Genomic DNA, 54,158 nt, shown 5'->3' on the forward strand with positions numbered 1-54,158 from the left:
CGCATCCGTCGCCCGGCCGCCGGCCCGGCGGCGGCGCGGCCGCGGGCGGCGGCTCACGATCCTCGCCTTCACGGCGCCGTGGTTGATCGGGCTGACCCTCTTCTTCGTCTACCCGGCCCTCGCCACGCTCGTCTACTCGTTCACGAACTTCGACCTGATCGACGACCCGACGTTCGCGGGGCTGAAGAACTACGTCTTCCTCTTCAGCTCGGATCCGCTGCTCTGGACCTCGATCGGCAACACGGTCTGGCTCACGGTCGCCCTCACGGTCGGCCGGGTCGCCTTCGGTCTGATCGCCGCCGTGATCCTCGTGCGGATCAAGCGGGGCGCCGGGATCTTCCGCACCCTCTTCTATCTGCCCGCGCTCGCCCCGCCCGTGGCCGCAGCCCTCGCGTTCGTGTTCCTGCTGAACCCGGCGACCGGGCCGGTGAACCAGTTCCTGCACCTGTTCGGCATCCAGGGTCCGCTCTGGTTCAACGATCCGGACTGGGCGAAGCCGTCGCTCGCGGTGCTCGGACTCTGGACCTCCGGCACGATCATCGTGATCTTCCTCGCGGCGCTCCTCGACGTGCCGGGCGAGCTCTACGAGGCGGCGTCGCTCGACGGCGCCAACGGCCGGCAGCAGTTCCGCAGCATCACGGTCCCCGCGATCTCGCCCGTCATCACGTTCGCCGTCGTCAACTCGATCATCACCGGGCTCCAGTACTTCACCGAGGCCGTCGTCGCCGGCGCCGTCGCCTCCGGGAGCAGCTACACCTCGGGATCGAGCAACAACCTCGGCTACCCGAGCAACTCCACGCTGACCTTCCCGATGTGGCTCTACGAGCAGGCGTTCCACCAGTTCCACATGGGCTACGCGTCGGCGATGGCGATCGTGCTGTTCATCGTCTCCGGGGTCTTCACTGTCGTGCTCGTGAACCGGATGCGCAGCGCCGGCATCGGCGAGGAGGAGGAGTAGCCGTGGCGATCACGTCCGCCCGCCCCGCCGTCCCGGTGCGCCGCCGCGCGCCGCGGAACGTCGCCTGGAGCCGTTTCCTGGCGTGGCTCGGCACGCACGCGATCGCGGTCGCGTTCTCGATCGCGTTCCTCGCCCCGATCGTGTTCATCCTGCTCACCGCCGTGATGACCGACCAGCAGGCCCTCACCCCCGACCTCTGGCCGCGGGTGTGGCGCTGGGACAACTACATCGCCGTGTTCAGGGCCGCGCCGCTGCTGACCTACTTCGGCAACTCGCTGCTCTACGCGGTGCTGTCGACCGTGCTGATGCTGCTCTCCAGCCTGCCCGTCGCCTACGCGCTCTCCCGGCTGCGGTGGCGGGGACGCGATCTGCTGTTCTACAGCGTCATCGTCGCGATGCTGCTGCCGCCGCAGGTCATCGCGATCCCGATCTACGTGCTGTGGGCGCACCTGCACCTCACCGGCACGCTGTGGCCGCTGATCCTGCCGAACCTCTTCGGCGACGCCTTCAGCATCTTCCTCATGCGGCAGTTCCTCATCACGATCCCGCAGTCGTACTCCGACTCCGCGCGGGTGGACGGCGCGTCCGAGCTGCAGATCCTGCTCCGCGTCATCCTGCCGATGGGCAAGCCCGGCGTCGCCGCCGCCGCGCTGTTCAGCTTCCTGAACGCCTGGAACGACTACTTCGGGCCGCTGCTCTACACCGGGGAGAACCAGTCGAACTGGACCCTGTCCGTGGCGCTCGCCTCGTTCCACAGCGTGCACCAGGTGCAGTGGAACCTCACGATGGCCGCGACCGTGCTCGTCATGCTCCCGGTCATCGTGCTGTTCTTCCTCGCGCAGAAGCAGTTCATCGAAGGCATCAAGTTCTCCGGAGTGAAGGGATAGGGATGAAGGTCACGGTCGTCGGAGGCGGGTCCACCTACACCCCGGAGCTCGTCGACGGGTTCTCCCGGCTGCGGGACGTGCTGCCCATCGACGAGCTGTGGCTCGTCGACCCGGACCCCGAGCGGCTGGCGCTCGTCGCCGGCGTCTCGCGACGCATGTTCGCCCGCGCCGGGCATCCGGGCGTCGTACACGACACCGCCGACGTCGTGGCGGGGGTGGCCGACGCCGACGTCGTGCTGCTGCAGCTGCGCGTCGGCGGTCAGGCCGCGCGCCACGGCGACGAGACCTTCCCGCACGAGGTCTGCTGCATCGGCCAGGAGACGACAGGGCCGGGCGGCTTCGCGAAGGCGCTGCGCACCGTGCCGGTCGTGCTCGAGATCGCCGACGCCGTGCGCCGGCACGCGAAGCCCGACGCGTGGATCATCGACTTCACGAACCCCGTCGGCATCGTCACCCGCGCCCTGCTCGAGGCCGGCCACCGCGCCGTCGGGCTCTGCAACGTGGCGATCGGCTTCCAGCGCCGGTTCGCGCGGATGCTCGACGTCGCCCCAGAGGCGGTCGCGCTCGGCCACGTCGGCCTCAACCACCTCACCTGGGAGCGGTCCGTCACCGTCAGCCGCGACGGCTCCGTGGAGGACGTGCTGCCGCGCCTGCTCGCCACCCGGCTCGACGAGCTCGCCGACGAGGTGCACCTGCCCGGCGCCCTGCTGACGCTGCAGGAAGCCGTGCCCTCCTACTACCTGCGTTACTTCTACGCGCACGACGAGGTGCTGGAGGAGCAGCTCGGCTCGCCCACCAGGGCCGAGGCGGTGCAGGACGTCGAGCGGCGCCTGCTCGCCCAGTACGCGGATCCGGCCGTCGACACGAAGCCGGCGGAGCTGTCGGAGCGCGGCGGCGCCTTCTACTCGGAGGCGGCCGTGGACCTCATGGCGTCGCTCACCGCCGACCGCGGGGACGTGCAGGTCGTGAACGTGCGGAACGCCGGCACCCTCGACTTCCTGCCGGACGACCACGTCATCGAGGTGCCCGCCGTCGTGAGGACCGCCGGACTCACGCCCGTGCCCGCGGCGCCGCTGGCGCCCGAGATGCGCGGACTCGTCGCGCACGTGGCCGAGTACGAGCGGCTGGCGCTCGAGGCGGCCGTCGAGGGCGGCCGCGACCGCGTGCTGCGGGCCATGCTCGCGCATCCGCTCGTCGGGCAGTGGGCCAAGGCCGAGCGCCTCACCGATCTGCTGCTCGCCGAGAACGCGCGGCACCTCGCGTGGGCGCGGTGACCGGCCTGCCCGAGGTCGCGATCGCCGTCGACGGCGGCGGATCGAAGACCGACGTGGTGGCGCTCGACGCGGCCGGCACGATCCTCGCCCACGCCCGCGGCACCGGCTCGAACCCGCAGGTGGCCGGCCTGCCCGCGGCCATGCGCGTGATCGGCGACGCGGTCGAGCGCGTGCGCGAGGAGGCGGGACCGCACCGGCTCGTCCGGTTCGGGCTCTACCTCGCCGGGCTCGACCTGCCGGCGGAGATCGCCGCGTTCCGGGGGGCCCTGGCCGAGGCGGCGTGGGCGGCGGGCGTGCCCGAGGACGCCGTGGTCACCGACTACGACCTCTCCGCACTGCTCGAAGCCGGCACCGACAGCCCCGACGCCGTCGCCGTCGTGTGCGGCACCGGGATCAACGCCGTCGGCAGGGCCGCGGACGGGCGCACGGCGCGATTCCCGGCCCTGGGGATGATCTCCGGCGACTGGGGTGGCGGCGGCCAGCTCGGCATGCAGGCCCTCTGGCACGCGGCGCGCGCGGAGGACGGCCGCGAGCCCGCCTCGGTGCTGACGCGGCTCGTGCCGGAGCTGTTCGGCCTGGCCACGGTGCCCGAGGTGACCGAGGCGCTGCACTTCGGCCGCATCCCGCAGCGCCGCATCGCCGAGCTCTCGCCCCTGCTCTTCAGCGCCGCGCGCGCCGGCGAACCGCTCGCGCTCGCGGACGTGGTGCACCAGGCCGACGAGATCGTGCTCATGGCGACCACGGCGCTGCGCCGGCTCGAGCTGCTGGACGCCGCGGTGCCGGTGGTGCTCGGCGGCGGCGTGCTCGCCGCCGCCGACCCGCTGCTGCTCGACCGCATCCGGGCAGGGCTCGCCGTGCAGGCGCCGCGCGCCCACGTCGAGCTCGTCACCGCACCGCCCATCGTGGGCGCGGTCGCGCTCGTGCTCCGTGCGCTCGGCGCCGCCCCGGCAGCCGTGGCGACGGCGCGGGAGGCCGTCGAGCTGGCGGTTCAGCCGGTCGCCGCCGGCTGAACCGGTGCCGACCGCACCACGACCAGCGATCCCACCGCCGCCACGACCGCCACGGCACCGAGGGCGATGCGCAGGCCGGACTCGGTGTAGTCGTCCGCGGCCCAGATCAGGGTCACGACCGCGGGACCGGCGGTGAACCCGACGTTCCGCAGGAAGCTGATCGCCGCGCCGGTCGAGCCCATCGACTCGGGCGTCGAGTAGCTGAGCCCGATCGCCGTCGCCGGGGTGTTCGCGAGCCCCTGGCCGAATCCGAGCACGACCGCGACGAGGCCGAGCAGCAGCGCCGCCGCACCGCGGCCGACGGTGAGCGAGGCGACCACGCCGCAGGCGAAGAGCAGGAACCCGGCTGCCGAGATGCGTGCCTGCCGCCAGCGCGCGGTGAGCCGCGCGGCGAGGAGGGAGCCCGCGACCGCGGCGACGGACACGAACAGCAGCGCACCGCCGGTCACGGTCGCGGACAGCCCGAGGGAGCGCTGCGCGAGGAACGCGAGCAGGTACTGCACCGACAGGGTGGATGCGGCGAGCAGCGCGAGCGCCGATGCCGCTCGCCGGAAGCCGGGAGCCCGGCCGAGGGTGAGCACGGGGGAGTCCGGGTGGGCGCGGCGCCACGTCGCCGCCAGCGGGATCGCCGCCACCGCGAGCAGCAGCCAGCGGACGTCGCGCGCAGCGAAGGTCAGGGCGAGGAGGACCGCGGCCGCGCCGCCGCCGAGCAGCAGCGACTCCGAGAGGAATCCGATGCCGGGAACGGTCAGCGGGGCGCCGGGCCGCAGCGCCAGCGCGAACACCACCATGGTGGCGCCGAGGATCGGCACGTTCACGAGGAACACCCACGGCCATCCGGCCAGCTCGGTCACGAGGGCGCCGATCGGCGGACCGGCGATGCCGCCCGCCGCGCCGAACGTCGAGACGATCGCGACGGTGCGCACGCGGCGCTCGGGTGGGACGGATTCGTACGCGAGCGCCGGGCAGATCGCGAACAGGCCGGCACCGAACGCGCCCTGCGCGACCCGTGCCGCGATCAGCGCGCCGAACATCGGGGCGAGGGCGGCCACGACGCTGCAGACGGTGAAGCCGGCGACGAGCAGCAGCATCGCGGGCCGACGCCCGATCGTGTCGAGCCAGCGGCCGGTCGGCAGGGCGAGCGCCGCGATCGGCAGCAGGTAGGCGATCGACACCCACTGCACCGCGGCGGGGGTCACCTGGAACGTGGCGGCGAGGTGCGGGAGCACCACGTTGACCGCGCCGAGGTCGAAGCCGCCGACGCCGACGCAGACCGCGGCCGCGGCGACCACGGCCGTGCCCGCGCGTGCGGCGTTCAGGACGCCGGCGGCACGGCGATCCGCTGCCACTCCGGCTTGTTCTCGAACACGTGCCGGTAGTAGTCGGCGAGCCGCAGCTTCGATGCGGCGGCCTCGTCGACGACCACCGTGACCGCGGGGTGGTGCTGCAGGATCGAGCCCGGTGCCATCGCGGTGACGGGGCCCTCCACCGTCGCGGCGATCGCCTCGGCCTTCCCCCCGCCTTGGGCGACGAGCAGCAGCCGGCGGGCGTCCATGATCGTGCCGAGCCCCTGCGTGAGGCAGTGCGTCGGCACGTCCTCGGGGTCGTCGAAGAAGCGGGCGTTGTCGGCCCGTGTGCGCGGCGCGAGGGTCTTGATCCGGGTGCGGGACGCGAACGAGGACGTGGGCTCGTTGAAGCCGATGTGCCCGTTCGCGCCGATCCCGAGGATCTGCACGGCGACCCCGCCCGCGTTCCGGATCGCGGCCTCGTACGCGGCGCAGGCGGCGGGGATGTCGGCCGCGCGACCGTCCGGCACGTGGACCCGCGCGGGATCCATGCGCAGCGGCTCGACGACCTCGGCGCGGATCACCGACGCGTAGCTCTGCGGATGGTCCTCGGGGATGCCCACGTACTCGTCGAGCGCGAACCCGGTCGCCCGGGTGCAGTCGAGCTCCCCGGCCGAGACGAGTCCGGCGAGCTCCGCGTAGATGCCCAGCGGGGAGGAGCCGGTCGCGAGGCCGAGGACCGCGCCGGGTTCCCTCCGCACGAGGTCGGCGAGGACAGCGGCACCGAACCGGGCGACTGCGCCGGGATCCGGGAGGATCACGATCTCCATGGGCTCCGCATGCTATCGAGCCCGCCTGATGCGGCCCCGACCCCGCGGACTCCTGGTGCGCGGCTCAGAACACCGTCTCGACGAGGCCGACGACCCGCGGCTCGGCCGCATCCGCCGAGTCGATCACGGGCAGGAGCCGCCATTTGTCGAGCGCGGTGCAGGGATGCGAGATGCCGAGCCGCACGACGTCGCCGACGGCGAGGTCGGCCGATCGCGCCGGGTCGAGCCGGAGGAAGGCGTGCTGGTCGTTGAGCTTCTCGACGCGGGCGCCGGCGAGCGCACCGGCGGCGTCGGGGCGGTCCCGCACGAGCTCGGGCACCGGCAGTCCCTCGTCGAACGACGCGTCCCTGCGGCCCGCGTCGAGGATCGCGAGATCCGGCTCCGGCCGGGACAGCACCCGGCTCCACAGGGAGAGCGCCGGGCGGAGCCGGAGGTTCCCGCCGGCACGGCCGAAGGGGGAGATCGACGCGTAGAAGCCGCTGTCGTGGAGCTGGTAGGCACCCGAGCGCAGGATCACCCGGAACGTTCCGGTCTCGGGGCCGAGCACCTCGGCGACGAGATCGAAGTAGGCGCTGCCGCCTGCGCTGATCACGGGGCGCTCGATGCGCGGGGCGAGCTCGTGCGCGAGGTCGCGCATCCGCTCGAGGTGATCGCGCACCGCGGCGAGGCCCTCGGGGGAGCGGTCGTGGGCGAGCGCGCCCTCGTACCCGCCGACACCCGCGAGTCGGAGCACGCCGCTGCTCTCGATCGCCGCCGCGACCTCGAGGGCGACCTCGTGGGACCGGGTGCCCGCCCGCCCACCCGCACCACCGAGCTCGACGAGCACGTCCACCGGTCGCCGCGCCCCCGCCGCCCGGACCGCGGCCGCCAGCGCGCGGACGCCGTCGACGCCGTCCGCCCAGCAGAGGAACTCGAAGCGGGGATCGGCGTCCAGCTCGCCGCAGAGCCAGCGGATGCCGACCGGGTCGACGAGCTCGTTCGCGAGCAGGATGCGGGACACGCCCGCCGCGCGGCCGACCTGCACCTGCCACGGCGTCGCCAGCGTGAGGCCCCACGCGCCCGCGTCGAGCAGCCGCTGCCACAGCGCCGGCGCCATGCTCGTCTTGCCGTGCGGGGCGAGCAGCAGCCCGCGCTCGGCAGCCCAATCCGCCATCACCATGGTGTTCGCGGCCACCGCCCCGTCGTCGATCGCGAGCACCGGGGTGGCGAGGTCCGCGAGCCGCCGATCGCCGGCGAGGTACGCCTCCCGGCTCCGGCCCCATGCCGACGGCGGCATGGACTTGTGCTCGGGACCGAGGATCAGGGGCGCGAACAGCGGCATCCGACGATTCCATCGCATCCCGGCCTCGATAGCCTGGCGAGACCGAAGGAGGTGCCGATGGAGGCGAAGCGAGCGGTGCTCACGACGAACGCTCCCGCGCCGGCGCACGCGTTCAGCCAGGGTGTGCGGAAGGGGCCGCTGCTGCAGGTGTCGGGGCAGGGTCCGGTCGATCCGGCGACCGGTGAGTACCGGCACCCGCGCGACGTGCGCTCACAGACGCGGCTCGTGCTCGAGAACGTGACCGCGGTGCTCGAGGCTGGGGGCGCCTCCTTCGACGACCTCGTCATGCTGCGGGTGTACCTCACGGACCGGGCCTTCTTCGCCGAGATGAACGAGGTCTACACCGCGTTCGCGCTCGAGCACTCGCCGAGCGGCGTGCTGCCGGCCCGAACGACGGTGTTCACGGGCCTGCCGGATCCCGCGATGCTGGTCGAGATCGACGGCTTGGCGGTCGTCGCGGGCTGACCCGCCGCCATACGGGCGGTTCCTGCGCTTCCGCCCGGGCCGGCCCCGAGCGCCTCGGGCGTTCGGGATGCGTGAGGACGCGCCGCGCGGGCGTTCGGATTCCGTGAGGAGCCGGTCGGCGGATCCGGATCGGCGCTGCACTGCTGGAGGCCCCCACCGCGAGACGCGCGGCAGGCAGGCCCGAAGGAGGCCGGCGTGCTGGACGTGCTCTGCGTCACGGGGGTGCTCGCCCTCGGTGCGATCGTCGCCCTGATCGGTCGGGCGGTGGAGCGGCTGTGATCGTCTTCGACGTCGCCGCGGTGCTGCTCGCGGTCGCCGCGATCGTCTACCTGGTCGTGGCGCTCGTGCGCCCGGAGCGCTTCTGATGGCGGCCTGGCTCCTCGTCGCCGAGGTGGCGACGCTGCTGGTGCTGCTCGGCGTCTGCTACCGACCGCTCGGCGATCACATGGCCCGCACCTTCACCTCGGACCGCGACCTCGCGGTCGAGCGATTCGTCTACCGTTTCCTCGGCGTGGATCCGCGCGCCGAGCAGAGCTGGCGGAACTACCTCCGCTCGGTGCTCGTCTTCTCCGTCGTCGGCGTGCTGCTGCTCTACGTCCTGCAGCGCACGCAGGCGCTGCTGCCCTACTCGCTCGGCCTGCCGCCCGTGCCGGCGGGGCTCTCGTTCAACACGGCGATCTCGTTCGTGACGAACACGGACTGGCAGTCGTACTCGCCCGAGACGACGATGGGCTACACGGTGCAGCTCGCCGCCCTCGCCGTGCAGAACTTCGCCTCCGCCGCCGTCGGGCTCGCCGTCGCGGTCGCCCTCGTGCGGGGTCTCGCCGCGCGCCGCGCATCCACGATCGGCAACTTCTGGGTCGACCTCGTGCGCGGCGTGCTCCGGATCCTGCTGCCGCTCTCGGTCGTCGCGGCGGTCGTTCTGCTCGCCGGCGGGGTGATCCAGAACTTCTCGGGTTTCCAGACGGTGCACACGCTGACCGGCGGCACGGCCGTGATCCCGGGCGGCCCCGTCGCCTCGCAGGAGGCGATCAAGGAGCTCGGGACGAACGGCGGCGGGTTCTTCAACGCCAACTCCGCGCATCCGTTCGAGAACCCGAGCGGATGGACGAATCTGTTCGAGGTCTTCCTGCTCCTGCTCATCCCGTTCAGCCTGCCGCGCACCTTCGGCACGATGGTCGGCGACCGGCGCCAGGGCGCCGCGGTGCTCGCGGCGATGGCGACCCTCTACCTCGCATCGCTCACCGCGATGGCGCTGCTCGAGACGGCGGGCGGCGGCGCGGCCACGCAGGCGGCCGGCGCGGCGACGGAGGGCAAGGAGACCCGCTTCGGCGTGCTGTCGAGCGTGCTCTTCGCCACCTCGACGACGCTCACGTCGACGGGGGCGGTCGACGCCTCGCACGACAGCCTCACGCCGCTCGGCGGCTTCGTGGCGCTCGTGAACATGATGCTCGGCGAGCTCGCCCCCGGCGGCGTCGGCTCCGGTCTGTACGGGCTGCTCGTGATCGCGGTCATCGCCGTGTTCCTCGCCGGCCTGATGATCGGCCGCACGCCGAGCTATCTCGGCAAGCAGGTCGGCGGCCGCGAGATCAAGCTCGCGAGCCTCTACATCCTCACGACGCCGGTGCTCGTGCTCACCGGGCTCGGCCTCTCCTTCGGGATCGCCGCCCTCACACGGTCGCTCACCGGCACCTCGATCCTCAACCCGGGGCAGCACGGCTTCTCCGAGGTGCTGTACGCCTTCGTCTCGGCGGGGAACAACAACGGATCCGCGTTCGGCGGGCTCACCGCGAACACCCCGTGGCTGAACGCGTCGCTCGGCGCCGTCATGTTCCTCGGCCGCTTCGTGCCGATCGTCTTCGTGCTCGCCCTCGCCGGGGGGTTCGCGGCCCAGGCGCCCCGGCCGGCCACGGAGGGCACGCTGCCCACCCATACGCCCCTGTTCGTCGTCGTCGTCGTCGGGGCCGTGGTGCTCGTCTCGGCCCTCACCTACTTCCCCGTCCTCGCTCTCGGTCCGCTCGCGGAAGGACTGCACGCATGACCACCACCCCGACGCTCGAGCGAGCGGCAGGCGGCGCCTTCACCGGCGGCCAGCTGCTCCGCGGCCTGCCGGACGCGTTCCGGAAGCTCGATCCGCGCTCCTTGCGGCACAACCCCGTCATGTTCCTCGTCGAGGTCGGGGCGGCGTTCACGACCGTGCTCGCCGTCTTCCTGCCGGTCGTCGGCGGATCCGGCGCGCTGTTCACCTGGTCGATCGCCGTCTGGCTGTGGCTCACGACCCTGTTCGCCACGCTCGCCGAGTCCGTCGCCGAGGGTCGCGGCAAGGCGCAGGCCGCATCCCTCCGCCGCACGCGGACCACGACGATCGCCCACCGGGTCGACGCCTACGACGCCAGCAGCGACCCGGCTGCGCTCCGCGCCCCGACGTCCGACATCCCGTCGGCCGACCTCGCCCTGGGCGACCTGGTCGTCGTCGGGGCCGGCGAGCTCGTGCCCGGCGACGGCGACATCGTGGCGGGCATCGCCTCGGTGGACGAGTCCGCCATCACGGGCGAGTCCGCGCCGGTCGTCCGCGAATCGGGCGGCGACCGCAGCGCCGTCACGGGTGGCACGCGAGTGCTCTCCGACCGGATCGTGGTCGCCGTCACGAGCCGCCCGGGTGAGACCTTCGTCGACCGGATGATCGCGCTCGTCGAGGGGGCCGTGCGGCAGAAGACGCCGAACGAGATCGCCCTCGACGTGCTGCTCGCGAGCCTCACCATCGTCTTCGTCGTGGTGGTGCTCGTCCTCGGCCCCGTCGCGGGGTTCGCGAACGCGACCCCGTCGATCGCGGTGCTGATCGCGCTGCTCGTCTGCCTCATCCCCACGACGATCGGCGCGCTGCTGTCCGCGATCGGGATCGCTGGGATGGACCGGCTCGTGCAGCGCAACGTGCTCGCGATGTCCGGCCGCGCGGTCGAGGCCGCCGGCGACGTCAGCACCCTGCTGCTCGACAAGACCGGCACGATCACCTACGGCAACCGCCGGGCCGTCGAGTTCGTGCCGCTGCCCGGCGTGATGGAGACCGAGCTGGTGGCGGCCGCGGCCGTGGCGTCGCTCGCCGACTCCACGCCGGAGGGCCGCTCGGTCGTCGATCTCGCCCGCGCGCTGCAGTGGAGCGGCGACGAGCCCGAGGGCGAGATCGTGCCGTTCACCGCGCAGACCCGGATGAGCGGCATCGACCTGCCGGACGGCTCCCGCATCCGCAAGGGCGCCGCGAGCGCCGTCGTCGCGTGGGTCGGCGACGTCCCCGAGGCCGCGAGGACCGCGCTCGCGACCGAGGTCGAGCTGATCTCCGCCACGGGCGGCACGCCGCTCGCGGTCGCCGTGGAGACCGACGGCGCGTTCCGCCTGCTCGGCACCGTCCACCTGAAGGACGTGGTGAAGACCGGCCTGAAGGAGCGGTTCGCCGCGCTGCGCGCGATGGGCATCCGCACGGTGATGGTGACCGGCGACAACGCCACCACGGCCCGGGTCATCGCGGCGGAGGCCGGCGTCGACGACGTGCTCGCTGAGGCGACGCCCGAGGACAAGCTCGCGCTCATCCGACGCGAGCAGGAGGGCGGCCGCCTCGTCGCGATGACCGGGGACGGCACGAACGACGCGCCCGCCCTCGCCCAGGCCGACGTCGGCGTGGCGATGAACACCGGCACCTCCGCGGCGAAGGAGGCGGGGAACATGGTCGACCTCGACTCCGACCCCACGAAGCTCATCGACGTGGTCACGATCGGGAAGCAGCTGCTCATCACCCGCGGCGCGCTCACCACGTTCTCCATCGCGAACGACGTCGCGAAGTACTTCGCGATCATCCCGGCGATGTTCGTCGGCGTCTTCCCCGGCCTCGAGGCCCTGAACGTGATGCGGCTGCACTCGCCGGACTCGGCGATCCTCTCCGCGGTGATCTTCAACGCCCTCGTCATCGTGGCTCTGATCCCGCTCGCGTTGCGCGGCGTGCGCTTCCGGGCGACCGGAGCCGCACGTCTGCTGCGCACCAACCTGCTCGTCTACGGCCTCGGCGGCGTGATCGCGCCGTTCGTCGGGATCAAGCTCATCGACCTCGTCGTCGGCCTGATCCCCGGCCTCTGACCACCGAACCCGGAAGGCTCCTCATGACCGCCGTCCTCACCCGCGGCACCGGCCGCCAGGCGTGGGTCGCGATCCGCGCGCTGGCCGCGCTGACCGTCGCCACCGTCCTCTACACCCTGCTCGTCACGGCCGTCGGGCAGCTCGTTCTGCCCGCTCAGGCGAACGGCTCCCTCGTCCGCGCGGACGGCCGGGTGATCGGCTCCGCGCTGATCGGGCAGTCCTTCACCACGCCGAAGGGCGCGGTGCTGCCGCAGTGGTTCCAGTCCCGGCCGTCCGCAGCGGGCGCCGGGTACGACGCGGCCGCGTCGAGCCCCAGCAACCTCGGACCGGACGATCCGGCGCTCGGAAAGGCGATCCGGGACCGCCGGTCGGCACTCGCCGCCGCCTTCGCCGTTCCCGCGGCCGCCATCCCGCCCGATGCGCTCACGGCGTCGGGGTCGGGTCTCGACCCGGCCGTCTCGCCCGCCTACGCGCGGCTGCAGGTCGCGTCCGTCGCCCGGGCCCGGCATCTGCCCCAGGCCGAGGTGGCGCGTCTCGTCGAGGGCTTCGTGCAGGGTCCCGACCTCGGGTACCTCGGTGCGCCGACGGTCGATGTGCTCGCGCTGAACGCCGCGCTGGCCAAAATGGACCCCGCGGGCAACGGATGACGCCGGCCGTGGAGAGGTGCTGATGGGACGCGGACGGCTGCGAGTGTTCCTCGGCGCCGCCCCGGGCGTCGGCAAGACCTACGCCATGCTCGAGGAGGGGCACCGGCTCGCGGAGCTCGGCCGCGACGTCGTGGTCGCGGTCGTCGCGACACACGACCGGGCCGGAACCGCCGCGCTGCTCGCGGGCCTCGAGCGCATCCCCGAGAAGGCGGTCGACCACCGGGGTGTGAGGCTCGACGAGATGGACCTCGCCGCGGTGCTCGCCCGGCATCCCGACGTCGCCCTCGTCGACGAGCTCGCCCACACGAACGCGCCGGGCGGCGCGCACGCGAAGCGGTGGCAGGACGTGCAGACCCTGCTCGACGCCGGCATCTCGGTGCTCTCCACCGTCAACATCCAGCACATCGAGTCGCTGAACGACGTCGTCGAGCAGATCACCGGGGTCGCGCAGCGCGAGACGATCCCCGACGCGGTCCTGCGGGGTGCGGACCGGATCGAGCTCGTCGACCTCACGCCGGGGGCGCTGCGCGACCGGCTCGCCGACGGCCTCGTCTACCCGGCCGCGCGCATCGACGCTGCCCTGTCCAACTACTTCCGCCTCGGCAACCTCACCGCGCTGCGCGAGCTCGCGCTGCTGTGGCTCGCCGGGGAGGTCGACAGCGCCCTGAACCAGTACCGGGCCGACCACGGCATCGAGGCGCGCTGGGAGGCGCGCGAACGGGTCGTCGTCGCTCTGACGGGCGGGCCGGAGGGGGAGACCCTCCTGCGCCGAGGCGCCCGCATCGCGTCGAGGTCCGCGGGCGGTGAGCTGCTCGCCGTGCATGTGGCGAGCGAGGACGGGCTGCGCGAGGCGGATCCGCAGGCCCTCGTCACGCAGCGGGCGTTGGTGGAGCAGTTCGGCGGCAGCTACCACCAGATCGTCGGGCCCGACATCCCGGAGGCCCTCGTCGCGTTCGCGCGGGGCGTGAACGCGACCCAGCTCGTGATCGGCGTCTCCCGGCGCAGCCGACTGCTCGCGCTGCTCACCGGCCCGGGCATCGGGTCGACGATCATCCGAGCCTCGGGCGACATCGACGTGCACATCGTCACCCACGACGCCGCCGGTCGGGAACGGCTGGCGCTGCCCGCGGGTCGCGGGGCCCTCACGCGGCGACGGCGGCTGAGCGGCTTCGCCCTCGCCGTCGTGGGCGGCCCGCTGCTCAGCCTGCTGCTCGTCGCGCTGCGGTCCGCCGACTCGCTCACCGCGGACGTGCTCGCCTACCAGCTGCTCGTCGTCGTGGTCGCCCTGGTCGGCGGCGCCTTGCCTGCGCTGTTCGCGGCGGTGCTGTCCGGCCTGACGCTCGACTTCCTGTTCGTCAGCCCGATCTACCAGGTGTCGATCGCGCGGCCGGTGCACCTCGTCGCGCTCGTGCTCTATGTGGTGAACGCGCTGCTGGTCAGCCTCGTGGTCGACCAGGCGGCGCGGCGGACACGGGCCGCGCGGCGATCCGCCACGGAGTCGGAGGTGCTCGCGAGCGTCGCCGGCGGCGTCATCCGCGGCCAGGACGCGCTCCACGCCCTCGTCGCGCGGACCCGGGAGGCGTTCCGCCTGCGGGGCGCGCGACTCAGTGCCGGCGGCCGCACGCTGGCCGAGGACGGCGAGACCGACGGCGACGCCGCGCGTGTTCCGGTGGGCGACGGGGCCGAGCTCGAGCTGTTCGGACCGGAGCTCCCGGCAGCGGACCGGCGGATCCTCGAGGTCGTCGTCAGCCAGATCGACGTCGCGCTCGAGCAGGCGGCGCTCGCCAGCCGCGCGAGCGAGCTGCAGCCCCTCGAGGAGACCGACCGGGTGCGCAGCGCGCTGCTCGCCGCAGTCGGCCACGACCTGCGCCGCCCGCTCGCCGTCGCGACCGCCGCGGTGACGGGTCTCCGTTCGCCGGTGACCCGGCTGAGTGACGACGACCGGGCCGCGCTGCTGGCGAGCGCGGAGCGCGCCCTCGGCGACCTCGACGAGCTGATCACGAACCTGCTCGACGTGAGCCGGCTCCAGGCCGGGGCGCTCGCGGTCTCGCTCGCGGCCGTCGACGTCGAGGACCTGCTGCCGCCCGTGCTCGAGGAGCTGCGCTGCCCGCCCGGCGCCGTCGACCTCGGGATCCCGCCCGACCTGCCTGCGGTGCGCGCCGATGCCGTCCTGCTCCAGCGGGCGATCGTGAACGTCGTGGCGAACGCCCTCCGCTTCTCGCCCGTCGGCGCTCCGCCCCGGATCAGCGCATCCGCGTTCGCCGACCGCGTCGAGATCCGCATCGCCGACCGCGGGCCGGGCGTTCCGGCCGACCGCAGGACGAGCCTCTTCCAGGCCTTCCAGCGGCAGGGTGACACGGACAACACGACCGGCGTCGGCCTCGGCCTCGCGCTCTCGCAGGGGTTCGTGCAGGGGATGGGCGGATCGCTCGAGGCCGAGGACACCCCTGGCGGCGGGCTCACGATGGTGATCACGTTGGCGACCGAGCCCCGGGCGGTCGCCGCGTGAAGATCCTCGTCGCGGACGACGACCCGCAGATCGTCGCGGCCCTGCGCATCCTCCTCCGGGCGCAGGGCTACGAGGTGGTCGTCGCACGCGACGGCCGCACGGCCCTCGACGCCGCGGCCCACGAGCATCCCGACCTCGTGCTGCTCGACCTCGGCATGCCCGGGCTGAACGGTGTGCAGGTGATCCGCGCGATCCGCGGCTGGAGTGCGGTGCCGATCCTCGTCGTCTCCGGGCGCACCGACTCGTACGACAAGGTCGCCGCGCTCGACACCGGCGCCGACGACTACGTCACGAAGCCGTTCCTGGCGGACGAGCTGACCGCTCGGATCCGAGCCCTGACCAGGCGGAACGTGCCCGGCACCGAGGAGCCGGTGGTGCGATTCGGCGGGGTCGAGGTCGACCTGGCACGACATCGCGTGACGCGGCTGGTCGAGGGCGCCGAGACCACGGTGCGGCTCACGCCGACGGAGTGGGCGTTCCTCGAGGTGCTCGTGCGGAACCCGGATCGGCTCGTGACGCGCCAGTACCTGCTCGACCACGTGTGGGGTCCTGGCCACGCGAACGACAGCGGCTACCTGCGGCTCTACATGGCCCAGCTGCGCAAGAAGCTCGAGCTGACGCCGGGCGACCCCCGGCACCTGCTCACGGATCCGGGCCTCGGCTACCGGTTCGTGCCGGGAGAGGCGCGGGCCTAGGAGTCGACGAGCGGTTCCGGCTCGGCTCTTCGTGACGGGATGCGTCCCTCAGATCCGCAGCGACGACATGCCGCCGTCGACGGGCAGCACGACGCCCGTCGTCGAGCCCGAGGTCGGGGAGGCGAGGTAGGCGATCGCGGTGGCGACCTCGTCCGCGGTGACGAGCCGGCCGATCGGCTGGCGCGCCCGCAGCGCGGCCCCGGCGGCCTCGCGGTCCTCGGCGGCGTCGAGCAGGCGGCCCACCCATGGCGTGTCCGCGGTCCCCGGAGCGACGGCGTTGACACGGATGCCCTCGCGCACGTGGTCCGCCGCCATCGCCACCGTGAGCGCCGCGACCGCGCCCTTGGTCGCACTGTAGAGGGCACGGTTCGGCAGGCCGATCAGGGCCGCGCCCGAGCAGGTGTTGACGACCGCGGCGTGCTCCGATCGTCGCAGGTGGGGCAGCGCGGCTCGGGTGACGCGGGCGATCGCGACGACGTTCACGTCGAGCACGTGGTGCCATTCGGCGTCGTCGTTCGCCGCCACGGATCCGGCGGCTCCGATGCCCGCGTTGTTCACGAGCACATCGAGGCCGCCGAGCCGCTCGACGGCCTCCGCGACGGCCGCGGTGACCTGCGCCGCGTCGGTCACGTCGCAGGTCACCGCGATCGCGCCCTCCGGCGTGCCGTCGGTCCTGCGGTCGAGCACCGCGACGTGGGCGCCCCGCTCGAGCAGCGTCCGCGCCGTCGCCTGCCCGATGCCGCTCGCTCCGCCGGTGACGATCGCGGTGATGCCGTCGAACTCCATGTCATGGATCATCCCAGGCCGCCGATGCGGAGCGCGTCGCGGACGCCGGCGACGAACCGCTCCGGCTGCTCCCACGCGCCGAAGTGGCCGCCCGCTGTCTCCTCGCGCCAGGCACGCACGTCGAAGGTCCGCTCGGCGAGGGACCTGGGCGCCGGCAGCAGGTCCTTCGGGAACACGGAGACGGCGGTCGGGACGGCGACGCGGCCGGCTTCCGGCGGCTCGCGCAGGGCGTACGGCGCGAACGAGGTGCCGATCGTGCCGGTCACCCAGTAGAGCGTGATCCAGGTCAGCAGATCGTCCAGCGGGAAGACGGCGAGGACGTCGCCGTCGCAGTCGCTCCAGCTCTGCAGCTTCTCCACGAGCCACGCGGCGAGCCCGGCGGGGGAGTCGCCGAGCGCGGCGGCGAGCGTGTTCGGCTTCGTCCCCTGCTCCGCCATGTAGGCACCCTCGGCGGTGCGCCACCGCTGCACCCTGTCGGCGTACGCGCGCTCCTCCTCGCCGAGATCGGCCGGGTCCACGGTGGCGAGCAGCGCGAGCGGCGTGTCGGTGAGGTGGAGCGCCGCGACGTGCTCCGGTGCCGATCGGGCGAGTGCCTCGGCGACGCCCGTCCCGATGTCGCCCCCCGACACGACGTAGCGGTCGGCGCCGAGTCCGGCCAGGGCTGTGGCGATCGGGCGGGCCATCCCGGCGCGCGACGTCCCGGCGGAGTCGCTGTACGGGTAGCCGGGTAGGCACGGCACCACCACGGTCACGTCGGTGAGCAGCGGCAGGACCTTCGCGAACCGGAGGAACGAGTCCGGCCAGCCGTGCAGCAGCACGACGACCGGCGCACCGGCAGGGCCCTCCTGCACGATCATCCGGAGACCGTCGGCGCTCCGCCGCCACGGCAGGGCCAGCATGCGGGTCTCGGCGGCGCGCCAGTCGTAGTCGTGCAGCCAGGAGTCGACCAGCCCCGTCAGGAACGCGGAGCCGACCCCGCGCTCGGGGCCGCCGTCGACTCCCGGAACCGCACGGAACCGACGCTGCCGCTCCCGCAGGTCGTGGAGCACGGCGTCGGGGACCGGGGCCGGGGCATCCGTCACGGATCGATCCTCCGGCAGCTCTTGCCGAATCGCTACCGATTCGTGACCGAACCACCGGTTCGGATGCAGGGAGGGGTGCGAGAGTGCTGATCTCCTGGTCATGCCCGAATTCGGCAGGGAGGTGGGACCGGATGACGAACCCGACGACGGGACCGCATCTGCGTCCCGGTGCCTGGGCATCGATGGCCGTCGTCGCCGGCCTGCTGGTGGCGGTCGTGACGGCCGTCCTGACGATCGGGCCGTGACCGACGGACGGCTGACCGTCGCGGTGCTCGGCGCCGGCGTCGTCGGCCGCACCCTGGCCCGCGGCTGGGCGCGAGCGGGCCATGCCGTGCTCCTCGGGACCCGTGATCCGGACTCCGGCCGCATCCGTGCCGTCCTCGACGAGCTGGGCGGCGGCGTCGTGGCCGCGGCGCATGAGAACGCCGCCCGCCGCGCGGACGTCGTGGTCATCACCGTGCCGGGCGACCAGGTCCCCGACCTGCTGGCCGGGCTCGGCGACGCGCTCGTGGACCGTCCCGTGATCGACGCCTCGAACCGCATGGGGGCTTCCGAGCCCAGCGCCGTGGGCGCGATCCGCGCCGCCGGAGCGACGCCCTACCGGGCCTACAACAGTGTCGGCGTCGAGCAGATGGCGGAGCCCGCGTTCGGCGGCGTGCCGAGCGACCTGCTCTACGCCGGCCCGTCCTCGTTCAGCGCGGTGGTCGAGGGACTCATCCGCGACACCGGCTTCCGGCCCGTGCACGCCGGCGACGACGACGGCGCCTACGCGGCCGTCGACGCGCTCGGCCGGGTGTGGATCCAGCTCGTCTTCCGCGCCGGGTACGGCCGGCGGCTCGGGTTCCGGATCCTGACCGCCGAGGACGACTGACCGCCACCCGGTCTCCACCCCCGGGTGGTGGTTCCCGCCGCCGCGGCGCCCGAGGCTGCTGCGATGACCCTCTCCGCTGTCGCGTACCTGGTCCTCGCGCTCGCAATCGGCGCCCTCATGGGGCGGATCACCGTGTTCCCCATCGGCCGGTCGCGGTCCGACCGCTCCGCTCAGAAGCCGCCCTGCGCGCCGAACGCGTTGCCGCTCGCGCCGAGCGAGCCGGTCGGCCGCTCGTAGGGCAGGGCCTGCTCGGCGTCGATCGCGCCGTTGGTCTGGTCGAAGGTGTGGCCGAGCTGCAGCGGGATCCAGACCCGCGGTCGCCGGCGCCGGCTGAGCAGGCGCACCGGCGCGAGCAGCGACATCCCCGTCTCGATCGCCGTGCGACGCCACTCGAGGTCGCGACGCATGCCGAGCACCGTGCGGAGCACGAGCGCGCCGCCGGCTCGCGGGCCGGACCAGCCGTAGTGGTCCTTCGCCATCGCGCATTCCCAGAGCTCGAACTCCACCTCGGCCCGGCGGTGCTCGGCGAGGCGCGGGTCGAGCCGCCGTGTGTACAGCCGTACCCACGACGTCACGATGCGCACCCCGGCCTCGTGGATGTGCGACGACCGCGGGTGCGGGAGAGGCTCCTGCGCCATGTGCGGACGGTACGCCTGTCGGCGTCGTTCGTAAACGGGGAGATCTGGGTGCTCGCTGGGAGTCGCGGGCCCCCTCCGTGCCGGTGGGGGCGGTGCTGCCGTGGCGACCCCTCGCGGGGGTATGGAATGGACCCCATGCGGATGCTGCACCGGGTCGGCCGGGGACGATGATCGGCGGCACGCCGTGGCTGATCGTGCAGGTGCTGATCCTGCTCGGAGCGCTGGTGGTGACGGTGCTCGCCCTCGTCCGGGCGTTCCGCCGGCGCTGACGGGCGCGCTCGCCTACCCGGACGCGTTCCGGGCGCTCGACGGCGCCGGCCACCGCAGGGCCGGATCGATCAGGGCCTCACGCGTCGAAGTCGGTGGAGCGGCTGAGCCGCTCCCACTCGTCGACCTCGGTGCGGAGCGCGTCGAGCGCCGCCCGGAACCCGTCGGAGGCGTCGTTGCCGAGCAGGAGCATGTACGGCGGATGCTCGGACTCGACCGCGCTGAGCAGGGCCTCGGCGGCCTTGGCGGGGTCGCCCGGCTGGGTGCCGTGCACGGTGTCGTGCTCCTTGCGGCGCCTGCCCGCGGTGTCGGCGTAGTCGGGGATCGGCGACGCCGCCTGCATCAGCGAGCGCCCGGCGAAGTCGGTGCGGAACCCCCCGGGCTCCACCGCCATCGCGGTGATGCCGAGCGGGGCGACCTCCTTCCGAAGGGACAGCGTCAGCGCCTCGATCGCCGCCTTCACTGCGGCGTAGTAGCCGGAGCCCTCCGGGCAGATCCGGGCGCCGATGGAGGAGAGGTTGACGATCGTGCCCGACCGGCGCGCGCGCATGGCCGGCAGGACCGCCTTGATCGTGCGGACGGTGCCGAACACATGCGTCTCGAACAGCTGCCGCACGTCCGCGTCGTCGCCCTCCTCGAGCGCGGCGCGATAGCCGTACCCGGCGTTGTTCACGAGCACGTCGATCCGCCCGAAGCGCTCCTCCGCGGCCCGGACCGCTTCGGCGACCTGGGCGTCGTCGGTGACGTCGAGGGACAGGGCGAGGGCGGCGGCCGGGTGCGCGTCCGCGAGGTCCTGCACCCTCGCGACGTCGCGGGCGGTCACGACGACGGTGTGGCCGTGCGCGAGCGCCGCCTCGGCGAAGGCGCGGCCGAGTCCGGTCGAGCAGCCGGTGATGAACCAGGTGGCCATGGGAGTCCTGCTTTCGTCGTGCGGATGGATCGGTCCTGTCGCCACGCTAGGACCGTCCGCCTGCGGGAATCGGGGGACGCCCGAGATCGCCTCCTCAGCCTGCGCGGGTTACCGTGGAGCAGGAACCGGAACCTCCCCATGACGACGAATCGACCCTCGGACGCCCGCCTGGCCGCCGCACGCTACGAGGTCGAGCGCGTCGCGCCCCCGGATCCGAAGGCCGACGACGAGGCGAACGCCGGGCAGCCGACGATGGACCAGCGGGCCCGGATCGTCGAGATCGCCATCCAGCAGGCGCAGCGGCGCGGGGACTTCGACGGGCTCCCGGGGGCGGGCAAGCCGCTCACGGGACTCGACGGGGTCCGGGACCCGGACTGGTGGATCCGCCGCAAGATCGAGCGGGAGAACCTCACCGGGATCGGTCCGCCTGCGCTCACCCTGCGCGCCGAGGATCGGGGCCTCGACGAGCGGCTCGACGGCGTCGCGAGCGAGACCGCCGTGCGCGAGCTGCTCGAGGACTTCAACCGCCGCGTGCGGGAGGCGCGACGGCAGCTGCAGGGCGGGCCGCCGGTCGTCACACCCACCCGCGACGTCGACGCGGAGGTGTGCGCGTGGCGGGAGCGCCGCGTCGAGCGGTGGCGGGTCGTGGACGAGCAGCGGCGTCGCGAGGCTGAGGAGCTGGCGTCGATGTCCTGGCGGCAGCGGCGCCGGGCCCGGCGCCGGGTCTGATCCCGCGCCGTCGCCGCATCGGGGACCCGCTGCGGATGGTTCGATGCCTGCTGTGACCGACACGCCGCCGGAGCCGGTGCTCCTCGCCTTCGGGGCTGCGGCGCCGCCGGTGCGGCTGCCCGGTGGGCGGGGCACGTCCTGGCGTGCGGGCGAGCTCGTGCTGAAGCCGGCGCCGAGCGGGGCGCTGCCCACGATCGAGTGGCTCGACCGGGTCGCTCCGTCGGTCTCGGCGAGGGCGCGGCTCCGCCTCGCGGTGCCGGTCCGGGCCGCCGACGGCGCCCTGGTCGTGGACGGGTGGTCCGCGACGCGATGGCTGCCGGGTGCTGCGCCCGTCGGCGCATGGCTCGACCGGGCCGCGGTCGCCCGGGAGCTCGCTGGCGCGTTCGCATCCGTCGACCCGCTCGAGCTGCCGCGACGCGACGATGCATGGGCGACGGCCGACCGCATCGCATGGGACGAGGAGGACGGCCCGCTCGGCGACCACCCGCTGGCCCGGGTGCGCACACCGCTGGCGGCGGCGGAGGAGACCGTGGTGCACGGCGATCTCGCCGGCAACACCCTCCTCCATCCGGAGCTGCCTCCCGCGGTGATCGACCTCTCCCTGTACGCCCGGCCCGTCGAGTGGTCGGTCGCGGTCCTCGCCGTGGACGTGGTCGCCTTCGACGGGGCGCCGATCGAGCTGCTGCGCACGATCAGTCCCGATCCCTCCTTCCCGCAGCACCTGGTGCGGGCGCTGCTGTTCCGGATGATCACGGACGAGCTGCTCGGCGACGCGCCCCGACCGGCCTACCTGCCCGTCGTCGAGCAGGTCCTCGCACTCGCCCGCTGAGTCTCGACCGCACGCCCGGTCTCACCGCGTCGCGATCGCCTCGGCCACCCAGCGGCGCCAGCGGTCCCACGGATCGGTGCCGCCGGCCAGCACGTCGATGTGGGCGCGGAGCCGGTCGCTCAGCTCGAACCATTCGCTCGATCCCGCCCGCTCGACCGCGAACTCGCCGTGCCTGCGCTGCTCGAGCCGACGGTCGCCGCGCTCAAAGGCGAGGACCGTCTCGTGGCGGATCGCGGCGAAGCGCTGCCGGGGATTGGCGGTCGTGCCGATCTTCACCCGGTCGCCGAAGCCCAGGTAGTAGACGATGTCGACCCGGGGCGGCGGCAGCTCCCCGTCGGGGTGCTCGCCGTGCGGCCAGTCGCACACGGCGCAGATCCAGCCCGACGGGAGCCGAAGGCCGACCCGTGAGCCGCAGAGGCGGCACGGCGACGGCAGCAGGTCCGCGACGCCGAAGGCGGATCCGTGCAGCTCGGCGGCGACGGCGAGGTGCGTGCCGCAGAGCGGGAGCACCTCCGGACGCTCCGCGACGTCGACGCAGCCCGGGATCGCGCACGGCACGGGGGCCGGTGCGCCGGACGGCGGGGCTGGCGGAGCGATGGGTCATGGTAGGGACGCTCCACCGACAGCGGGTCCCGGCCGGGCGCCCGAATTGTCCTCACCCCGGCTCGGCGCTCGTCGTCCCAGTGTGGCCGCGTCACGGCCGACGTGAGGAGCCCCGCATGACCGACTTCGTGTCCTCGACGGACGGCACCGCGATCGCCTACGACTCCGTCGGCCAGGGGCCGACGCTGGTGCTCGTCGGCGGCGCCTTCAGCACCCGGCAGTCCATGCGGCCGCTCGCGGACCTGCTCGCGCCCCGCTTCGAGGTCGTCGTGTACGACCGCCGGGGCCGTGGCGACAGCGGTCCGACGGCCTGGGTGTCCGCGGAGCAGCAGGTCGACGATCTGCTGGCGATCGCCGCGGTGACGGGGAGGGCGATGGTGTTCGGGCACTCGAGCGGCGGGGTGCTCGCACTGCTCGCCGCGTCCGAGTCGCCCGCGATCACGCGCGTCGCCGCCTACGAGCCGCCCCTGCTCACGGACGGCGGCGCGGACCCGACGGCGACGCCCTTCGCGGCCGAGCTCCGTGCGCTGCTCGAGGCCGGCCGGAACGAGGACGCGACCGTGGCCTGGTTCACCCGCACATCCGGCGGTCACTTCGACGAGCGGATGCGGTCGCTGCCGTGGTGGCCGTCCCTGGTCGCAGTCGCGCACACCCTGCCTGACGAGCGCGCGCTGATCGGTGACGGCCACGTGCCGGACCGGTTCGGTGCGATCGCCGTCCCGACGCTGCTGCTGCACGGCGGCCTGAGCCCCGAGTGGGCGGCGGCCTCGTCCGCGGCGGTGGCTGCGAGGATCCGCGGCGCCCGCGTCGCGTCGGTGCCGAACGAGGACCACATCGTGCGCTTCGAGGCGCTCGTGCCGGTGCTCGAGCCGTTCCTCCGACCGTGACCGAGAAGACGGCGGTCGCTCTCCCCGCCGACCCCGGCACGGCGCGACGCCGCGGCCTCCTCCTCACGCTCTGCGGGGCCTTCTTCCTCGACGTGCTCGGCTCGACGAGCGTGTTCGCGGCGTCACCGGTCCTCGGCGGTGCCATGCACCTCGATGCGACGGCCCTGCAGTGGCTCTTCACCGCCGCCACCCTGCCCGGGGGAGCGGTGCTGCTCATCGGCGGCAACCTCGCCGACCGGTACGGCGGACGGCGGATGTTCCTGCTGGGCCTCGCCGCCTTCACGGTCGCGTCCCTCGGCTGCGCCGTCACCGACGTCTACGCGGTCCTCCTGGTGTGCCGCGTGCTGCAGGGCGTCGCCGCCGGGCTGTTCGTGCCCGCCTCCCTCGCCGTGCTGCTGGCGACGTTCACCGCCGGCGCCGAGCGGACGAGGGCGCTCGCGATCTGGTCGACCGTGAGCGGCGTGGGCGCCACGGCGGGGCTGCTGCTCGGCGGCCTGCTCACGGGAGCCATCGGGTGGCGATGGGTCTTCCTCGTCAACGTGCCCGGCGGCCTGCTGCTCGGCGCGGCCGCCCTGCTTCTGCTGCCGCGGCTGCCGGGCCGCGCCCGCGAACGCCTCGACCTCGCGGGCCTCGGAACGTTCACCATCGGTGCCGCCGCCGTGATCTTCGGGCTGACCGACGTCCCGGAGCACGGTCTGACGCCGATCTCGGTCATCGCGACCCTCGGCGGAGCCGCTGCGCTCGTCGTCTTCGTGGTCGTCGAACGGTCGGCCGCGGTTCCCGCCCTGCCGCTGCGGCTGCTGCGGCTGCCTCGCGTCGCCGGCGGACTCGCGGCGCTCGTCGCCGCCGGCCTGACGGTCGACGGGCTGCTCTTCGCACTCACCCTGTTCACGCAGCGGCAGCTCGGCTGGAACGCCCTGGGCTTCGCCGCAGCCGCCGCCGTGATGACGGTCACCTCGATCGGGTCCTCCTGGGTGGCCGGCCGTCTCGTCCCACGCCTCGGCGCACCGGCACTCGCGGCGATCGGCCTGCTCGTCCTCGGCGCGGCGGGGGTCTGCTTCGCGGGCATGGCGCTCGGCGCGGTGCTGCTGCTCGTCCCCGGCCTGGTCCTGTTCGGCGTCGGCATGGGCCCCGCCTACGTCGGCGGGTCGAACGCCTCCCTCCTCGACGTGCCGTCCGAGGACGCCGGCGCGGCGGGCGCCCTGCAGAACATCGCCTTCACCGCCGGCTCGGTCGCCGGTGTCGCGCTCTACGCCACCGTGACGTCCGCGGCGGCCGCGCTCGCCGGATCCACGACCTACCTCCCGGCGTTCGCGATCGGCGCGCTGCTGATGCTGGTCGTCGCGGGCGTGCTCGCGCTCGCAGCGAGGGAAGGATCGACGGATGAGGCGGCGTCGGTGGCGTCGGTCGCCTGACCGGCCCGGGCATACTGCTGTCCCAGCGCAGCGGGCGCGGGACCGGGCAGGAGGACGGATGGTCGTGGTCGATGCGCGGTCGGCCGTGCCGCCGTACGAGCAGGTGCGTGCGCAGCTCGCGGCGCAGATCCGCGACGGCGAGCTGCGTGTCGGGGACCGGCTGCCGACCGTTCGGGGTCTCGCCGAGGAGCTCGGCATCGCGGCCAACACCGTCGCCCGGGCCTACCGGGAGCTCGAGCAGGAGCGCCTCGTCGAGACGCGGGGACGTAACGGCACGACCGTCGCCTGGTCGCAGGACGACGCGGAGCGCGAGCTGCAGCAGGCGGCCGCGCAGTACGCGGGTCGTGCGCGGGCGCTGGGCGTGGAGCCTGCGACGGCCGCTCGCGTCGTGGGCCGCGCCCTCGGACTCCGCGCCCGCTGAGGGGTGGTCGGCCTCTCGCCGTCAGGCGATCGCCCGCTGAACCAGGTCCGTGATCCGTGCCTCGACGGCATCGTTCCAGTGCAGGAGGGCGAACTCGGACGGCCACATGTCGCCGTCGTCGAGCCGCGCCTTGTCGCTGAAGCCGAGCGTCGAGTACCGCATCCGGAACTTGCCTCCCGGCTTGAACCAGCAGATGACCTTGCCGTCCTTCGCGTAGGCGGGCATGCCGTAGTAGGTCTGTGCCGTCAGGTCAGCCGCCATCGCGGACATCAGGGCGTGGAAGCGCTCGGCCAGGCCGCGGTCGGGCTCGTCCATCGCCGCGATCTTGGCGAGCAGGTCCGCCTCCCCGTCGACCTTGTCGGCCTTGGAGCCGCGACGCTTCGCGGCCTTCAGCTCGGCGGCGCGGTCCTGCATGGCCGCGCGCTCCTCGGCCGTGAAGCCGGCGCTGGATCCGGCGGAGTCGATCTCGTTCGTGGTCTGGGTGGTGGTCATAGCAGTGACGGTAGGCCGGACCGGCGCCGGCGGCTTCTCCGATCCTGCTCATCTCCTGCCGCCCGGATGGCTGTTCCGAGACCCGACGGCCCGGCCGTAGGCCGATGTCCCGGGCGTAGGCATCTGCGGGGCGTGCCGGCCTACGCCCGGGACGGACCCCTCCACGCGGCACAGCGGTCAGGTCTCGCGGGGCGGACGCGGACCCACTGGCGCCGCGTCCGGCATGCATGTCCTCACCGGGTGGCAGCGTTCGTCGTAGGAATGAACGGCCGCCCGAACGGGGCGCCCCGACCCGCAGGAGAACCCGAGATGCAGTACGTGATTTCCGTCCTCGACAACGGCACCGGCACCGGCACCGACGAGGAGATGGGCGCCATCGACGCCTTCAACGACAGCCTCGAGGCGGAGGGCCGGCTTGTCTTCCTCGGCGGTCTCGCAGAACCGCGCACCGCCGCGGTGCTCGACAACCGGGACGGCAAGGGCATGGTCACGGACGGCCCGTTCGTCGAGCTCTCGGAGTACGTGAGCGGTCTCTGGATCGTCGAGGCCGCCGACCGCGAGACGGCGCTCCGGCTCGCCGCCGCGGGCTCGAGGGCCTGCAACCGGAAGGTCGAGCTGCGTCAGCTCATGAGCGCCTGAGCGTCCTGCCGGTGTCGGCGGCCCGCTCGGCACCCCACCTCACTCAGCCTCGGTCGGGCTTCCATCGAGGACCGCCGACAGCCGGTCGGGATCCGCGAGCACGTCGAGCCGCACGATCCGGTCGTCCCGGATCTCGAAGGCCATGACGGAGACCGGTCGGTTCCCGAGTCGAGCCAGGACGCCGGGCCGTCCGCCGAGGCGGACGAGGACCGAGTTCGCGGCGAGGCGCGACGAGAGCGCCGCCTGCTCCGCGATCGTCCGTGATCCTTGGAGCAGGGTGGCCGAGGCGCCGTAGTCGGCGTGGAGCACGGCGTCCTCGTCCAGCAGCGCGAGGAGTCGCGTCAGGTCGCCGTCCCGCGCCGCGGCCAGCCACGCCTCCACGATCGAGCGTTCCCGGGCTCTCGACGGTCGCGCGGGCCGCGGGACGTCACGCACCCGGCGCCGAGCCCTTGATGCCTGCTGCCGCACCGCCTGTGACGAGAAGCCGAGCACGGCGCCGATCTCGGCGAAGGGAACCCCGAAGACGTCGTGCAGCACGAACGCGAGCCGTTCCGCCGGCGTCAGCAGATCGAGCACGATCAGCAGGCCCGTCGTCGCCAGGTCGGCGCTGTGCATCGCCTCGGCGGGGTCGGCCGCGGTGTCCTTGGCCGCCCACGGCTCGATCTCCCACGACTGCTCGCGAGTGCGTCGCGGCGAGCGGAGGACGTCGAGGCTGATCCGGGAGACCACCGTGGTCAGCCACGCGTCGAGGTTCTGGATGGTGTGCGGGTCGACGCGCTCGAGACGGAGCCACGCCTCCTGCACCGCGTCCTCCGCCTCGGCGTCGGACCCGAGCAGCCGTCGCGCGACGGAGCGGAGCCGCGGGCGGGCGATCTCGAACGCGCCGGCGAGGGTGTCCGGGTCGGTCATGTCACATCCTCTCCTGCCTGCTCGTCGAAGAGTCGACGTGGCAGCGGGCCCGTCCGTGACAAGGAGGAACAGACATGGCCGCTCCAATGCTCGTGACCGGCGGCACCGGCAACCTCGGGCGGCGGGTCGTCGCGCTCCTCGAGGCCGAGGGTCGCGACGTCCGGATCCTGAGCCGCCACCCGGGAACCGATCGCCCCGGCGTCCGGCACGTCGCCGGCGACACCGTGACCGGGCGAGGTCTGGACGCCGCGATGACGGGCGCGGAGGTGGTGCTGCATCTCGCCGGCGGCCCGCGCGGCGACGATGCCGCCGGCCGCTCCGTCGCCCGATCGGCCGGGGCTGCGGGGGTGCGGCACCTGGTCCTGATCTCGGTCGTCGGTGCGGATCGCATGCCCATCGGCTACTTCCGGGCGAAGGCGGCCGCGGAGGGGGCCGTCGCGGCGGGCGGTACGCCCTTCACGATCCTCCGCGCCGCCCAGTTCCACGACTTCGTGCACCCCGTGGCCCGCGCCCTCGGCCGGTTCCCTCTCGTGCCGGCACCGCGGGGGCTGCGGTTCGAGCCGGTGGATGCGTCGGAGGTCGCGGTCCGGCTCGTCGAACTCGCCCTCGGGGACCCGGCCGGCCGGGTCCCCGACCTCGCGGGCCCCGACGTCCTCGGGTTCGCCGATCTCGTCGCCGCGCTCCGGGCGCGGCTCGGACGACGCACCGTACACGTGCCCGTTCCGCTGGCCGGCCGCATCGGATCCGCATACCGGCTCGGCTGGAACCTCGCGCCTGCGCAGGCCACCCGCGGGGCGATCACCTGGTCGCAGTACCTCGACATCCGGAACGCGGCGTCCGAGAGGAGCGTCCCGCTGCCCTGACCGCTGCCGGGTCGGGATCGATTCGGGCGGCGCGCACGGTGATCCGTTCGGCGAGGCGCTGGACGCCGAGCACCACGTGCTTCTACGGTCCGAGCGTGAGCATCGCCGTCCAGAGCGACCGGGTCGGACCGAGCGGGCTGTCCGACGCGGAGGTCGACGTGCTCGACGCGATCGACGAGCACGCGCTCGTGCAGGATCTCGTCCACCTCATCCGCGTGCCGAGCGTGACCGGATCCGACGCGGAGTCGGATCTGCAGCACCGGCAGGCCCGCCGGCTCGAGTCGCTGGGCTTCGCGGTGGACGCCTGGAAGCTCGACCTCCCCGGGCTCGCCGCCCATCCCCATCACCCCGGAACCGAGTCGGTGCGGCAGGAGGGCTACGGCGTCGTCGGGGTCCTCGGCTCCCAGGCCGGCCTGCCGGCGCTCGTGCTGCAGGGGCACGTCGACGTGGTCCCCACCGGTGATCTGGGCAGGTGGCACGACCGCAACCCGTGGAGCGGTGACATCACGGGCACCGTGGTCCGCGGCCGGGGCGCGTGCGACATGAAGGCCGGTGTCGCCGCCAACACGGCCGTCGCCCGGGCGCTGGTCGCCTCCGGCGTGACGCTGGAACGGCCGTTCGCCGTCCACTCCGTGATCAGCGAGGAGGACGGCGGCCTCGGCGCCTTCGCCACCATGCTGCGCGGGCACGGCGCGGAGGCCGCGGTGATCAGCGAGCCCACCAGCGGCCGGGTCGTCGTCGCCAACGCCGGCGCGCTCACGTTCGAGCTGCGCGTGCCGGGTCGTGCGGCGCACGCGAGCGTGCGCCGCAGCGGGTACAGCGCGATCGACGCCTTCCTGCCCGTCCACGCCGCCCTCGCCGAGCTCGAGCTGCGACGCAACGAGCGGCCTCACCACCTGTTCGACGGCGTGGTGCTGCCGTACCCGATCTCGATCGGACACATCCATGCGGGCGACTGGGCGAGCAGCGTCCCCGACCTCCTCGTCGCGGAGGGGCGGCTCGGCGTCCAGCTGGACGAGGAGCCCGCGCACGCCCGCGCGGAGCTGACGGAGGCGGTCGCCGCCGCCTGCAGGCGAGACGGCTGGTTGCGGGACCACCCCGTCGAGATCGCCTGGCACGGCGGTCAGTTCGCCAGCGGCCACCTCGATCCGGCGGATCCGCTGGTCGCGGAGGTGCTCGGCGCGATCGACGAGGTGGAGCAGCGGACCGCCTCGCTCGCGGGTGCGCCCTACGGTAGCGACTTGCGGCTCTACGTCGGCATGGGTGGCATCCCGACCCTGCACTACGGCCCGGGCGACGTCGCGTACGCCCACGCGCCGCGGGAGCAGGTGGAGATCGCCGAGCTGCTCGCGACGACGCGGACCCTCGCCCTCCTGGCCGCGAGGCGGTGCGGCGCCCACCGCTGACCGCCCGCGGCGACGCGCCCGGGCGTTCGCTGAGCCCATCCGAAGGTTGTTCGCAGCAGCAGCGCGTGCAACCATCAGGATCTTTCCGGGAGCCCGCTCGCGGCACCTGTCTGCGCACCTCGTGGCCGAGACCACCGACCGTCTCGCACGAGCACGATCCGGCCGGTCGCCCCACCGACGGGGAGCCGACATGGACCCAGGCGACGCGCGCGTCGACCTCGGCGACAGGGCCGTTCCTTGCGTGAGCGTCGCCTCCTCGCAGCGGGACCGCGGCCGGCACGGCCCGGGCCGGATCGAAGGCTGATCCGCATGGACATGCGTCTGGAAGGCAAGGTCGCCGTCGTCACCGGAGCGAGCAAGGGCATCGGCCTCGCCGTGGTGCGCGCGCTGTGGGAGGAGGGCGTCACGGTCGTGGCGGGATCGCGGCACGGCTCCGACGAGTTGCATGCGCTGGCCGAGAAGGGCGGCGTCACAGCCGTCGAGGTCGACCTCGCGAGCCGTCCGGTCCGCAGGACCTGGTCGAGCACGCGGACGCGCACGGCGGCCTGGACATCCGCTTCAACACCATCAGTCGCGGACCGGTCGCCACCGATCTGTGGTTCGGGTCGGACGGCGTCGCCGCGACCGCGGCACGAGACATGCACGTCGACTTCGACACCGCGAAGGACCGTGTGGTCGAGAGCCAGGGCGGCTTCTCGACGGTGCGGTTCACCCAGCCGCGCGAGGTCGCCGATCTGGTCGTGCTGCTGGCGAGCGACCGGGCCGGGAACGTCACCGGATCCGACTCCCTCATCGACGGCGGCCTCGTCAAGACCTTGTGACCCCCAGAAGAACGACGAACAGGAGCAGCAATGACCTCCCACCCGCCCGTGATCCTCATCCATGGTCTCTGGATCCACAGCGCGGCCTGGAAGCCGTGGATCGAGCGCTTCTCGGAGCACGGCTATGAAGCGACCGCGCCCGGCTGGCCCGGCGATCTCGACTCCGTCGAAGCGACGCGCGCCGACGCGTGGGGGTTGAACGACGTCGGGATCGAAGCGATCTGCCATCACTACGCGGACCTCATCGATGCCATGGGCACCGCGCCGATCGTCGTCGGCCACTCGTTCGGCGGTCTGATCGCGCAGGAGCTGCTGGCCAACGGTTTCGCCCGCGCGGCGGTCGCGATCGATCCCGCTCCGGTGAAGGGCGTGAAGCACGTCCCGTTCACGCAGCTGAAGTCGGGCTTCCCGGTGCTCGGCAATCCCGCCAACCGGCACCGCACCGTCGCCCTCACCGCGGTGCAGTTCAAGTACAGCTTCGGCAACATGCTCACCGACGAGGAGTCACAGGCACTCTTCGACGAATGGACCATCCCGGGGCCCGGCCGCCCGCTCTTCGAGGACGCCGGGGCCAACTTCTCCCGGCGGTCCGCCGCGACGGTCGACTTCTCGCATGCCCGGCCCGGGCCGCTCCTGCTGACCTCGGGCACGGTGGATCACACGGTTCCGCAGGTCGTGACCGAGGACGTGTACCGCCTCTACGGGAAGCAGCCCGACGCCGGCCAGGTGGAGCTGCGGATCTTCGAGGGTCGCGGGCACTCGCTCACCATCGATCACGGCTGGCAGGAGGTCGCCGACGCCGTGCTGGGATGGCTGGACGAACGAGTGGCCGTCGCCCCGGCCGGCGCTGCCGCGTAAGGCCTCGGGGAGCACGGCTGCGCGGACGCCCCGACGATCGGGGCGTCCGCGCAGCGCACTGCCGGTGCTCGAGGAGCGTCCCGACTAGGCCCGGACGGCGGCGAGCACGTCGTCGAGGCGGGTGTAGCTCTCGGTCGCGCCGTACTCCATGCCGGTGGCGACCATGCCGTCGCGCGCCTCGATGGACGGGAACACCGTGTGGGTGGTGATCCGCGTGCCGCGATCGGTCGCCTCGAACCGCGCGACGCTCATGCTGACCTGGCCCGGCGCACCGTCGAACTCGAACGTCTGGATGATCAGCGCATCCGTCTCGACGGTGTGGAAGACGCCGCGGAAGCCGTAGCTGCCGCCCGCGGGGTCCCGGCTCACGTACCGCCACTGACCCCCCGTCACGGCGTCGAAGGCGAGGATCTCCATGGTCAGCTGACCGGGACCGGTCCACCTCGCGAACAGGTCGGGGTCGGTGTGCGCGCGGAAGACGGCGCCGACGGGTGCGTCGAACTCGCGCACGATGTCGACGAACGGCCGTCCGGGCTCGACGGTGATCTGGGTGGGGTTCGTCATGGTGTTCCTTCTTTCTTGGGGTGCAGGGTCCGGAGGACCTCGTCGAGCCGGCGATGGCGCCGTTCGGTCTCGAGTCGGAGCGCGTCGAGCCAGGAGGTGAGCGCTTCGAGGGTGGTGGGGTCGAGGTGGCAGGGGCGGCGCTGCGCGTCGCGGCTCCGGGTGATGAGACCGGCCTGCTCCAGGACCTGGATGTGGCGGGAGATCGCCTGCTTCGTGATGGGGAAGGGTGCAGCGAGCTCGTTCACCGTCGCGTCGGACAGGGAGAGGCGCGAGATGATCCCGCGCCGGACCGGATCGGCGAGCGCGGCGAAGGCCCGATCCAGCTCCTCGGGATCCACTGTACTCCTTATCCAACCGCTGGCTTGATCAACCGAATGATTGATTACGATAGGCGCCGATCGGCGGGAAGTCAAGCGACGGGGAGGCGTCGGGCCCGGAACTGCGGTCGGCGTCGACCACGATCCGGCGCGAGGGCTGCGACGGGTAGCGTGCCGCCTGTGTCCTCTCCGCGGTCGGTGACGCTTCGGGCTCGCGCCGAAGCCGACCTCGACGTCCTGTTCCGCCTCGCCGCCGACCTCGCCACCTGGGAGGAGCGGAACGAGTCCCCGCCCGCTCCGCTGACGCGGGTCGCCTTCGACGCCCGGCTCGCTCTGGCGGACGAGGACCAGGAGCCGGGGAACGTGCGCTTCGTGGTCGACGTTGACGGGGTCGCCGTCGGCACGATCTCCCTGTTCGAGTCGAATGCACTGGCGCGCCACGCGGAGGTCGGGATCGCGCTGGTCCCCGAAGCCCGCGGGCAGGGCATCGGCACCCTGGCGATCTCGCAGCTCGTCGAGTTCGCGTTCGTGCGCCGGAACCTGCGTCGACTCCACCTGCAGGCGATCGCGTCCAACGCGGGCGCGATCCGGGCCTACGAGAAGGTGGGCTTCGTCGTCGAGGGGCGCCGGCGCGACCACGCCTGGGTGCGCGGAGCGTACGAGGACATCGTCCTGATGGGGATCCTCCGGTCCGAGTGGAGCGCGCGCGGCGCCGAGGGCCGATAGCGAGGCTGCCCACCGTCGGCGTCATGGCGCGGTGCTGGACGGCCATTGCCACTCCGCCCACTCCGGCCACCCGGGCCAGCCGGGCGGCGGAGGCGGGATCTCGATGCCTCGCAGCTCCTCCTCGTCGGGGACCTGGAACTGCGTCCGCCATCGGTCCACGTCGGCCTCGGTCATCCGGAAGGTCTGATGCGGTTCCTCCTCCTGCCGCCGGGCGATGCGGGCGAGCTGGACGTGCTTCTCGATCGGCAGGTAGACGACCTCGCACGTCGCGCCGTTCGCCTGCGCCAGCCGACGCAGTGCCGACCGTTCGTCGCGGGCCCAGAGCCCGAAGTCCAGCACGACGCCGACACCCAGCCGAAGCGCCTGGAGGGCGACCGAGATGAGCCGCCCCTCCAGTACGAAGCGCCTGCCGTCGGCCATGCTGTCGCCGAACAGCGGGATCATCCAGTGGTCGGGGGTCAGCCGGAGCGCGTCGTGCGCCGCCGCGAGCTCCCTCGCCCGGGTGGTCTTCCCTGCCCCTGGTAGCCCCACCATCAGGAACAAGGTCGGACGTCGGCCGGCGCGACCGCGCGGCGCGACGGCTCCCGACGTGGGGTGGTGTGCGGGCGGTTCTTCGTGGTGCGGATCGGAATGCTGCGACTGAGCCATGGTTCCCTCGATCAGGCGGAGTGGCCCGGCAGCGCGGCGCGATGGCGCGGCTGCCGGCGGACGCTGATCAGCGGTACGGCGCGGCGCTGCCCCGAAGGGCAGGACGATGAGGCCGCGTTCGCGGCGAGCGCGGTACCGCTGCTAGAGCGCGGTCGGCGCGGCCATGACGGCGAAGCAACCCATGCTGCGACAGTACCCGCCTCCGGTCGGGACGGCCCGGAGCAGCAGACGACCGCAGATCCGCTCCCGAGGGACGGTGGACCGCGCCGCTCAGGAAGAGGTCCCCTCCTCCTGCAAGTCCGAGCGGGTCAGCCGGTGGCGATGCGGGGCAGGTAGTCCTGCCGGTAGATGAGCGCGACCGGCTCACCGCGGCTGTGCACCCCGGTCCGGTCGTAGACGGACTTCAGGTGGTCCTGCACCGTGTCGACGGTGACGTGCAGCCGCGCGGTGATCTCGCGGGTGGAGAGCCCCCGGCAGACGAAGGCGGCGACCTCCTGCTCCCGCGCCGTGAGCACCTACGCGGCCACGAACACCGGCGCGACATCGGCCGGGGCCGCATCCTCGATGATCACCGCGACGGTGCCGTCGCGGTCGCGCTCATCCATGAGGCGTGGAGGGCGGCCCAGCGGCCGCTCCTCGTGCGGACGGGAAGGCGGGGCAGCTGCGCGCGGGTGAACAGGAGGGTGACGGGGTCGACCGCGGCCCACGACAGCGCGTCCACCGGATCGATCCGCCGCAAGCGCGGCAGGACCGCGGGCCCGGAACGCGCCGATGTCCAGCCCGGCACGGCACGTCGCCACGATCGCCGCCGTGGCGTTGTGCAGTGCCGGGCCGGTGAGCATCGGTGGCCCCGTGCCCCGGAATCTACGCGCCGGCCACGACCTCGTAGCGCCCTTCCGCGAGCAAGGCGCTGCCGGTCGCCGCGATCGTCGCGGCCCGACTCCGGTCGGCGAACCCATCCGTCGCCACCGCGGCGGCCTCGCTGTCCCAGAGGGTCAACGTCAGGGCAGTTCCGGCATCGCGGTCGACGAAGAACATGACCCCGGCGTTGCCCGGCAGTCCCTCGACGAACCCCCTGACCGTGCTCTCCGCGTGCTCGATCCACCGCTTCAGGACCTCCTGCGATCCCGACCATGTCGACGTGCGTGCGAACATCTCCGCTCCTCTCATCCCCGACAGTCGACCGCCTGCCGCGGATCGCGGCCATACCAGAAATCTGGGGGTGCCGGCGAGGGTCTGCCTCGGCTCAGGCGGGGGTGACAGCGCGGTACTCGTGGATCGAGGTGCCGTCGCTCCCGTCGGTCCGCCGCGCTGCGCGGACATAGGCGACTCCCTGGTGCACGAACCAGAGCGGGAGGGGGCCGACGATCGTGCCCCGGACGCCGCCGCCGACCTCGCCGATCAGCCGCACGTCGTGAACGCGGTCGGGGGATGTCGCGGCGGTCGGATGCGTCTCGTCGACCATTCAGTTCGCCCCGAACGTGTCCGGGTCGGGGAACGAGTAGTCCTCGTAGTGCTGAAGACGATCCTCCATGTACGACTGCGCGTCGGCGTTGTCCGGCTCGGGCAGCGTCGACCGCGTGCTCTCGGTCATCATCACGGTGCCCGAGTTGAGGAGGTAGTTGGCCTCGACCTCCTCACCGTCGATCCCGATGGACCGGATGATCACGTTGTCCGCGCTGTTCATCTTGCCGAGCAGCGTCGCGTACCGGACGAGCACATCGGCGACCGCATCACCGATGAGGAGAGACTTGTCTGCGATCGTCACGTGCTTCACGGCAGTGACAGTAGGACGGGGGCCGAACTCTGTCAGCCCGGTTGACAAACGGTCCGCGTTCGGGGCAAGACGGCTGGACGAAGGCCAAGACCCCGACGACCAGCGCCCGGTCCCACCATCCCGTCGGTGAAGGCCGAAGGAGGATCGCTGATTCGACGGCGGAGGCCTGGGGAGGCACCCAGCCGCGCTGACCACGATGGGCCGGTGCGGTTCTCCGATGCGGTCCTCTGGCACGTCTATCCGCTCGGCTTCGTCGGTGCCGAACGGACCGCGCAGCCCGCGGTGCGGCACCGCCTCCCGCAGATGACGGCGTGGCTCGACTACGTGGTCGAGCTCGGCGCGAACGTGCTGCAGCTGGGGCCCGTGTTCGCCTCGGAGTCGCACGGCTACGACACCGTCGACCACTTCGCGATCGACGCGCGCCTCGGGGACGACGCCGACTTCGACGCGCTGGTCGCGGCCGCCCGGCAGCGGGGGATCCGGCTCGTGCTGGACGGCGTCTTCAACCATGTGGGCCGCTCGTTCCCGAGGTTCCAGGAGGCGTCGACGGATCCGGAGTCGCGCGCTCGCCGCTGGTTCCGGCGGGAGGGCGACGGATGGGCGACCTTCGAGGGGCACGACGCCCTCGTCGCGTTGAACCACGACGAGCCCGAGGTGCGCGACCACGTCGTGTCCGTGATGCGGCACTGGCTCGACCGCGGCGCGTCCGGGTGGCGGCTGGATGCCGCCTACGCGGTTCCGACGTCGTTCTGGCGCGCCGTCGCCGATGCCGTCCACGAGAGCCATCCGGACGCCTGGCTGCTCGGCGAGGTGCTGCACGGCGCCTACGCCGCGTTCGTCGGCGACAGCGGCCTCGATTCCGTGACCCAGTACGAGCTCTGGAAGGCCGTGTGGAGCGGGCTCAACGACCGGAACCTCTTCGAGCTCGCCCATGCTCTCCGCCGGCACGCCGCGATGCTCGAGTCGTTCGTGCCGACGACCTTCCTCGGCAACCACGACGTGACGCGGATCGCGAGCGCCCTGCGAGAGCCGTGGCTGCTCCACCACGCGGTCACCGTGCTGTTCACGGTGCCGGGGCATCCCGTCGTCTACGCGGGTGATGAGCAGGCGTTCACCGGCGTGAAGGAGGAGCGCGCGGGCGGGGACGACGAGGTGCGGCCGCCCTTCCCCGCCACCCCCGGGGAGCTGTCGGCCCTCGGCGAACCGACCCTGCGCCTGCACCAGAGGTTGATCGGACTGCGGCGGCGGTCTCCCTGGCTCGTCAACGGGGTGCTGACGGTCGAACGGCTGGAGAACGAGCTGCTCGTCTACCGGGTCGCGAACCGGGGCGACCCCGAGCAGGCCCTGACCGTCGTGCTCAACCTCACGGACCGTCCTGCAGCCGTCCCGGTGCCGTCCGGACGGCGGATCCTCGAAGGCGGCCTCGGGCCCCGCGAGGCGGCCGTGATCGGCGACTGACGAGCGGCCCGACTCGGCACGGGTGGGGCCACCCGGCGGCGGGATGTCGAGGCCCGAGGTCGCGGCGGAGGAGCCTGATCCCGTCGTCCGATCTGGCACCCCGGCCTCAATGCGCGACGGGGCTGATCAGGATCGCCAGCCCCGCGAGGACCGTCCCGCTCACGTTCAGCACGATGCCGACCCGGATGGAGACCACCTTCTGGCGGTACGCCTGCTCGAGACGGAAGCCGAGCACCGGGCAGCCCGCCCAGATGAGCAGCGCGAGGCCGACGGCTGCGGCGAGGGCGCCGATCCACCACACGTCCGCGACAGCGGCCGGCAGCGTGCCGGGGCGCCACCCGGCCGCGAGCAGAGGTCCGAGCCCGAGCGGCGGCACGAGCATCGCGGTCGCGGTCCAGAGGCTTCCGGTCCGGATGATGCGTGCGGTCTCCACCGGAACGGACTCCATCGCCGTCGCTGCCCGGTCCTCGGTCTCCGTCGCGCGCTGCTCGTCCATGTGCACAGCATCGTGCCGCCCGGCGCGGAATCGGCTGTGCACTGGGGGGACCTGTCCGACACCTCGAAGCCCCGTAGGCCGGATGCGGGCGATACGTGAATCCCGGCATGCCACGGTTCCTCGGTGAGCGGTACCGTTCGGCGCCTCCTCACGAGCTCCATCGTCCGGGGGACGGGACGCCGCACCCGGGCTCCGGAGACGGACGTGCCGGGCCGACCGTGCTCGCACAGGAGGAGGTCGACCGATGGCGGAGGTCGACGAGCACCGGCTCGCGCTCGTGCTGAACGGCGGGATCAGCCTCGCGATCTGGATGGGCGGCGTCGCGAACGAGCTCGACCTCGTCCGGAGGGCGTCGTGGCCGGGGGCCGACGAGCCGCCGATGACGGAGCCCGAGCGCGAGGTCTTCACGCTGTGGCGGCGCGCGTGTGAGGGGAAGCCGCGGGTCGTCGTGGACGTCATCGCCGGCACGAGCGCCGGCGGCCTGAACGGCGTGTTCCTCGCGACGGCGATCGCCCGCAACGGCACGCTCGGATCGCTGCGAGCGCTCTGGATGGACCGCGCCCAGCTCGACGGCGAGGAGCACCATCTGCTCGACCCGAGCCGCACGACCGTCAACTCCGTCCTGAACGGCGCCGCCTTCCTCGGCTCGGTCGTGGACGGGCTCCAGAAGATCGCCCCGATCGGCGACGAGGCGGGGGAGGAGGAGGTGACGCTCGTCACCACGGCGAGCGCTGTCGGCGGTCCGTCCCGGGTCTTCCGGGACTCCCAGGGGACCCGGTTCGAGCTGCCCGACCACCGCCGGCGGTACCGGTTCCGGTCGGGGCCAGGCGGATTCGTCGCGACGTCCGACCCGACGGTCGGGCTGCAGCGCGGCGACGACGTCCGCGACTTCGGCCCGGAGACGGCCGCCGCGTTGGCCGAGGCGGCGCGGGCGACCGCGTCGATCCCCGGCGTGTTCGACCCCGTCGAGGAGTCGCCGATGCTCCGGCAGCACCGCCGACTCCCGGTGCACGACGACGGCGGTCCCGCCGACTGGCTGCTCGACGGCGGGCTGCTCGACAACGCCCCGTTCGACGCGGTGCTCGACGCCATCGGCAAGCGGTCCGTCGACGCGACCTGGAAGCGGAGCCTCGCGTACATCGTCCCGTCCGCGCCGGACCCCGAGATCGAGCAGGAGCTGGCGGCGCAGGGCATGCCCTCGTGGGCGGCGATCGTCCCGAAGATCTTCACCTACCCGGGGGAGGCGAACCTCCGCGACGGCATCGACCGGCTGGACGCGATGATGAACACCGCACGGCCCGATGTGGACGTTCAGCGGTTCGTGCAGCTCGTCACCGGGAACGGCGCAGGCACGATCGTCGCAGGGGCCGAAGCGCTCTTCCCGTACTACCGGGCGGCCGCGGCGAGCGTGGGGATCGCGGAGGCGTACGACGCGGCCTCCGACGACGGCGTGCAGTCGCTGCAACCCGAACCCTGGGGCGACGACCTCAGCGCGGTCGTCGACGGACCCCAGACATGGCTGCCGAACGCCTTCGCCTACGCTCCGGGCGACCTCTGGCACTGGGGAGTCGCGCCCGCGGACCGCCTCGTGAGGTTGTTCCTCCGCAGCATCCGCACGTCGGAGGGCGACGAGCAGAACGAGCGGCGCCGGCGGCTGCATGTGATCACGGAAGAGCTGCACGCCATCGCGAGACTCGTGCGCGAAGCGCTCGCCTCGCAACCGGCCGGTCCCGCATCCGCGGCGGACATCGCCGTCGAGCTCAGCCGGATCCACGGCGAGCTCGGCGTGCCGCAGCGGGTGCGTGACCTGGTCGACGAGGCGGCGGGCCTGGTGGCCGCGGGGCTCGGTGATCCGGTCGATCCCACACGGGCCCTGCGGGCGGGGCTCAGCCTCGAGGTGGTGAACGGTGCGCCCGGGCTCCCCGTGGACGCCACCCCGACACCGGTCTTCGACTTCTTCCGGTTCGACGTGCGGCTGCCGCTGGACCTGTTCGGCCTCGCGACGCTGCAGGAGCAGCGGAAGATCGCGAATGCGTCGGACATCCTCTACGGCACGCGGCTCGGGCACTTCGCGGCGTTCGGGAGCCGGAAGTGGCGGGAGTGGGACTGGCTGTGGGGCCGGATCAGCGCGACCCTGCACCTCTGCGAGCTCCTCGGCGTCCCCGATCAGGCGGCCGGGATCATCCGGGCCATCGTCGAGGCGGAGGGGACCTCGGAGGTCGATGTCACCAAGACGGCGAAGGCGCTGCTCACGGGTGACGGCACGACGGGAAGCGACCTCTTCACGCAGATGCGCAAGGCGCGCGGCACCGTCGGGGTGGCAGCAGGTGCCGCGCTGCGCATGGGCGACCGGTGGTGGGTGTCACCGTCCCTGACCGGCGTCGCCGGAAGCGCAGGATCGGTCGTTGCGACGATCCTCGGCCGTGAGATGCCGAGGTCCTCGAAGTCGGTGCACCCGCCGCCACCGGCGCAGGGCGTCGTCGTCCGCGTGGTCGGGTACGTCGGCCGCGTCGCCCTGGCTGGCCCGAGATGGGTGCTGTGGTGGTGGCTGGGCCGCTGAGCGGCCTTCGGGGGCGGGCGCGATCCGTCAGCGCGCAGCAGGAAGCGGGCGGATGCGGAGACCGGCGATCGCCGCGGCGACGAGGAGTGCCGCGGCGATCAGCAGGCTGACCTGCATGCCTTGGACGAAGCGCGCCGGGTCGGCGATCAGGGCCCCGAAGACCGCGATCGCGACCGCGCCGCCCACCTGACGGAAGGTGTTGAAGACGGCGCTCGCGGTGCCGGAGAGCTCTTGTGGCACGCTGGCGAGGACGATGCCGGTGACCGACGGCATCGCCACGGATCCGCCGGCGCCGGTGAGGACGAGCAGGCTCGTCACGGCCGGTGCGGCGTTCAGGGGTGCGACGGCGAACATGCCGAGCACCCCGACCGCCATGCAGACCATGCCGGCCACGACGGGGATCCGGGTGCCGAAACGCACGGTGATCGGGCCGCTGGCGAGGTTCCCCACGACGCTGAAGATCGCGGTCGGGAAGACCAGCAGGCCGGCCACGAGCGGGCTCAGGCCGAGATGCTGCTGCACGAACAGGCTCACGAGGAACACGGTCCCGAAGTTCGCGACCATGAAGGAGAATCCGACCAGGAGCGCGATCCGCATGCCCACCGACCCGAACAGGCTCAACGGCATCATCGGTTGGCGCACGCGGCGCTCGACCAGGACGAAGGCGGCCAGTCCGACGATCGCGAGGAGCCCGTCGCTGATGACGGGGGGCGTGCCGAAGCCCTCGGCGCCGCCCTGGATCAGGCAGGAGATCAAGGCGCTCAGGCCGACGACGGCGGTGAGCTGGCCGATCCAGTCGAAGCGGCTCGGCCGGACCGGCGACCGCCGCACGCGGAGCAGGAGCACGAGCATCGCGACGCAGACCGGGATGTTGATCCCGAAGACCAGCCGCCAGCTGACCGTCGTGAGCAGGCCGCCCACCAACGGCCCGAGAGCACCCGCGACGGCTCCGCCGACGGCCCACACTCCGAGGGCGCGTGCCCGCCGTCGCGGGTCCGGGTAGGCCTCGCGGATCAGCGCCATCGACGCGGGCAGCATCAGGGCCGCAGAGGCGCCTTGGACGCATCGCGCGGCGATCAGCGCGCCGAGCGTGGGGGCGCCGGCGCAGGCGGCGGACGTGATCGCGAAGAGGCCGATCCCGGTCGCGATCGCCCGCTTGGCCCCGATCGTGTCCGACAGGTTGCCGGCGAACAGGAGCAGCGAGGCGAAGAGCAGCGTGTAGCCGTCGATCACCCACTGCTTCCCGGCCGTCGCGCCACCCAGCTCGGCGCCGATCCGCGTCAGCGCGACGTTCACGATCAGGATGTCCAGTGTGATCAGGAAGAACCCCAGCGACCCGATCGCCAGCGCGGCACCGGGACGAGGACCGCGCGCCGGCGAGGACGTGGCGGCGTCGGTTGCCTGCGTCACCACCAGAACGGGGTCTGCGGTGTGTAGGGCGCCTCGAGTTCGCTCGTCTCCTCGGGGGTGAGGTGCACGTCGAGCGCGGCGACGGCATCCGCGAGGTGGTGCGGCTTGGTGGCGCCGACGACGGGCGCGGAGACCACCGGGTTCTGCAGCACCCAGGCGAGGGCGATCAGCGCCATCGGCAGCTCGCGGCGCTCCGCCACGCGCTGCACGGCGTCGACGACGGCCTCGTCGTCGGGGGCGTCGAAGGCCCGGGCGACCTCGTCGGTGCCGGAGCGCCGGGTCTGCTCGCCCCACGGTCGGGTGAGGCGGCCCTTGCCCTGGGGGGAGTAGGGAACGAGGCCGACGCCGAGATCCGCGCAGAGCGGGATCATCTCCCGCTCCTCCTCGCGCTTGATCAGGTTGTACTGGTCCTGCATCGACGCGAACCGGGTCCATCCGCCGACGTCGGCGGCGTGCTGCAGCTTCGCGAACTGCCACGCCCACATCGAGGATGCACCGAGGTAGCGCACCTTTCCCGCTTTCACGACGTCGTGCAGGGTCTCCATCGTCTCCTCGACCGGCGCTTCGGGGTCGAAGCGGTGGATCTGATAGAGGTCGATGTACTCCGTGCCGAGCCGGGCGAGGGACGCGTCCACCTGCTCGATGATGGCCTTCCGGGACAGGCCACCGCCGCCCGGTCCCGGGTGCATCCGGCCGTAGACCTTGGTGGCGAGCACGATGTCCTCACGGCGCGAGTACCGCCGGATCCCTCGGCCGACGAACTCCTCCGAGCTGCCCTGCTGATACGTGTTCGCGGTGTCCCAGAGGGTGACGCCGAGCTCCACGGCCTGGCGGAAGAACGGCTGCGAGGCATCCTCGTCGAGCGTCCAGGTGTGCAGGCCGCGCGTCGGGTCGCCGAAGCTCATGCACCCCATGGCGATCCGGCTGACGACCAGGCCGGTACGGCCGAGACGGGTGTACTCCACAGAACCCTCCCTCCTACTCCATCCGGCTGAACGCCGAATGCTGACGTGCTCGGTTCAGTCGCTGAAGACCTGCCCGGCGACGCTGATCCCCGTCATCGCCTTGGGCCAGCCGGCATAGAACGCGAGATGGGTGATCGCCTCGATCAGCTCCGTCTCGGTGAGCCCGTTCTCCATGGCGCGGCGGAGGTGGAACCGGAGCTGGTCTGCGTCGCCGCCGGCGACGAGCGCGGCGACGGTGATGAGGCTCCTGTCCCGGGCGGCGAGCTGCGTGCGGACCCAGACGTCCTCGAAGAGCACGTCGTCGGTGAGGGCGGCGAGCTTCGGGGCGACGTCGCCGATGGAGCGTCGGCCACCGCCGACCTGCTTCGGCTGATCGGTCATCGTGCCGCCTTCTTCGCTGCCGCGTCGGCGTCCTGATACTGCTCGTCCGTGACGGGCTCGAGCCAGCGGGTCGGGTCGCTGCCGTCCTCGTTGACGTCGAGGAGTGCGTAGTGGGCCAGCAGGGTGTCCTCGGTCGCGCCGTGCCAGTGCTCCTCGCCGGGTGGCGTCCACACCGTCTCGCCGGGGCGGATGCGGAGGACGTGACCAGCACGGTCGACCACGAGGCCGACGCCGTCGGCTCCGTGCAGCGTCTGGCCGGCGTCGTGGGAGTGCCAGTGCGACCGGGCGCCCGGCGTGAAGCGCACGAGGGCGGCCGTGAGTCGGGAGTTGCCGCTCGGACCGGCGATCGGGGTGACGTAGACGTCGCCCGTGAAGGTCGCGGCGGGGCCCTTGTCGGTCGGCCGGGTGGGGGAGTGCTCCATCGGGAGCTCCTTTCGGGGTGGTGGAGGTCAGAGGGTGAGGAGCACCTTGGTCGCGCGGCGCTCGTCCATGGCCCTGTAGCCCTCGGCGGCCTGCTCCAGCGGGAGGGTGAGGTCGAAGACCTTGCCGGGGTCGATCGTGCGGTCCCAGATGAGCCGGATCAGCTCGGGCAGGAACCGCCGCACGGGGGCCGGTCCGCCGTGGAGGTGCACGCCGGCCATGAACAGCTCGTCGCCGGGGATCGAGACGTCGTGGGAGACGCCGACGAAGCCGACGTGGCCGCCGGGCCGGGTGGAGCGGATGGCCTGGTCCATGGCCTCCTGGGTGCCGACGGCCTCGATGACGCTGTGCGCGCCGAGTCCGTTCGTGAGCTCCTTGACCTTCCCGACGCCCGCGTCGCCGCGCTCCTCGACGACGTCCGTGGCACCGAATTCGCGCGCCAGCGCCTGCCGGTCCGCATGCCGGCTGAAGGCGATGATCCGCTCGGCGCCGAGCTGCTTCGCGGCGAGCACCCCGAGCAGACCCACGGCCCCGTCGCCGACGACGGCGACGGTCCTGCCCGGGCCGACCTCAGCGGCGACGGCGGCGAACCAGCCGGTCCCGAGCACGTCGGAGGCGGCCATCAGCGACGGGATCAGGTCCGGGTCCGGCTGCCCGGGCGTCGCGACGAGGGTCCCGTCCGCGAGCGGGATGCGGGCCTTGGTGGCCTGCGTGCCGATGGTGCCCATGAGCACCCGGTGCACGCAGTAGGCCTGGTATCCGGCCCGGCAGATCTCGCAGGTGTTGTCGGAGGCCCAGAACGAGCCGACGACGAAGTCGCCGACCTGCACCGTCGACACCTCTGCGCCGATCTCCTCGACGATGCCCACGTACTCATGGCCCATGACCGCGTCGTGGACCTCCTCGACGCCCCGGTAGGGCCACAGGTCGGATCCGCAGCTGCAGGTCGCCGACAGTCGGAGGATCGCGTCGGTGGGTTCGATGATCCTCGGGTCATCCCGGTCCTCGATCCGGACGTCTCCGGGGGCGTGCAGTACGACTCCGCGCATACGACGGGCTCCTCGCTGGTGGGGCGCGAGCAGGGGCTGCTCGAGCGCTGCCACCATCAGACGCCCGGGCGGCCGGACGAAGGAGTGCCTGGCGAGGGGTGTACCAGCAGGGCATCCCTGGCCGGGAGGACGGCTCCCTATCCTGTCCGGCATGGACACACGGGCCGAGGTGCGGGAGTTCCTCGTGACGCGCCGCGCGCGCCTCACGCCGGACAAGGTCGGCATCCTCGCCGGCGGGAACCGGCGCGTGCCGGGCCTGCGGCGCAGCGAGGTCGCGTCGCTCGCCGGGTTGAGCGTCGAGTACTACTCGAAGATCGAACGCGGCGACATCGCGGGCGCCTCCGCATCCGTGCTCGAGGCGATCGCCGGCGCGCTGCGCCTGGACGACACCGAGCGCGCCCACCTCTCCGATCTCGCCCGCGCCTCCGACGGGATCCCCGTGTCGGGTCGCGTGCGGCGCCGGCCCGTACGCACCGGCGCGCCCCGCCCGAGCCTCAACTGGGCGCTCGAGGCCCTCACCGACGCCGTCGCATTCGTGCGCAACTCCCGGCAGGACCTGCTCGCGACCAACGCGCTGGGGCGGGCGTTCTACGCACCGGTGATCGGCGACGGCGGGCGGGTGCCCAACCTCGCGCGGTTCCAGTTCCTGGACCCGGCCTCCCACGACTTCTACCCCGACTGGGACCGCTTCGCCGAGATGTGCGTCGCGATCATGCGGGCCGAAGCGGGCCGCGACCCGCACGACCGGGCCATGCAGGACCTCGTCGGCGAGCTCTCGACGCGGAGCGAGCTCTTCCGGTCGCTCTGGGGCGCGCACGACGTGCGGACGCACGGGTCCGGCACGAAGCGCTTCAACCACCCGATCGTGGGCGAGGTCGTGCTCGCCTACGAAGAGCTCGCGATCACGGCCGACCCGGGCCACATCCTGATGGTCTACACGGCCGAGCCCGGCTCACCTTCCGCCGACCGGCTCACGCTGCTGTCGTCCTGGGCGATGTCGGACCCGGTCGTTCGAAGCCACGAAGCCTGAGCTCGGAACGATCGGCCCGGTCCTCCGGGCGGAACCTCGGCATCCGCCATGCCCGGGCGATCCTCAGCCGGGGCTTCCCGGGCCGAGTCGGTGGGAGCAGACTGGCGCGATGGAGCCGGAGCCATCCGGGCCGCCATCACCCGCCGTGAGGGCCCAGCTGCTGGCGACGGAGCACTGGAGCCTGCTCGCGTCACGCAGCACGGCGCAGGGCGAGGTGCTCACCCGCATCACCATCCATCTCACGCTGGTGTCCGCGGGACTCGTCACGCTCGGCCTGCTCGGCCAGGCGATGCCCTCCGAGGGTGGCTTCCCGGTCGCCGAGGTCGGCGTGCTCGCCTTCCTCGTCGTCGTCGGGCTGATGACCCAGATCCGGGTGGGCAGCGTCGCCGATCAGGACATGCAGTACGTCGTCGCGATGAACCGACTGCGCGCGGCGTACGTCGATCTCGATCCGGGCGTCGAGCGCTACTTCCTCGCGGCGAGCCACGACGACGAGGCAGGAATGCGCCGCACCTACTCGTTCATCCTGGTGGAGGGCGCGAGCCACGTCTTCGGCAGCTCGTTCATGCTCGTCTTCACCGTCAACGGTCTCCTGCTCGGCCTGCTCGGCGCCTCGGTCGTGTCGGCGGCCGGCGGCACGGTCCTGCTCGCGACGGTGGTCGGCGTCGTGCTGGGGCTCGCCTTCGTGGCCGGCAGCCTGATCTGGGGCATCCGCCACTACGACCGCACGTGGCGCACCTACCGCCCCATCCGACCTCATTCCCCGTCCGATGCGGGAGCGAGCGGGTCCGCTCCGGGGAACGACGCCGGATAGCCGGCCGGGAGTGCCGGGGGATCCCGAGGAGGGCGGCTCCCGGGACGGGAGCCGCCGAGGACGAGGGGTTCCCTGCCGGTGCACCCTTCAGCGGGGACTCCCGCCGCTCGCGAGCAGCGGCTTTCGTGGTCGTCGTCGAGTCGTTCGGCCGAGGAGGGTGCCGCGCCATGGAGAAGACCGCCGTCCGGGGCGCGATCCCCGCATCGCTGATCGCGACCGCGGTGCTGATCAGCTCGGTCGCGCCCCTCGCGACCGACATGTATGTGCCCGCCTTCCCGCACGTCGCCCGCGACCTCGCCGCGTCCACGACGGCGGTGCAGCTGACCCTGACGACGTTCTTCGTCGGCATGGCGCTCGGCCAGCTGCTCGGCGGCCCGATCTCCGACCAACGGGGACGCCGGATGCCGCTGGTGCTCGGGACCGTCGGCGTCACGCTGGCGAGCGTCGTCTGCGCCCTCGCGCCCTCGATCGAGGTCCTCGCCGTGGCGAGGCTCGCGCAGGGCTTCGCCGGCGGCTGGGCGATGGTGGTCGTCCGCGCCGTGCTCGTCGATCTCGCCCGGGGGAGCCGGCTGGTCCGGGTGCTCAACCTCATGAGCGGCGTCGGCGGGATCGCGCTCATCCTCGGGCCCCTGCTCGGCGGCGTGATCGTGCAGTTCTCCGTGTGGCAGACGTCGTTCTGGCTCGTCGCCGCCGCCGGCGTCGCGATGACGGCCTGCGTGCTGCGGTTCGTGCCCGACACGCTGCCCCGCGGCCAGCGGCACGGCGGCGGGCTGCGAACCTTCGTCACCGCCTCGACGGCGGTGCTGAAGGACCGTCGCTACGTCGGCTACGTCGTCGTCGCGTCGGCGATGATGATCGTCGTCTTCGCGTACGTGTCGTCGTCGGCGTTCATCCTCGAGGACGTCAACGGCCTCGGGCCGATCCAGTACTCGATCGACTTCGCCGGCAACGCCGCGGCCGCATCCATCGCCGCGCTGCTCGCGGCACGGCTCGCGCGCCGGGTGCCCACCCGTCGCGTGATCGGGGCCGGGCAGGGTCTCGGCATCGCGGGCGCCGTGGTGCTGCTCGCCGCCGGGTCGCTCCTGGACGCCGCGCTGGTGCCGGTGATCGTGGGCTTCCTCGCGCTGATGCTCAGCCACGGGCTCAGCACCGCCAACGCCGGCGCGCTGGCCTCCGCGCAGGTTCCCGAGCATCCGGGCACCGGCTCCGCCGTCCTCGGGATGTTCCAGTGGCTCGCGGCGGGGATCGGGGCGCCGATCGCGGGGTTGCTCGGATCCGATCTCACGGTCGCTGCTGCGCAGCTCGCGCTGGCTGGGCTCCTCGTGTCGCTGATCGGGTTCCTCGTCCTGGCCCGCCGGAACCCACCGGCCCGGGCGGTGGTCACCCCGTGACGGACGCTCAGCCGCCGATCGCCTTGCGGACCAGCTCCGCGACGACCTTCTCGTCGGCGGGGGAGATCTCGGTGACCGCCCAGGACGTCGGCCACATCGTGCCCTCGTCGAGCTGCGCCGGCCCGAAGAAGGCGAGGTTGGCGTAGCGGCCCTTGAACCGTGCGCGCTCCTGGAAGAACAGCACGGGCTTGCCCTCCGCCGTGGCGTAGGCGGGGCTGCCGTAGAGCAGCTTGGGGAGCAGCGCCGGGGCGACCTCGGTGACGATCGCGTGGATCCGCTGCGCGTTCGTCCGGTCCGGCTCCTCCATCGAGGCGATCTTGTCGAGCACCGACTGCAGCGCGGCCGCGGCGACCTCCTGCGCCTTGAGCTCCTTCGCCTGCTGCCGCGCGGCTGCGCGCTCCTCGATCGTGGATGCGGGGCTGGGCGCCTTGACCTCTGCCATGGGGTCATTGTGGTGGGACGCGCGCTCGGGAACCACTCCTCGTCGGCCTGCTCACGCCCCGCCGCGGCTCGCGCGGCGAGGACCGAGACGGATCGGACGGCACGCTGCCCGGAGGCTCACTCGACGGCGAGCAGCACGGTCCAGGGGCGCACCCGCACGCGGAAGAGGCCCTGCCGGACGCTCTCGTCCTCCTCGGCGAGCCGTCGTGCTTCGTTCTCGTCCACGCCGCGGAGGACCGCCATTCCGGTACCCGGACGATCGTCCAACGGCCCGGCGCCGACGAGCCGCCCCTGCTCGTGCAGGCGGCCCAGGAACGCGACGTGCAGGCCGAAGCGGGGGTCGGCGAAGACGCCGGCGCCGATCGGGTCGACGGGCTCGTGCAGCAGCACGTACCACTGCTGCGGCTCGTCGCTCATGCCGACTCCGCCGAAGTCGCGACTCGGAAGCGATCCAGCACCATCGGCCATCCGTGGTCGTACTCGGCCCGAGCGGCGGCGGCGTCCGCATACGCCCCCCACCCGGCGTGCTCGAGCACCACGAGCGTGGCGTCCCCGCGTTCGGTGAAGCTGACCGTCACCCGTCCGGCGACGCCTGCGTCCCGGCCCGGATGCCAGGTGAAGGAGACCTGATCCGGTGGATCCCACGCCGTGACCGTTCCCCACACCGCTCGGCGCCCGTCAGCGGCCGTCTCGACGATCTCGCCGTCGACGAAGGCGACGGAACCGTCCCCATGGACGGAGAGCTCGGCGAGCGGCCACCAGGTCCCGATCCTGGTCGTGAACACCTCGAAGGCGATCGCCGGCACGGCCGGCACGAGCACCTCCCGGCGGACGGGTGGCAGGTCAGGCATCGGTCCCTCGTCTCTCGTCGTCGGCGAGTGCGGCCTCGACCGCCCGCGCGTACTCGGCCAGCGCGCGATCCCACGTCCCCACCAGCCACTGCTGCGCCGCGGCGAGGCCCTCGGGAGCGAGCGCGTAGAGGTTCCGGGTGCCGGCGGAGCGGCTGCACACCAGGCCGGCGTCGCTCAGCACCTTGAGATGACGGCTGACCGCAGGCCGACCGATCGGCAGGTCGAGCGCGAGCGCTCCCACCGTCTGATCGCCCTGGCGCAGCAGCTCCAGGATGCGGCGGCGGTTGGCCTCGCCCAGCGCATCGAACACGGCTTCCGACTCGTTACTCATCAGTAACGGTTACTCTAGAGTAACGGAGCCGCGCGGGGTCCACCGGCGATGCCGATCGCTACTGGAGCACGCCGTCGCGCAGGGTGAATACGAGCCCGCATCGCTCCGTGAGCTCCCGGTCGTGGGTCGCGACGATGACGGTGGCTCCGCGCCGCGCCAGGTCGAGGAGGAGGCCGGTGATGCGTTCGCGGTTCTCGGCATCGAGCTGAGCGGTCGGCTCGTCGGCGAGCATCAGGTCGGGTCCGGTGGAGATCGCGCGGGCGAGCGAGATGCGCTGCTGCTCGCCGCCGGAGAGCTCGTCGACGAGGTGGTCCGCCCGTGCGGCGAGGCCGACGCTGTCCAACGCGGTCCCGGCGGCGGTCCGCAGCGCGCGGCGGTCGGGGCGCCTCGCCCTGGGCAGGCCTTGCGCGGCGAGCTCGACGTTCTCCGCTGCGGTGAGCAGGGAGAGGAGTCCGAACGACTGGTGCGCGATCTGCACGCGGCCGCTCCAGGGATGCCGGGTGCGCGGCGTGACGCGGCTCCCGTTGTAGAGGACCTCGCCTCGGTCCGGTGCCTGCAGGGCACCGAGGACCGTCAGGAGGGACGTCTTGCCCGATCCGGACGGCCCGGTGAGGGCAGCGAGGTGTCCTGCCGGCACGGTGAGATCCGCACCGTCCAGGATCGTGCGGCCCCCGAGGCGGAGCTCGATGCCGGTTGCCGAGAGCTGGATGGGGCCGATCACGAGCGCTCATCCCGGTCGGCCGCAATCGGGTGCAGCTCGATGTGGTCTGGGCGGCGGACGACACGTGCTCGTCCGCCCGCAGGGAACCGGTCGGCGAGATCGGCGGGGAGCTGGACGGTGCCGTCCCGGCCGATGACGGCGTACTGCTCGCCGCTCCGGGCCTCGGTTCCGATGCGGCCGTCGCGCATGGTGAGGCGGCGGTCCATCGCCTCACCGAGCTCGGCGTCGTGCGTGACCACGATCACGGTCGTTCCCCATCGGTCTCGCGCGGTCCGGAGCAGCTGAGCGATGCCGGCGGCGTTTTCGCGGTCTAGCTGGCTCGTCGGCTCGTCGGCGAGCAGGAGGCGCGGGCCGGTGGCGAGAGCCGCGGCGAGGGCGACCCGCTGCTGCTCGCCGCCGGAGAGCGTGCCTGCTCGGCGACGTGATGCCGCCTCCATCCCGACCGCTTCGAGGAGCTCCGCCGCTCGTCGATGACGGACGGCGCGAGGTGCGCGAGCGGCCAGTTGGGCCAGTTCGACGTTCGCCCGCACGGACGCGTAGGGGAGGAGGTTGCGTTCCGGTCCCTGCATCAGCATGCCGATGTCCTGGCTGCGGTGACTGAGCACCTCGCGCTCGGTGGCGCGGGCGACGTCGCGGCCGAGCACGTGGACCTGGCCCGCGCTCGGGCGCAGCAGGCCGGCCAGCAGGGCCATCAGGGTGGACTTCCCGGACCCGGAGGGGCCGACGAGCGCGACCAGCTCTCCCTCCTCGACGAGCAGGTCGGCTCCACGGAGCGCGACCACCTCGCTGTCGACGGTTCGGTGGATGCACACGGCCTGCTGCACATCGACGACGACGCTCACTGCTCGGCCTCTCGGAGGGCGCTGACCGACGTACGTCGGTCGAGGACGACGGCGGTCACCGCGACGGCGGCGAGGAGCAGCGCCACGATCCCAGCGCCGACCAGGGCGAGCGTGCCCAGAGGCTGGTGGACGAGGAACGCCGGGTAGGCCGGGTCGTCGACGTAGGCGGGCAGCGCGGGCAGCGCGAGCTGGACGCTCGCCAGGGCGAGCACGAGTCCGCAGATCGTCGCGGCGACGACGAGGAGTCCTTGCTCGACGAGGACCGATCCGCGCAGGCTGCGAGTTCGGATGCCGAGAGCGCGCATGGCGGAGAGCTCGAACACCCTCCTGCGGGCGAGGAGCGCGATGCCGAGCACGACCGCGGCCGTGGCGAGCAGCACGGCGGTGACGCCGCCGGCGACCGTGAAGGGTGTCGCGAACCCCGGCCCGGTCGAGGCGAGGGCCGACGCGCGACCGGCTGCGCTCTCAACGGACAGCACGCGGACGCCCGCAGAGCGGAGCCGATCGACGATGTCGTGCGGCGCATCGCGGCCCACCCAGATCTGGTTCTCCAGCAGGTGCGAGTACCCGGACGGCGACGCGGCCTCGACCCAGTCGTGGGCCAGGACGACCCCTGCGTCACCCAGTCGAGGCACGACTGCGACGGCGCCTCTGCGGCTCACCGAGAAGGCGTCGCCGTCCGGTGTCTGCACCCTCACGTCGGAGGAGGTACCGGTCAGGTGCGTCGCGACGAGAGCGGGCGGGGTGATGTCGGCTCCTGCGATGATGCCGAAGCCGGGCGCGTCCTCGCTCGGTTGCCCGACGACGGAGATGGTGACTCGCACGCCCTCGGGCCCGACCGCGGCCTTCTCGGCGGCGGTGATGTTCCCCGTCGGGTTCGGGTTCAGCGGTGACCACTCCACACCCGCGAGCGTCGGCTGCACGAGCGGCCCGGCGCCGCCGGTCACCCGGATGGAGTGGATGGTGAAGCCGACCACGAGCGCGTCGAGCTGATCGATCGGGCGCGTGAGGTAGATCCGCCGGAGCCGGCATCCGCCGGCGCAGGCCTTCACGTCCGCCGTGTAGGTCCTGGTGCCGGGCGCGAGCACGCCGAGCCTGGCGGTGAGTGCCGAACCCCGATCGTCCGTCAGATCCGCGGCGAGACCCAGGGAGGCCGGAACCTTCGTAGTGCTGATGGACAGGGCGATGCGCGTGCCGGTGATCACGGGCACCGCGGGTGCCGGAGCAGAGAGCGGCCGCAGCAGTGCGGCGAGCGGCGCGGATCCGAAGTCGCTGCGCCAGTACGCGACCGCCCCGAACGTCCTCGGGTCGACCACGAGCACCGAGGGGGAGCCGCTCGCAGTCGGGGTGCTGTCGAAGCCGCTGTAATCGGTCCCCAGCCCGATCGATGCTTCCGCGACGGGGGTCAGCGCTCGGCCCCTCGGGTCCACGGCGTGGATGCGCTCGTCCGTCCTCGGATCCGGAGCGATGTGGAGCACCGTCGGCGCCCCGACGTCCGTCAGGGCGCGTTCGTCGCGGTTCTGCGCCAGGACGGCGGCGCTGCTGACGCCGTACAGCGCCATCGCGACGGCGACGACCAGCACCCCGAAGGTCCGACGTCCGGCGGGGCGCCGCGCGAGCTGACGCAGGCCGACGAAGACGCTGACCGCCCCCGTGCCGCGCGTGGGACCGAAGCCGAGCCGGGCCAGCAGCACGACCGCCCTGCTCGCCACCAGGGCGCCGGCGACGATCAGCAGCATGGGGGCGAGGATGGCGATCCCGCTGCCGGTGCCGACGGCGAGCGAACCGGACAGCAGCAGCTGGGCGATCCCCGCCACCGCGAGCACGACGACGACGACCTCCGCGACGACGCCTCGACCCGATCCGGCCCGACTCGTGCGGCGCCACTGCTCCAGCACGGGTCGCCGGAGCACCCGCGCACTTGCCGCGGATGCGGCGATCAGCCCGCCGGCGGCTGCCACGAGCGCCGCAGCCCACGACAGCCATCCCACCCGGATGTCGACCGCCGCACCGAGCACCGCCGGAACCAGCCACCGTTCTGTGGCAGCCGCGATCAGCACCCCGAGCGGAACGGCCGCACCGAGCAGGATCGCCGGCTCCAGCAGGACGAGCACCAGGGTGCCGCCGGCCGACATGCCCCGCACCTTGCTCAGCGCGACCTCGGCGCCGCGCCCCTCGACGGAGCCGCTCACCAGGGCGTGCAGCAGGTACCAGCCCAACGCGAGCAGCTCGGCGATCACCACGACGATCGGCAGCATCAACCGCGCGCCACCGTCCACCCCGGCCAGCACCACCTGCGGCATGCGGCTCGTCACATCAGGGCGGGTGGAGGTGCCGCTGTCCTGGAGACGCCGGACGGCGCTCGCGAGCGACCTCAGCACCGGTTCTGCCGACCTCACATGCACCGTCGACCGGTCGAGGGCCAGATCTGCGGACGCGGTCACGCCGTCGACCGGTTCCGCCGTCAACGCGGAGAAGTATGCGGCGGGAACCCAAGCAGCGAGTGTGTACTGGCTGATGTCCGGGACGCCGCCGAACCAGTACGTGGCCGCCGGCTGACGCCGAACGGCGATCCCGCGCACGTGCAACGTGAGGGAACGGCCCTTGCTGAGCGGTGCGACGGCGACCCGCTGGCCCACGTGGAGGTGCAGCGCCCGGGCGACCACGTTCTCCACGACCACTCCCGTCCGGTCCGTCTCGCTGAGGCACGATCCGGCCAGGAGCCGCAGCGCCCCGCACAGCCCGTCGCGGCTGTCCAGTGCGATGCGCTGCACGCCGCCCGTGCGCCCGACCGCGGGTCGCTGCACCACCGACAGCTGCATCACCGCTGTCGGGTACGAGCCGCGAGACGGCCCGGTGAACGCGTCATCGACAGCGGACCGAAGCGCGGAGGTCGACGGCCGGCCTGTCTGCAGCGTCGCGACCTCGATGCCCGTGCCGTTCGCTCCGATCGGCGCCCGACTCACTCCGGCGCGCAGGACGGCGTCCTGTGCCGACTCCGCATAGGAGGGCGCCGCTGCCGCGGCGGCCGTCGTGCAGGCCGCGACCACGAGCAGCATCAGGGAGGTCGCCCGCCGCCACCAGAGCCCCTCCAGTGCGAGGCTCAGCAACCGCACGGCGTCCCACCCTCGGTCGGCGATCGGCGCCTGGACGATCGGGCGGAAAGCGCGGGTCCACCGCAGCGCACTGCGATTCCAGGACGGGGTCCTGGGGTGCCGCGCGGTTCTCCGATGGAGCACTCCTACGTCAGAAAGCCTGTACCGACCCCGTCGGCGAGGAGGGGCCCTCACAGCATGCCGCACCGACCTGCGGTGCACCGGCGCACCCTCGCCCTTCACTCGGACTCGTCGACGAGGATGTGAAGCCGATCGCCGACACTTCCGATCACCGGATACGCCGTCGCCGACCAGAAGGGCAGCCTCCCATGACCACGTGGACCGAGAACGAGCTCACCCGCATCGGCGCCGTCGGCGAGCTGCGCATCGCAGGCACCCGCGCCGACGGCACGCCGCGGAACCCGGTGATCATCTGGG

General features: G+C 72.9%; 60 protein-coding genes and 1 pseudogene (1 of these 61 running past the window's edge). 30 read left to right on the top strand and 31 right to left on the bottom strand.

The features are described from left to right. From JWQ92_RS05190 to JWQ92_RS05205, 4 genes are all read left to right on the top strand, one after another. A partial coding sequence (locus JWQ92_RS05190) for a carbohydrate ABC transporter permease (RefSeq protein WP_297343401.1) occupies positions 1-958 on the top strand: 958 nt, incomplete at its 5' end. Positions 959-960: 2 nt separating this feature from the next. Beyond that, the gene (locus tag JWQ92_RS05195) at positions 961-1,845 is read left to right on the top strand and encodes a carbohydrate ABC transporter permease (protein WP_297343402.1); all 885 of its coding nucleotides are present in this window, start codon (positions 961-963) and stop codon (positions 1,843-1,845) included. A gap of 2 nt (positions 1,846-1,847) precedes the next feature. Beyond that, the gene (locus tag JWQ92_RS05200; RefSeq protein WP_297343403.1) at positions 1,848-3,119 is read left to right on the top strand and encodes a 6-phospho-beta-glucosidase; all 1,272 of its coding nucleotides are present in this window, start codon (positions 1,848-1,850) and stop codon (positions 3,117-3,119) included. Further along, positions 3,116-4,129 (top strand): N-acetylglucosamine kinase, encoded by a 1,014-nt coding sequence (locus tag JWQ92_RS05205; RefSeq protein WP_297343404.1) that lies wholly within the window; start codon positions 3,116-3,118, stop codon positions 4,127-4,129. The genes JWQ92_RS05200 and JWQ92_RS05205 overlap by 4 nt, the downstream gene beginning before the upstream one ends. Here the strand turns inward: JWQ92_RS05205 and JWQ92_RS05210 are convergent. The 3 genes from JWQ92_RS05210 to JWQ92_RS05220 form a co-directional block, all read right to left on the bottom strand. Next, a complete protein-coding gene (locus JWQ92_RS05210; protein WP_297343405.1) occupies positions 4,108-5,478 on the bottom strand; it encodes an MFS transporter in 1,371 nt (456 codons plus the stop codon). The two genes, JWQ92_RS05205 and JWQ92_RS05210, sit on opposite strands and share 22 nt — an antisense overlap. Further along, positions 5,445-6,245, bottom strand: coding sequence for a glucosamine-6-phosphate deaminase (nagB, locus tag JWQ92_RS05215; RefSeq protein ID WP_297343406.1), 801 nt, complete (start codon positions 6,243-6,245; stop codon positions 5,445-5,447). Before nagB ends, JWQ92_RS05210 begins: the two co-directional genes overlap by 34 nt. 64 nt (positions 6,246-6,309) lie before the next feature. Beyond that, positions 6,310-7,566 (bottom strand): amino acid deaminase, encoded by a 1,257-nt coding sequence (locus tag JWQ92_RS05220; protein ID WP_297343407.1) that lies wholly within the window; start codon positions 7,564-7,566, stop codon positions 6,310-6,312. A 57-nt stretch (positions 7,567-7,623) separates the two neighbouring features. Here JWQ92_RS05220 and JWQ92_RS05225 point away from each other — a divergent pair, with 57 nt between their 5' ends. From JWQ92_RS05225 to JWQ92_RS05255, 7 genes are all read left to right on the top strand, one after another. Further along, entirely contained in the window at positions 7,624-8,031 is a 408-nt protein-coding gene (locus JWQ92_RS05225; RefSeq protein WP_297343408.1) for a RidA family protein, read from the top strand. Between the two features lie 275 nt (positions 8,032-8,306). Further along, the gene (locus tag JWQ92_RS05230; protein WP_297343409.1) at positions 8,307-8,396 is read left to right on the top strand and encodes a potassium-transporting ATPase subunit F; all 90 of its coding nucleotides are present in this window, start codon (positions 8,307-8,309) and stop codon (positions 8,394-8,396) included. Further along, positions 8,396-10,072, top strand: a complete 1,677-nt coding sequence (gene kdpA / locus JWQ92_RS05235; protein WP_297343410.1) for a potassium-transporting ATPase subunit KdpA — start codon at positions 8,396-8,398, stop codon at positions 10,070-10,072. Before JWQ92_RS05230 ends, kdpA begins: the two co-directional genes overlap by 1 nt. Next, positions 10,069-12,156, top strand: coding sequence for a potassium-transporting ATPase subunit KdpB (gene kdpB / locus JWQ92_RS05240; RefSeq protein ID WP_297343411.1), 2,088 nt, complete (start codon positions 10,069-10,071; stop codon positions 12,154-12,156). Before kdpA ends, kdpB begins: the two co-directional genes overlap by 4 nt. A gap of 23 nt (positions 12,157-12,179) precedes the next feature. Then, entirely contained in the window at positions 12,180-12,803 is a 624-nt protein-coding gene (gene kdpC / locus JWQ92_RS05245; RefSeq protein ID WP_297343412.1) for a potassium-transporting ATPase subunit KdpC, read from the top strand. Positions 12,804-12,825: 22 nt separating this feature from the next. Continuing rightward, a complete protein-coding gene (locus JWQ92_RS05250; RefSeq protein ID WP_297343413.1) occupies positions 12,826-15,312 on the top strand; it encodes an ATP-binding protein in 2,487 nt (828 codons plus the stop codon). Next, complete coding sequence (locus tag JWQ92_RS05255; RefSeq protein WP_297343414.1) at positions 15,309-16,007, top strand: response regulator transcription factor; 699 nt, start codon at positions 15,309-15,311, stop codon at positions 16,005-16,007. Before JWQ92_RS05250 ends, JWQ92_RS05255 begins: the two co-directional genes overlap by 4 nt. Positions 16,008-16,055: 48 nt before the next feature. Here JWQ92_RS05255 and JWQ92_RS05260 read toward each other — a convergent pair whose 3' ends face one another. Both JWQ92_RS05260 and JWQ92_RS05265 read right to left on the bottom strand, forming a co-directional pair. Continuing rightward, a complete protein-coding gene (locus JWQ92_RS05260; RefSeq protein WP_297343415.1) occupies positions 16,056-16,793 on the bottom strand; it encodes an SDR family NAD(P)-dependent oxidoreductase in 738 nt (245 codons plus the stop codon). Positions 16,794-16,801: 8 nt separating this feature from the next. After that, the gene (locus tag JWQ92_RS05265; RefSeq protein ID WP_297343416.1) at positions 16,802-17,875 is read right to left on the bottom strand and encodes an epoxide hydrolase family protein; all 1,074 of its coding nucleotides are present in this window, start codon (positions 17,873-17,875) and stop codon (positions 16,802-16,804) included. Between the two features lie 241 nt (positions 17,876-18,116). Here JWQ92_RS05265 and JWQ92_RS05270 point away from each other — a divergent pair, with 241 nt between their 5' ends. Then, the gene (locus JWQ92_RS05270) at positions 18,117-18,746 is read left to right on the top strand and encodes an NAD(P)-binding domain-containing protein (protein ID WP_297343417.1); all 630 of its coding nucleotides are present in this window, start codon (positions 18,117-18,119) and stop codon (positions 18,744-18,746) included. Positions 18,747-18,916: 170 nt separating this feature from the next. Here the strand turns inward: JWQ92_RS05270 and JWQ92_RS05275 are convergent, their stop codons facing one another. Together JWQ92_RS05275 and JWQ92_RS05280 are read right to left on the bottom strand one after the other, a co-directional pair. After that, entirely contained in the window at positions 18,917-19,384 is a 468-nt protein-coding gene (locus tag JWQ92_RS05275) for a hypothetical protein (RefSeq protein WP_297343418.1), read from the bottom strand. Positions 19,385-19,730: 346 nt separating this feature from the next. Next, positions 19,731-20,561 carry an oxidoreductase gene (locus JWQ92_RS05280; RefSeq protein ID WP_297343419.1) on the bottom strand — a complete coding sequence of 277 codons (831 nt, stop codon included), beginning with the start codon at positions 20,559-20,561 and terminating at the stop codon, positions 19,731-19,733. A gap of 138 nt (positions 20,562-20,699) precedes the next feature. Here JWQ92_RS05280 and JWQ92_RS05285 point away from each other — a divergent pair, with 138 nt between their 5' ends. Next, positions 20,700-21,290, top strand: a complete 591-nt coding sequence (locus tag JWQ92_RS05285; RefSeq protein ID WP_297343420.1) for a DUF1992 domain-containing protein — start codon at positions 20,700-20,702, stop codon at positions 21,288-21,290. A 43-nt stretch (positions 21,291-21,333) separates the two neighbouring features. Beyond that, positions 21,334-22,119 carry a TIGR02569 family protein gene (locus JWQ92_RS05290; protein ID WP_297343421.1) on the top strand — a complete coding sequence of 262 codons (786 nt, stop codon included), beginning with the start codon at positions 21,334-21,336 and terminating at the stop codon, positions 22,117-22,119. A gap of 21 nt (positions 22,120-22,140) precedes the next feature. Here JWQ92_RS05290 and JWQ92_RS05295 read toward each other — a convergent pair whose 3' ends face one another. Then, the gene (locus JWQ92_RS05295) at positions 22,141-22,629 is read right to left on the bottom strand and encodes a GIY-YIG nuclease family protein (RefSeq protein ID WP_297343422.1); all 489 of its coding nucleotides are present in this window, start codon (positions 22,627-22,629) and stop codon (positions 22,141-22,143) included. A 209-nt stretch (positions 22,630-22,838) separates the two neighbouring features. Between JWQ92_RS05295 and JWQ92_RS05300 the strand changes: the two genes are divergently transcribed. The 3 genes from JWQ92_RS05300 to JWQ92_RS05310 are packed head-to-tail and all read left to right on the top strand — an operon-like array spanning position 22,839 to position 25,445. Further along, positions 22,839-23,609 (top strand): alpha/beta hydrolase, encoded by a 771-nt coding sequence (locus tag JWQ92_RS05300; protein ID WP_297343423.1) that lies wholly within the window; start codon positions 22,839-22,841, stop codon positions 23,607-23,609. Then, positions 23,606-25,024, top strand: a complete 1,419-nt coding sequence (locus JWQ92_RS05305; protein WP_297343424.1) for an MFS transporter — start codon at positions 23,606-23,608, stop codon at positions 25,022-25,024. The genes JWQ92_RS05300 and JWQ92_RS05305 overlap by 4 nt, the downstream gene beginning before the upstream one ends. 58 nt (positions 25,025-25,082) lie before the next feature. After that, positions 25,083-25,445: a GntR family transcriptional regulator gene (locus JWQ92_RS05310; RefSeq protein WP_297343425.1), complete on the top strand. Its 363-nt coding sequence runs from the start codon at positions 25,083-25,085 to the stop codon at positions 25,443-25,445. 21 nt (positions 25,446-25,466) lie between these two features. Here JWQ92_RS05310 and JWQ92_RS05315 read toward each other — a convergent pair whose 3' ends face one another. Beyond that, positions 25,467-25,937 carry a hypothetical protein gene (locus tag JWQ92_RS05315; RefSeq protein ID WP_297343426.1) on the bottom strand — a complete coding sequence of 157 codons (471 nt, stop codon included), beginning with the start codon at positions 25,935-25,937 and terminating at the stop codon, positions 25,467-25,469. Between the two features lie 309 nt (positions 25,938-26,246). Here JWQ92_RS05315 and JWQ92_RS05320 point away from each other — a divergent pair, with 309 nt between their 5' ends. After that, positions 26,247-26,576, top strand: coding sequence for a YciI family protein (locus JWQ92_RS05320; protein WP_297343427.1), 330 nt, complete (start codon positions 26,247-26,249; stop codon positions 26,574-26,576). 39 nt (positions 26,577-26,615) lie between these two features. Here the strand turns inward: JWQ92_RS05320 and JWQ92_RS05325 are convergent, their stop codons facing one another. After that, complete coding sequence (locus JWQ92_RS05325) at positions 26,616-27,485, bottom strand: sigma-70 family RNA polymerase sigma factor (protein WP_297343428.1); 870 nt, start codon at positions 27,483-27,485, stop codon at positions 26,616-26,618. Between the two features lie 74 nt (positions 27,486-27,559). Here JWQ92_RS05325 and JWQ92_RS05330 point away from each other — a divergent pair, with 74 nt between their 5' ends. From JWQ92_RS05330 to JWQ92_RS05345, 5 genes and pseudogenes are all read left to right on the top strand, one after another. Beyond that, a complete protein-coding gene (locus JWQ92_RS05330; protein ID WP_297343429.1) occupies positions 27,560-28,348 on the top strand; it encodes an SDR family oxidoreductase in 789 nt (262 codons plus the stop codon). A gap of 95 nt (positions 28,349-28,443) precedes the next feature. Further along, positions 28,444-29,754 (top strand): M20/M25/M40 family metallo-hydrolase, encoded by a 1,311-nt coding sequence (locus JWQ92_RS05335; RefSeq protein WP_297343430.1) that lies wholly within the window; start codon positions 28,444-28,446, stop codon positions 29,752-29,754. 315 nt (positions 29,755-30,069) lie between these two features. Next, positions 30,070-30,195 (top strand): annotated as a pseudogene (locus JWQ92_RS16900) (SDR family NAD(P)-dependent oxidoreductase); the annotation flags it as partial. Continuing rightward, the gene (locus JWQ92_RS05340) at positions 30,144-30,575 is read left to right on the top strand and encodes an SDR family oxidoreductase (protein ID WP_297343431.1); all 432 of its coding nucleotides are present in this window, start codon (positions 30,144-30,146) and stop codon (positions 30,573-30,575) included. The pseudogene JWQ92_RS16900 and the gene JWQ92_RS05340, both read left to right, overlap by 52 nt. A 30-nt stretch (positions 30,576-30,605) precedes the next feature. Then, the gene (locus tag JWQ92_RS05345; protein WP_297343432.1) at positions 30,606-31,433 is read left to right on the top strand and encodes an alpha/beta hydrolase; all 828 of its coding nucleotides are present in this window, start codon (positions 30,606-30,608) and stop codon (positions 31,431-31,433) included. A gap of 84 nt (positions 31,434-31,517) precedes the next feature. On the opposite strand, the gene JWQ92_RS05350 is transcribed toward JWQ92_RS05345, so the two are convergent. Further along, positions 31,518-31,997, bottom strand: coding sequence for an SRPBCC family protein (locus JWQ92_RS05350; protein WP_297343433.1), 480 nt, complete (start codon positions 31,995-31,997; stop codon positions 31,518-31,520). Continuing rightward, positions 31,994-32,335: a helix-turn-helix transcriptional regulator gene (locus JWQ92_RS05355; protein WP_297343434.1), complete on the bottom strand. Its 342-nt coding sequence runs from the start codon at positions 32,333-32,335 to the stop codon at positions 31,994-31,996. The genes JWQ92_RS05350 and JWQ92_RS05355 overlap by 4 nt, the downstream gene beginning before the upstream one ends. Positions 32,336-32,494: 159 nt before the next feature. Between JWQ92_RS05355 and JWQ92_RS05360 the strand changes: the two genes are divergently transcribed. Then, entirely contained in the window at positions 32,495-33,040 is a 546-nt protein-coding gene (locus JWQ92_RS05360; protein WP_297343435.1) for a GNAT family protein, read from the top strand. 21 nt (positions 33,041-33,061) lie between these two features. Here the strand turns inward: JWQ92_RS05360 and JWQ92_RS05365 are convergent, their stop codons facing one another. The 6 genes from JWQ92_RS05365 to JWQ92_RS05390 all read right to left on the bottom strand — a co-directional run bounded on the left by JWQ92_RS05365 (position 33,062) and on the right by JWQ92_RS05390 (position 35,465). After that, positions 33,062-33,688 (bottom strand): ATP-binding protein, encoded by a 627-nt coding sequence (locus JWQ92_RS05365; RefSeq protein ID WP_297343436.1) that lies wholly within the window; start codon positions 33,686-33,688, stop codon positions 33,062-33,064. A gap of 308 nt (positions 33,689-33,996) precedes the next feature. Next, positions 33,997-34,203, bottom strand: coding sequence for a response regulator transcription factor (locus tag JWQ92_RS05370; protein ID WP_297343437.1), 207 nt, complete (start codon positions 34,201-34,203; stop codon positions 33,997-33,999). A gap of 53 nt (positions 34,204-34,256) precedes the next feature. Next, on the bottom strand, positions 34,257-34,409 hold the full coding sequence (locus tag JWQ92_RS05375) for a hypothetical protein (protein WP_297343438.1): 153 nt from the start codon (positions 34,407-34,409) through the stop codon (positions 34,257-34,259). Between the two features lie 143 nt (positions 34,410-34,552). Continuing rightward, positions 34,553-34,843 (bottom strand): hypothetical protein, encoded by a 291-nt coding sequence (locus tag JWQ92_RS05380; RefSeq protein ID WP_297343439.1) that lies wholly within the window; start codon positions 34,841-34,843, stop codon positions 34,553-34,555. A gap of 91 nt (positions 34,844-34,934) precedes the next feature. Continuing rightward, the gene (locus JWQ92_RS05385; RefSeq protein WP_297343440.1) at positions 34,935-35,153 is read right to left on the bottom strand and encodes a hypothetical protein; all 219 of its coding nucleotides are present in this window, start codon (positions 35,151-35,153) and stop codon (positions 34,935-34,937) included. Beyond that, positions 35,154-35,465: a hypothetical protein gene (locus tag JWQ92_RS05390; RefSeq protein ID WP_297343441.1), complete on the bottom strand. Its 312-nt coding sequence runs from the start codon at positions 35,463-35,465 to the stop codon at positions 35,154-35,156. 204 nt (positions 35,466-35,669) lie between these two features. Between JWQ92_RS05390 and JWQ92_RS05395 the strand changes: the two genes are divergently transcribed. Further along, entirely contained in the window at positions 35,670-36,923 is a 1,254-nt protein-coding gene (locus JWQ92_RS05395; protein ID WP_297343442.1) for an alpha-amylase family protein, read from the top strand. A gap of 106 nt (positions 36,924-37,029) precedes the next feature. On the opposite strand, the gene JWQ92_RS05400 is transcribed toward JWQ92_RS05395, so the two are convergent. Continuing rightward, positions 37,030-37,419, bottom strand: a complete 390-nt coding sequence (locus JWQ92_RS05400; protein WP_297343443.1) for a hypothetical protein — start codon at positions 37,417-37,419, stop codon at positions 37,030-37,032. A gap of 244 nt (positions 37,420-37,663) precedes the next feature. On the opposite strand from JWQ92_RS05400, the gene JWQ92_RS05405 reads away from it, so the two are divergent. Further along, positions 37,664-39,979: a DUF3376 domain-containing protein gene (locus JWQ92_RS05405; RefSeq protein WP_297343444.1), complete on the top strand. Its 2,316-nt coding sequence runs from the start codon at positions 37,664-37,666 to the stop codon at positions 39,977-39,979. Positions 39,980-40,006: 27 nt separating this feature from the next. On the opposite strand, the gene JWQ92_RS05410 is transcribed toward JWQ92_RS05405, so the two are convergent. Genes JWQ92_RS05410 through JWQ92_RS05430 form a run of 5 tightly spaced genes read right to left on the bottom strand, consistent with a single transcriptional unit; the run spans position 40,007 to position 44,204 of the window. After that, the gene (locus JWQ92_RS05410; protein WP_297343445.1) at positions 40,007-41,389 is read right to left on the bottom strand and encodes an MFS transporter; all 1,383 of its coding nucleotides are present in this window, start codon (positions 41,387-41,389) and stop codon (positions 40,007-40,009) included. After that, positions 41,386-42,354 (bottom strand): aldo/keto reductase, encoded by a 969-nt coding sequence (locus tag JWQ92_RS05415; protein WP_297343446.1) that lies wholly within the window; start codon positions 42,352-42,354, stop codon positions 41,386-41,388. The genes JWQ92_RS05410 and JWQ92_RS05415 overlap by 4 nt, the downstream gene beginning before the upstream one ends. Before the next feature lie 54 nt (positions 42,355-42,408). Next, positions 42,409-42,735 carry a carboxymuconolactone decarboxylase family protein gene (locus JWQ92_RS05420; RefSeq protein WP_297343447.1) on the bottom strand — a complete coding sequence of 109 codons (327 nt, stop codon included), beginning with the start codon at positions 42,733-42,735 and terminating at the stop codon, positions 42,409-42,411. Beyond that, entirely contained in the window at positions 42,732-43,157 is a 426-nt protein-coding gene (locus JWQ92_RS05425) for a cupin domain-containing protein (RefSeq protein ID WP_297343448.1), read from the bottom strand. The genes JWQ92_RS05420 and JWQ92_RS05425 overlap by 4 nt, the downstream gene beginning before the upstream one ends. Positions 43,158-43,184: 27 nt before the next feature. After that, complete coding sequence (locus JWQ92_RS05430; protein ID WP_297343449.1) at positions 43,185-44,204, bottom strand: zinc-dependent alcohol dehydrogenase family protein; 1,020 nt, start codon at positions 44,202-44,204, stop codon at positions 43,185-43,187. A 151-nt stretch (positions 44,205-44,355) separates the two neighbouring features. Here JWQ92_RS05430 and JWQ92_RS05435 point away from each other — a divergent pair, with 151 nt between their 5' ends. The 3 genes from JWQ92_RS05435 (at position 44,356) to JWQ92_RS05445 (ending at position 47,439) form a co-directional block, all read left to right on the top strand. Next, positions 44,356-45,234, top strand: a complete 879-nt coding sequence (locus JWQ92_RS05435) for a helix-turn-helix transcriptional regulator (protein ID WP_297343450.1) — start codon at positions 44,356-44,358, stop codon at positions 45,232-45,234. A 109-nt stretch (positions 45,235-45,343) separates the two neighbouring features. Then, a complete protein-coding gene (locus JWQ92_RS05440) occupies positions 45,344-46,048 on the top strand; it encodes a hypothetical protein (RefSeq protein ID WP_297343451.1) in 705 nt (234 codons plus the stop codon). Between the two features lie 167 nt (positions 46,049-46,215). Beyond that, positions 46,216-47,439: a multidrug effflux MFS transporter gene (locus JWQ92_RS05445; RefSeq protein WP_297343452.1), complete on the top strand. Its 1,224-nt coding sequence runs from the start codon at positions 46,216-46,218 to the stop codon at positions 47,437-47,439. 7 nt (positions 47,440-47,446) lie between these two features. Here JWQ92_RS05445 and JWQ92_RS05450 read toward each other — a convergent pair whose 3' ends face one another. From JWQ92_RS05450 to JWQ92_RS05480, 7 genes are all read right to left on the bottom strand, one after another. Then, positions 47,447-47,881, bottom strand: coding sequence for a DUF1801 domain-containing protein (locus JWQ92_RS05450; protein WP_297343453.1), 435 nt, complete (start codon positions 47,879-47,881; stop codon positions 47,447-47,449). 116 nt (positions 47,882-47,997) lie between these two features. Beyond that, positions 47,998-48,297: a YciI family protein gene (locus JWQ92_RS05455; RefSeq protein ID WP_297343454.1), complete on the bottom strand. Its 300-nt coding sequence runs from the start codon at positions 48,295-48,297 to the stop codon at positions 47,998-48,000. After that, positions 48,294-48,731, bottom strand: coding sequence for an SRPBCC domain-containing protein (locus JWQ92_RS05460; protein ID WP_297343455.1), 438 nt, complete (start codon positions 48,729-48,731; stop codon positions 48,294-48,296). The genes JWQ92_RS05455 and JWQ92_RS05460 overlap by 4 nt, the downstream gene beginning before the upstream one ends. Next, positions 48,724-49,062 carry a helix-turn-helix transcriptional regulator gene (locus JWQ92_RS05465; protein ID WP_297343456.1) on the bottom strand — a complete coding sequence of 113 codons (339 nt, stop codon included), beginning with the start codon at positions 49,060-49,062 and terminating at the stop codon, positions 48,724-48,726. The genes JWQ92_RS05460 and JWQ92_RS05465 overlap by 8 nt, the downstream gene beginning before the upstream one ends. A 58-nt stretch (positions 49,063-49,120) precedes the next feature. Beyond that, positions 49,121-49,783 (bottom strand): ABC transporter ATP-binding protein, encoded by a 663-nt coding sequence (locus tag JWQ92_RS05470; protein WP_297343457.1) that lies wholly within the window; start codon positions 49,781-49,783, stop codon positions 49,121-49,123. Beyond that, positions 49,780-50,625 carry an ABC transporter ATP-binding protein gene (locus tag JWQ92_RS05475; protein WP_297343458.1) on the bottom strand — a complete coding sequence of 282 codons (846 nt, stop codon included), beginning with the start codon at positions 50,623-50,625 and terminating at the stop codon, positions 49,780-49,782. The genes JWQ92_RS05470 and JWQ92_RS05475 overlap by 4 nt, the downstream gene beginning before the upstream one ends. After that, complete coding sequence (locus JWQ92_RS05480; RefSeq protein WP_297343459.1) at positions 50,622-53,741, bottom strand: ABC transporter permease; 3,120 nt, start codon at positions 53,739-53,741, stop codon at positions 50,622-50,624. The genes JWQ92_RS05475 and JWQ92_RS05480 overlap by 4 nt, the downstream gene beginning before the upstream one ends. A gap of 308 nt (positions 53,742-54,049) precedes the next feature. Between JWQ92_RS05480 and JWQ92_RS05485 the strand changes: the two genes are divergently transcribed. Further along, positions 54,050-54,158, top strand: the beginning of a protein-coding gene (locus JWQ92_RS05485) for a DUF2255 family protein (protein ID WP_297343460.1). 266 nt of this gene lie beyond the right edge of the window; only the first 109 of its 375 coding nucleotides appear in the window; it begins with the start codon at positions 54,050-54,052; its stop codon lies off the right edge, out of view.

It is taken from the genome of Amnibacterium sp., from assembly GCF_025463795.1.
Taxonomy (GTDB): domain Bacteria; phylum Actinomycetota; class Actinomycetes; order Actinomycetales; family Microbacteriaceae; genus Amnibacterium.

Excerpts from the sequence above, each read along its gene's own strand:
- JWQ92_RS05200 (WP_297343403.1), top strand. The coding sequence starts at position 1,848 with ATGAAGGTCACGGTCGTCGGAGGCGGGTCCACCTACACCCCGGAGCTC.
- nagB (WP_297343406.1), bottom strand. The coding sequence starts at position 6,245 with ATGGAGATCGTGATCCTCCCGGATCCCGGCGCAGTCGCCCGGTTCGGT.
- JWQ92_RS05220 (WP_297343407.1), bottom strand. The coding sequence starts at position 7,566 with ATGCCGCTGTTCGCGCCCCTGATCCTCGGTCCCGAGCACAAGTCCATG.
- JWQ92_RS05225 (WP_297343408.1), top strand. The coding sequence starts at position 7,624 with ATGGAGGCGAAGCGAGCGGTGCTCACGACGAACGCTCCCGCGCCGGCG.
- kdpA (WP_297343410.1), top strand. The coding sequence starts at position 8,396 with ATGGCGGCCTGGCTCCTCGTCGCCGAGGTGGCGACGCTGCTGGTGCTG.
- kdpB (WP_297343411.1), top strand. The coding sequence starts at position 10,069 with ATGACCACCACCCCGACGCTCGAGCGAGCGGCAGGCGGCGCCTTCACC.
- kdpC (WP_297343412.1), top strand. The coding sequence starts at position 12,180 with ATGACCGCCGTCCTCACCCGCGGCACCGGCCGCCAGGCGTGGGTCGCG.
- JWQ92_RS05250 (WP_297343413.1), top strand. The coding sequence starts at position 12,826 with ATGGGACGCGGACGGCTGCGAGTGTTCCTCGGCGCCGCCCCGGGCGTC.
- JWQ92_RS05260 (WP_297343415.1), bottom strand. The coding sequence starts at position 16,793 with ATGGAGTTCGACGGCATCACCGCGATCGTCACCGGCGGAGCGAGCGGC.
- JWQ92_RS05275 (WP_297343418.1), bottom strand. The coding sequence starts at position 19,384 with ATGGCGCAGGAGCCTCTCCCGCACCCGCGGTCGTCGCACATCCACGAG.
- JWQ92_RS05280 (WP_297343419.1), bottom strand. The coding sequence starts at position 20,561 with ATGGCCACCTGGTTCATCACCGGCTGCTCGACCGGACTCGGCCGCGCC.
- JWQ92_RS05285 (WP_297343420.1), top strand. The coding sequence starts at position 20,700 with ATGACGACGAATCGACCCTCGGACGCCCGCCTGGCCGCCGCACGCTAC.
- JWQ92_RS05290 (WP_297343421.1), top strand. The coding sequence starts at position 21,334 with ATGCCTGCTGTGACCGACACGCCGCCGGAGCCGGTGCTCCTCGCCTTC.
- JWQ92_RS05300 (WP_297343423.1), top strand. The coding sequence starts at position 22,839 with ATGACCGACTTCGTGTCCTCGACGGACGGCACCGCGATCGCCTACGAC.
- JWQ92_RS05310 (WP_297343425.1), top strand. The coding sequence starts at position 25,083 with ATGGTCGTGGTCGATGCGCGGTCGGCCGTGCCGCCGTACGAGCAGGTG.
- JWQ92_RS05315 (WP_297343426.1), bottom strand. The coding sequence starts at position 25,937 with ATGACCACCACCCAGACCACGAACGAGATCGACTCCGCCGGATCCAGC.
- JWQ92_RS05320 (WP_297343427.1), top strand. The coding sequence starts at position 26,247 with ATGCAGTACGTGATTTCCGTCCTCGACAACGGCACCGGCACCGGCACC.
- JWQ92_RS05325 (WP_297343428.1), bottom strand. The coding sequence starts at position 27,485 with ATGACCGACCCGGACACCCTCGCCGGCGCGTTCGAGATCGCCCGCCCG.
- JWQ92_RS05330 (WP_297343429.1), top strand. The coding sequence starts at position 27,560 with ATGGCCGCTCCAATGCTCGTGACCGGCGGCACCGGCAACCTCGGGCGG.
- JWQ92_RS05345 (WP_297343432.1), top strand. The coding sequence starts at position 30,606 with ATGACCTCCCACCCGCCCGTGATCCTCATCCATGGTCTCTGGATCCAC.
- JWQ92_RS05350 (WP_297343433.1), bottom strand. The coding sequence starts at position 31,997 with ATGACGAACCCCACCCAGATCACCGTCGAGCCCGGACGGCCGTTCGTC.
- JWQ92_RS05365 (WP_297343436.1), bottom strand. The coding sequence starts at position 33,688 with ATGGCTCAGTCGCAGCATTCCGATCCGCACCACGAAGAACCGCCCGCA.
- JWQ92_RS05380 (WP_297343439.1), bottom strand. The coding sequence starts at position 34,843 with ATGTTCGCACGCACGTCGACATGGTCGGGATCGCAGGAGGTCCTGAAG.
- JWQ92_RS05385 (WP_297343440.1), bottom strand. The coding sequence starts at position 35,153 with ATGGTCGACGAGACGCATCCGACCGCCGCGACATCCCCCGACCGCGTT.
- JWQ92_RS05400 (WP_297343443.1), bottom strand. The coding sequence starts at position 37,419 with ATGGACGAGCAGCGCGCGACGGAGACCGAGGACCGGGCAGCGACGGCG.
- JWQ92_RS05405 (WP_297343444.1), top strand. The coding sequence starts at position 37,664 with ATGGCGGAGGTCGACGAGCACCGGCTCGCGCTCGTGCTGAACGGCGGG.
- JWQ92_RS05420 (WP_297343447.1), bottom strand. The coding sequence starts at position 42,735 with ATGACCGATCAGCCGAAGCAGGTCGGCGGTGGCCGACGCTCCATCGGC.
- JWQ92_RS05425 (WP_297343448.1), bottom strand. The coding sequence starts at position 43,157 with ATGGAGCACTCCCCCACCCGGCCGACCGACAAGGGCCCCGCCGCGACC.
- JWQ92_RS05430 (WP_297343449.1), bottom strand. The coding sequence starts at position 44,204 with ATGCGCGGAGTCGTACTGCACGCCCCCGGAGACGTCCGGATCGAGGAC.
- JWQ92_RS05435 (WP_297343450.1), top strand. The coding sequence starts at position 44,356 with ATGGACACACGGGCCGAGGTGCGGGAGTTCCTCGTGACGCGCCGCGCG.
- JWQ92_RS05440 (WP_297343451.1), top strand. The coding sequence starts at position 45,344 with ATGGAGCCGGAGCCATCCGGGCCGCCATCACCCGCCGTGAGGGCCCAG.
- JWQ92_RS05445 (WP_297343452.1), top strand. The coding sequence starts at position 46,216 with ATGGAGAAGACCGCCGTCCGGGGCGCGATCCCCGCATCGCTGATCGCG.
- JWQ92_RS05450 (WP_297343453.1), bottom strand. The coding sequence starts at position 47,881 with ATGGCAGAGGTCAAGGCGCCCAGCCCCGCATCCACGATCGAGGAGCGC.
- JWQ92_RS05455 (WP_297343454.1), bottom strand. The coding sequence starts at position 48,297 with ATGAGCGACGAGCCGCAGCAGTGGTACGTGCTGCTGCACGAGCCCGTC.
- JWQ92_RS05460 (WP_297343455.1), bottom strand. The coding sequence starts at position 48,731 with ATGCCTGACCTGCCACCCGTCCGCCGGGAGGTGCTCGTGCCGGCCGTG.
- JWQ92_RS05465 (WP_297343456.1), bottom strand. The coding sequence starts at position 49,062 with ATGAGTAACGAGTCGGAAGCCGTGTTCGATGCGCTGGGCGAGGCCAAC.